Genomic DNA, 57,671 nt, shown 5'->3' on the forward strand with positions numbered 1-57,671 from the left:
CTCTATAGTCAGGAATACGCTGGCCTGCTAGCTCGGCTACCGAATCAATGTTAAGTGGTAGATGATGAATTGGGGAGCTGTCCCCATCTTGCGCAATATCAGCAATGCCATCCTTACCAAAGGACGCCGTAATATCAATTCTACCGTTGCTGTCGGCGTCAGCATTAATAGCTAATATATTGCCACTTTCGACCAAGTCACTAATCGCGTCATTATCTGAATCGAGATCGAGGTAATCTTTAATACCATCACCATCCGTATCGGCGGATGGTGAATTGGCGGTTGCCGTACTGGTATCATCAGTCTCTAAACTTTGCACAAAGCCATTGAGGCCATAGGCTGTTATATTGTCAATGCCGCCAGCTTCAGCAATGCTGATAACACCGTCGGCATTGCGATCTAAGCTTGTCGTCATTAAATCGACATTTTCAATAGCGTCAGGAATACCATCGTTATCGCTATCTAAATCGAAAGCATCAAGTAGACCATCGCCGTCACTATCGGCGCAGATATAAAAGTTAAACCGACCAGAATTTGTACTGCTTGCATTATCAATCAAATTAATATGAGAAATTTTGACCTGAGGTATGACCGTTGAGGCCTTAACCCTAAACTCAGCAAAAGGCGCAGATCCACCCGAACCTGCATTTTGGTTACCTACAATACGTAAAGTAGCTCCATTCGCCTCAATGGTGGCATTATTGGATGACTCTATAATCCAATAAAAATCACTGGACGCGCCCAAAGCCTCAAAAATAAATTCATCACTTTGGTTAATATTGGATTGCCCCATAAGAGTTGAGGCTTCAAAAACAGGTTGCTGTGCCACCAAGAACTCAACAAGTACTTCTTGGCCGTCATTAAGGTCGTATCCCGCCTCATCAGCAAAGCGTAGCAGGTTATCTTGGTTTTTTAGGGTCAGATCAGCAGCACCTCCTAGTGCTACAGGAGCATGGATTGTTACAACAGTACTAAGGGCATCGCCATTCATATTGTGCGTAAACGTGCCCGGCATATCGCCAACTCTTAGCGCTTGGCCGCCAGTAATCGATGTGGTGTCAATATTTGACACTTGGCACTCTACGCTATCGGGGATCCCATCATTATCATTATCAAGGTCGTCTCGGTTAGTAACTCCGTCGTTGTCAGAGTCAATAGCCTCCCTAAAGTCGACTTCATTCGTTGCCGTATTAGCGAGGTTATGAGTATCTACTGCGCCACTATCGAATTGATCATTCACATCAAAGCCATCATCAACCGCGCTACCTTCAAAACCATCATCTAGACCATCGCCGTCAGTATCTATATACATCAAACTACCTGCCCCAGCCTCATAAGCGTCTGCAATCCCATCATTATCACTGTCAGAGTCAAGGTAATCAGGCAATGTTTGCGAGCCGTCACCATCCATATCGCTCATATCGGTGTCGATAGGGACCAAACCCGTCGCACCATAAGCGAAAGGGATACCGTTGCTATTTACATCAGCACTGGTCATTAATGTGTTGTTGCTCGGCGGTATATAACTGCTACTGACTTGAGCTTCTACATTATCGGGGATACCATCATTATCGGAGTCTATATCGCGGCTATTAACCAAGCCGTCTCCGTCAGAGTCAATACTATGACAAGGTGTTACGTTAAACCGAAAATTATCTAGCGTCACAAAGCCATTCGCAGAAATATCTTCTGCTGCATAGAGGTATAAGCGCACGCGATAAGTTACACCAGGAGATAAGGCTAAGCCTACACCAGTGAAATTATCAAATTCATTAAAGCCCGTATCATAGGGATTAGTATTGGTAAACGTTGAGCCATCGACTGTGCGTGTTGTGACTTTATCTGAGGTTAAAATGACAGAGGAGTTAAAGTTATCCGCCGATATTTCTATCTGGTAAGTAAAATCAGCGTAAATAGGGCGTGCTGAATCATCTGAGATATTCTCACCTCTACCTCGGTAAGTACCGTTAATATAGGTAATCACATCTTGCAATAAACTAAAGCGCGGTGAGCTTACCGTATCGGTACTGGTGGTAAAGCCAAACTCAATATAATCGCCCGCTGCTTTTGCAGAGTCAGCATCCCCCTCGGTTGCACCCGAGACAAATATATAGCCGTGCCCACCCACAAAATTGGATGAAGCAACAGATTCATCAACCAGCCCCGGCCCAAAGAGTAGAGAAGGCGCATTGGGTAAATACCCATCAGTATTCACTGCGTGAGGCTGATAGCGATCAGTCTTTAACAGCCCAGTATTGCCATTAATGCTACTTCCATTGCTAGCATCAATAAGATTGGGATCCCAGCCAATATTATGCATCACTGAAGAGGCATCAAAGACACAGGTACTCTCGACAGTATCTAAGATTCCGTCATTATCGTCATCGTAATCAATCGCATCGATGATACCGTCGTTATCGCTATCGCGCGCATCGCCATAAGCCAGAGTTGAGTCATCACTATCGGCAATGCCGTCACGATCAGTATCGGTCGAATCGAGTACAATACCTGTTCTAGAATCGACTAAGGTAGCATTATTGTTATCGTTAGCTGCACCATCACTTTGAGCCGTTTGATAATCAAGGGGGCCCCCTGCAAGAGTATCGGTCGGTGTGAGTGTTATACCTGTATCAATCAAACCGTTATTATCAAGGTCAATACCGTCAGCCAAGCCATTACCATCAATATCGCTACTCGAGCCGCTTTCAATAACATCATTAATACCGTCATTATCAGAATCTAAATCGCGGTAATCCAATATGACTGCACGACTATCTTCATTTGCATTATCACTGTTAAGTGGTCTCAGTACCCCTCCACCGTCAGCACCGCCCTGAACACTATCCGCAATACCGTCTAAACCAACAGCTTCTGTATGATCAATTTGCGCATCATTATTTGTATCTACTGCCATGGCTAGCGCACTGCCACTTTCGATGAGATCAGGGATACCATCACTATCTGCGTCAAGATCTAAATAATCAGGTAAGCCATCAGCATCCGTATTAGCCGGAGCATTAAGCGCTGTTGCCGCTGTGGTATCATCGGATTCGAGTTGTTGTACAAAACCATTATTACCATAAGCGGTTAGGTTATCTGTACCGCCAGCCTCGGTAATATCAATAACGCCATTGAGGTCCGCATCAAGCGAGGCGGTTCCGGCTGTGGTATTTTCGAGCGTATCAGGGATACCGTCATTATCAGAATCCAGATCAAAGCGGTCGATAACACCATCGCCATCGGTATCGCCATTATTTAAAGCATTAGTATCTTCGTCGACATCGGTAATACCGTCATTATCATCGTCTAGGTCAATCGCATCTCTAATGCCATCGCGATCATTATCAGGAATATCACCAAAGGTTGTTGTGGTGTCTTCTATATCGGGAATGCCATCGCCATCGGTATCCGTGAGTGTATTTAATACTCCTGTTGCGGCATCAACTTTAATGGTGGTATTGTCATTAGTCGCCCCATCACTTTGTGGCGTTTGATAATCCAGTGCACCACCTGCGGTGCTATCAGTGGGATTGATCACAGCGCCTGCGTCGGCAAGGCCATTATCATCGGCATCAGCCTCGTCAGCTAAACCATCAGCATTAGTATCAGTAACACCCGCTTCTATGGTGTCGTTCAATCCGTCATTATCGCTATCTAAGTCGCGAAAATCAGCCAGAACACTAGCAGAGTCTTCAAAGGCTGCATCACTGTTAATGGGCAATGCCAGTGGATCACCATCGCTACCACCTTGGGCATCGTTAGCAATACCGTCAGCACCAATGTTTTTATCAGGCTGTATTTGGCCATCGCCATCGGTATCTAAGGCAATAGCGGCAAGGTTAGCGCTTTCGATCAAGTCCGGAATACCATCATTATCAGTATCTAAATCACGATAATCTGGAATCGGAAGCCCTCCAGTCTCAGTATCCCCATCGGTATTAAGAGGTAGCTGACTCACTGGTGTGCGGTGACTATTATTCTGTGCAATATCAGCAATACCATCATCACCTACTTCAATAGAGGGTAAACCGTTGGTAGGAGCGGTAATATCTATTTGTCCGTTATTATCGGTATCGCCACTAATTGCCAATACATTACCCGCTTCGATTAAGTCACTAATCGCGTCATTATCAGAATCTAAATCACGAAAGTCCGGCAATGTATCGCCATCATAATCCACAACAGCCACATTGGCAGAAGCACTCAAGGTATCGTCAGATTCAAGGCTCTGTGTAAAACCATTATTGCCATAAGCAGATGCGTTATCGGTACCGCCCGCTTCAAAAACGTCAATAAAACCATCCCCGTTGCTATCTAAGCTGGCTGTATTGAGTGCCACAGCCTCCCAGCTGTCAGGGATACTATCGTTGTCGCTGTCACCATCTCGGTGATCAGCAAGACCATCCGCATCTGTGTCTACTTCACACTGAACCTCACCTTTAAAGTTAATCGATGCGTAAGGCCCAATACCAATACCGATGGATTCAAAATGCAGCGCTTTGACTCCTTTAAGGGCGACATTCGGATGGGTAAACTCGATGCGTGCGGCACCTTGCGTCCAAACAGAAGATGAGGATGTCGGATTGGGATCCATTAAATAATCGCCGATAGAGTCTCCATTCACATCTGGACCACCTCTTATGAGACTTTCTACGTCATTGCCGACCGTTGGGAAACCTGCGATTGTACTATTGGGTGTGATAACATCGGGGAATATAGAGAAATCAGCGGTGTGAATCATTTCCCCGTCGCTTAAAATAAGGACAAAGCTACCCACCCCTACCAGCGAGTTCATATCACGTGCACCGATACTGGATATGAATGCCTGAAAGTTGTAGACAGGTTTTTCAAAGACATACTGGTAATAGCCAGCCCCATCAGTCTCATTAAAACCAAATCGATGATTGGGGGTAGATGTTAAAATACCGCCATTAGTCGCTGTAGCCTTTACATTAATGCTGCATGCCGTTGTCACTAGAGTGCTACTGGCTGATGTCGTAGAGTTAAAGGTATTTGTCCTTAAAGGACCTGTGACTAACTGAACCTGCCCTTCATCCACGTCAGTGATACCGTCATTATCATCATCAAGATCAAGTCTATCGGTGATACTGTCGCCATCAGTATCGAATAACTCTCTAAAATCAACTTCCGCAGTTATCCTGTTATCGATATGACGGGTATCTACAGCACCAGAATCGAGCTCATCATTTATATCCGAATCGTTAACACTTGCCCCTTCGAATCCATCATCTAGGCCATCGCCATCTGTATCAATATATAAAAGAGCACCACTACCAGCCTCAAAGGCATCACCGATACCATCGCCATCGCTGTCGCTATCTAAGTAGTCGGGCAGCGTCTGTGTGCCATTACCATCAGTGGTTGCACGGTCGGTATCTATTGGCGATAAACCCGCTGGACTATAAGCGGTAGGAACACCGTTGCTATCAACATCAGCGGGCGTGACAACGCCTGTATTCGTCGGTGTGATGTAAGCGCTAGTCAGCTGTGCCTCTACGTTATCGGGAACGCTATCGTTATCGCTGTCTATATCCAAACAATCAGCAATGCCATCGTTATCAGAATCAGGCTTGATCGGTAGCTGCACAGGATTTGTGAAGGTGTAGGCATAGCCGCCTTGGCCGCCCAAATTAACGAAAATGACCTCCATTTCATCACCGGCATTAACCGCAATACTGACAGGTACAGAAGGACCTGGGCGAGGGTCACTACTACCAGGAAAGTGATTAAAAACCGTTACACCATTGATAATAATACGAATGGCATCATCCACTTGCCGATCATTGACATCACCACCAAATGCAATGTTACCTGCTTGCGACGCTGTACGCCGGTGAACAACTTGATAATAAGTCTGTGTGCCATTAGTTGGTGTCGTCGACGGAACAAAGTCCACCAACCCTACCGTGTAATCTTCGCCTGACAAAACAACATTATCGGCGCCGCCAATATTAATAAAGGTGCTTGTTTGGCCAAAGCCTAAATAAGCTTCTCCGGTAAAGGTAGGCGCAGTGGTACTGTTATAACTGGATCCAGGAATACTATCCCATCCGTCAAAGTAAGTGACTGACCAATAGTCTTCGGGGAAGCCTGTATCCTCAACGCCGTCGGCTGTGGGGCCTACACCGGTATAGTCTTGGCATCCCTCAATAAGGTCCAAAATCCCGTCGTTATCATCATCCCAATCGCATAAATCAAAGATATTATCGCCATCTGTATCTGTATTACCGCACTGTGATAAGGCTTGCTGAGGAAGTACGAAAAGTAATGAAAGAGCTATACCCCCTATCCAATGAATTGAATATTTGCCAAAGGGGATAAATGCTTGCGCCTTAAAAGAAAACAGCATAAGTCAGACCTACATTAATGCAAAAACATAATGCTAAGCCTAGCTAAGATTGAAAAATTTCGCACACTTTTACCAATGCAGAAATAGCCAACCATGCAAAGATAGAGGCTCGCAATCTGATCAATTAAACGTATAAACTATTATTTTTTATAACATAATTGATGCAAGCATAAGAAAAATGTCTAACTAGTTTTAAAAAGCTTAATGCTCGCTCTAAAAAAATACCTAAAGTCATATAAAAAATAACAATAACACTTAAAACAATAAAGACCTTTCATTAAAAAATAAGCGTTATATTCAAATAATATAACGCTTATTTTTTAATATTTCCGGAGTATACAGGCTACAATCAACCCTATTAACAAGACTTTAGAAATGCTACAGCCAATCGACTCTAGGTCGCAAGACGAGGCTGTATATTAGAGCATTCATCAATACTCAACGTGCTTCATTCATGACGTGTTACGCTTTAAGCATTACTGTCTTTTTTCAGGGTATGAATCAAATCACGTAAGTTGGCGGCTTTTTCAAATTCTAAATTCTTCGCGGCATCAAACATGTTTTTTTCTAGCTCGCTCACTTGCTGCCATACATCCTTACCCATCAACTCCTCTGGAATAGCATTAACTTTTACAGCATTGCCTTTTTTACGGCCCACTTTAGCGCCGGGTATTCGAGCACCTTCTAAAATATCGGAAACTTTCTTTTTAATCCCTTTAGGAGTAATGCCGTGCTTTTTATTATGCTCAATTTGTTTGTGGCGACGGCGATCAGTTTCATCGATAGCCCGTTGCATAGAGCCTGTTACCTTGTCGGCATATAAGATACAGTGGCCATTAATGTTCCGTGCCGCACGACCAATTGTTTGTATTAAGGCGGTTTCTGAACGTAAAAAACCTTCTTTATCTGCATCAAGAATTGCCACTAACGCGACTTCCGGCATGTCTAGCCCCTCGCGCAACAAGTTAATACCAACTAAAACATCAAACACGCCTGCCCGTAAATCTCGAATAATTTCGACACGCTCAACCGTTTCAATATCAGAGTGTATGTAACGTACTCGCACACCCTGCTCTTGTAAAAAATCGGTTAAGTCCTCAGCCATACGCTTAGTGAGTACCGTGATTAATACACGATCGTCTTTCGCAATCGTTTTATGAATTTCACTTAAGCAATCATCAACTTGCGTGGTTGCCGGGCGTATTTCTAACTGAGGGTCTATTAAACCTGTAGGGCGAACAACTTGCTCGACAATATTACTGGCATGCTCTTTTTCGTATTTGCTAGGTGTCGCCGACACAAAGATCATTTGCGGAGCAGCATTTTCCCACTCATCAAAACGCATTGGCCTATTATCCAATGCAGAGGGTAATCTAAAACCATATTCCACTAGTGTTTCTTTACGTGAGCGATCGCCTTTATACATCGCGCCAATTTGCGGCACGGTAACATGAGATTCATCAATAACAAGCAAGGCGTTATCAGGCAGGTAATCATAGAGTGTTGGTGGCGCTAAGCCTGGGTCACGACCCGATAAATAGCGCGAGTAATTTTCAATGCCGTTGCAGTAGCCTAGCTCCTGCATCATTTCTACATCGTATTTTACCCGTTGCTCTAAGCGTTGAGCTTCTATGAGTTTATCGTTGGCACGCAAATATTCTAACCTTGGGCCAAGCTCTGCCTTGATGTTATCAACGGCTTCTAAAATACGCTCACGAGGTGTTACATAATGGCTTTTAGGATACAGTGTGTAACGCTGTACTTTTTGAATAACTTGACCTGTTAAAGGATCGAATAACGCAATATTCTCAATTTCGTCATCAAATAATTCGATGCGCAACGCCAAGTCTTCGCTATCGGCGGGAAAGACATCAATAATGTCACCGCGAACACGGTAAGTAGCACGATGAAATTCAATATCATTGCGTGTGTATTGTAACTCGGCCAAGCGCTGTAATAATGTACGTTGATTCATTTGATCGCCCAAGACTAAATGAATCACCATTTTTAAGTACGCTTCGGGATCGCCTAGGCCGTAAATAGCCGACACTGTCGCCACTACAATTGCATCTTCACGCTCCATTAATGCTTTAGTGGCACTGAGGCGCATTTGCTCGATGTGCTCGTTGACTGAGGCATCTTTCTCAATAAACGTATCAGAGCTAGGCACGTAAGCTTCGGGCTGATAATAATCATAATAAGAGACGAAATATTCCACCGCATTATTAGGGAAGAACTCTTTTAATTCACTGTAAAGCTGGGCGGCTAATGTTTTGTTATGAGCCATCACCATCGTGGGTCGCTGAACCTGCTCAATAACATTGGCAATAGTAAATGTTTTACCTGAACCTGTTACACCTAATAGTGTTTGGTGTGCAAGACCGTCTTCTATTCCCTCGACTAAGGCTTGAATGGCTGCAGGCTGATCACCTGCAGGCTTAAACGCACCTTTTACTTCAAAACGTTTCATTACATAACCTTTCATTGCACTTTTGACAGTGTTTATTCTTCTAGCGTATTCATTACGCCTACACTGAGTTGGATATTATTTTTGTCTAATTTCAAAACATTGATGTATTTTACTATTACGCGCAAAGTCTTTATCGATCGTTTCGCGAGTAATATCTTTTATCGTAAAATCACTCAATTCATCTATGGCTAACTTAAACGAGCGTAAATTGTTAGAAAAATATAAAACACCACCGGGTAGTAACACCTCCATGCAGCGCTTGATTAAAGCCACATGATCTCTCTGAATGTCTAATACGTCTTCCATACGCTTTGAGTTTGAAAAACTCGGTGGGTCAAGCATAATGACATCAAAACCTTCGCGGCAATTTGCCAGGTACTGACTGCAATCGCTTTGAACAAATTCATTAGTGGCAGTACTAATATGATTAAGGGCAAAGTTGCGCTCAGCCCAAGCTAAATACGTTTTGCTCATGTCGACACTAACTGTTTTTTTAGCCCCCCCCAATGCCGCATGTACAGTCGCTGATGCGGTATAACAAAACAAATTTAAAAATCGCTTACCGTAAACTTCATTAGCCATTTTTAACCGTAGCGGTCGATGATCTAAAAACAAGCCGGTATCCAAATACTTGTGTAAATTGACCCATAATCTGGCATTGCCTTCTTGCACCTGTATATCTTGAGCGTCAGCGTCTTCAAATTTTTGATATTGCTTATCACCTTTATTACGTTCACGAGTTTTTATCGCGATATCATCAGGTGTTATCTCAAAGACCGCGCACACAGCAGACACAATTTCATTAAATCGGACGCGTGCCGCTTGAGGGTTCACTGTTTTTGGCGCGGCATATTCTTGCAAATGAATATGGCCTGCATACCAATCAATAGCCGCTGCATATTCAGGCATATCGGCATCATAAATGCGGTAGCAGTCAGTAGGGGTATTTTTAAGCCATGGCTTTAACGCTTTCATATTTTTGCGCAATCGATTGGCAATCATTGTGGCGCCGTCACTCAATTTAACAATAATAGGACGCTCATTGGTTGCTTCTCCTTTGCGCAGGGTGGCTTCGCTGGCATCTAATATTTTGAATTGTTGCAATTCACAAGCAATGGCACCGTTAAAGAGTTTATTCTTTTTACTTGCCCGCATACGCATGTTTTGCGCAAGCTCGGGGTTACCGGTAAAAACCCCAATTGTCCAACCAGCAAAGTATTCTTTAGCCACTTGCGCCATTTGCAAGTAAGTCCCCTTAAGGGCTTCGATTTCTCCCAAACGCTCGCCATAGGGTGGGTTGGTTAATATTAAGCCCTTGGGCCACTCTGGGTCGCAACGCAGCTGACTCAACGCGTTATGCCCCACGCTAACGCAGTTTTGCAGACCTGCGCGTTCAATATTGTGGTTGGCCGAGCGCAGTACTGGTGGATGCATATCAAAGCCTATGATAGGCGGTAAAGGCTGAGTAATCGCTTGTTGCTGGTGCGCTTTCGCTTCTTTTAGCAAGGTCTCCCATTCGTAAACATTATGCACTTTGAAGTGCTCAAATGACCAATGTCCACGGAACATGCCAGGGGCTATTTTTAATGCCATTAAAGCCGCTTCGGTTAAAAAAGTACCTGAACCACACATCGGGTCTATCAAGCTGCCCCCTGCTGCAGCCACGTCAGGCCAGCCCATCCGCAATAAAATTGCCGCCGCTAAGTTTTCTTTGAGCGGTGCAATACCTTGCTCTTGCCTGTAACCACGCTGATGCAAACTTCCGCCCACAAAATCGAGTGCAATGGTCACAACCCCTTTGCTTAAGCGGGCATTGATACGAATATCTGGGTCTTGCTTGCTAACATTTGGACGTTCAAAACCTTCGTCACGCCAATAATCAACAATGGCATCTTTGATGCGTAATGCACCGTATTGCGTGTTGTTAATCGCACGATTAGAGCCTGTAAAATCAACAGCAAAACTGCTGCTTTCACGAGTTAGACTACGCCAAGGAATATCTTTTACCACGTCGTACAGGTCATCGCCTGTCTCAATGGCTTCTTTGCTTAGGCACCATAATAAGCGGTTAGCCAAACGCGAATTGAGCGCAATTTTATAACCCAGCTCTAAAGGCCCATCACAAGAAACGCCTGCAACAGTTGACTTACAATCTTGGCCTCCCAAGGCCATGATCTCTGTCAGTAATAAATCTTCGAAGCCCTTTGGGCAAGTGACAAAAAACTGCATATCGCTCTCTTTAATTAAAGTTCAACCTGTTTTTATAACAAGAAAGGCTTAAAACCCCCATTATTAGAAACAAATAGTCGTTCACTGTTATAAGAAAATTTGTTTTACTGAACATCCGCTTAAGCAGCGGCGCGTTTGTCACCTTAATGTAACCTTAGTGTATTAGGACACATAAGCTAACGTAGGCGTGCAAACGATTCTCTAACCTTTGATGTGAAACTAGTCTTCCATTACTAGATTAACTGAACTAGTACGTAAACAAACTAGTCCCTGAATTCAGGTTACAAACATGGCGCAGGTCAGCACACTTGAGCAGGCTCAATAAAACCTATAGCTAGCAACACAAACAGCAGCTAACATTTTGGGCGACATTGTAACGGCAACTGAGTAAGGGTTATAGCAAAAACACTTGAGAGGTATCTCTGATTTATGAAAACACAAAAACGTAGTCACACAAATCGCGCTTTTACCAAAGGCTACCAAGCCGGTGTTGCTGGAAAATCATGGGGTAATTGCCCATTTGAGTCCGGTGAACCACGCGCTAATTGGATGGCCGGCTGGCGAGATGGCCGAGAAGACAACTGGAATGGCTTTGGCCCCGCAGCGCAAGCTCAGCGCTTAAGTAATATGTGACTGACGCCCAGTGGGTAAAATCTCTTACTGTATCGTTTATGTAAATCACTGATTCGACGCAACTTACAGAGCACAATTTACAAGCCCTGATCAAGCAATGACAGTCAGCATCTCAATATAGAGTGATTGTAAGGGCACTGTAAAAAGCGTATACAATGAGCCTGAAATTTGCTCATTTAACCTATAAAAGGGCGATTGCCCTTTACGGTGGCCTGCCAGAGCCAAAATCTGGCACAATGCGACAAATCAAATAAAGAAGTAAATAAACATTGATAATATGAGGAGGCGAGTAACGTTTACCTATCGGCGCCGCAATACTCCGTGGTAAGCCAAGGCGTAAAAATCTACAAACCCATAATACGCCACAAGCAATGCATTATTTATGGTAACCATAAGCACATCACGTGCGGAGTTAAGCTGCGTTAAAACAAACTGAGAGAGGATATTGCATTATTTCGGGATACATCCGCAAAGTACTGGACTTACAGTACTGAGCTTACGTTAGTGTTTCTTGCTGCGTAAGATTAACACTTTAGCCATTCAATGCGAGGGTAGCTTATAAACAATTTACTGATACCCACATATTTACGCATACTCATTGTGCGTTGACCACTCAGGCTTCGGCCATTCCAGTCGCTACAAAGAGCGGCAGCCCCTAAGGTTTATATGGCCTAGGGGCTTTTTATTGCGCATACATATTAGAGATCATTATTGTATAGCGCGCATCGGTATTAACGAGATTTTTTGGCCATTAAGGCCTCGATAGCTTCGATTGTTTTTGGTACTGCATCGGTCATCACTTGATTGCCTGTTGCGGTGATAAGAATATCATCTTCTATTCGAACACCAATACCTCGCCACTTAGCATCAACGCTTTCGTCGTCGGGTTGCACATAAATGCCTGGTTCAATCGTCATTGTCATACCCTCTTCTAAGGTACGCCACTGACCATCAACCTTATAAGCGCCCACATCATGCACGTCTATACCCAAAAAGTGCCCAGCTCTGTGCATATAGAAGCGCTTATAAGCACCCGTATTTATCAGCTCTTGCACATCACCGTGTAATAAACCTAAGTCGACCAAACCTTGGGTAATCACTTGCACGGTGGCTTCGTGAGGCTCATTCCAACGATGGCCGGGCTTCATAACATCGAGCGCTGCCAGTTGTGCATCCAACGTTAATTGATAGAGTGCCTTTTGTGGCTCACTGAATGTCCCATTCACTGGAAATGTACGGGTAATATCTGACGCGTAAAAATCAAGCTCACAGCCTGCATCAATTAATACTAAGTCGCCCTCTTTTAATACCTGATTATTTTCAGTGTAATGTAGGATACAGGCATTATGGCCACCACCAACAATGGTGTTATAAGCCGCTGAGCGAGCACCATTCATGGCAAAGTTGTGTAAAATTTCAGCCTCTAGTTGATACTCAAAAACACCCGCCTTACAGTATTCCATGGCCCGAATATGAGACTGCGCAGCCAATAAAGAAGATGCCTTCATTAACGCGATTTCTTCTTCGCCCTTAATAAGACGCAAGCTGTGAATCAAAGCATCAATACTCGCAAACTCTGCTGGCGGTTGCGCACCAGCACGCACTTTAGCACGTACTTGGTTCAGCCAACCTGTCATTTGCTCGTCAAAATTGGCATCCTCGCCAATCGGGAAATACATTTTATCGCGGCCATCAATCAGCTTAGGCAGTTCAACATCGACTTCGCCAATGGTAAAGCTTTGGTCGGCACCAAAATGTGTCTTTGCGCCTTCTGGGCCGGCCATTATGCCTTCCCAAATTTCCATATTTTTATTGCGCTCGCGACAAAAAATAATGAATTCACCTTCTGGGCGGCCTGGCACCAACACCAAAAGCGCCTCCGGCTCTTCAAAGCCCGATAAATAATAAAAATCACTACTTTGACGAAAGATATAATCAGTATCTCGACTGCGAACCTTAGCGCTGGCAGCAGGTATCACAGCAATACTGTTGGGCGCCATCAGTGCCATTAGCTGGCTACGGTGTTGCGCTAATGCATGGGTCGAAAGAGTCATAAATTCTCCAAAACAAAAGGGGTTTAATCGTAATTAGGGTTATTGAGACGACTTAGTGAATATCACTGCTTTGATCTGCAGAGTCACGTGATGAGTTATGCTGAAACAAATATAAGGCGGCAATACGAACAAATTCACACAGCTCGGTATAGAGTGTTTCGTTTTCTTCAGTGTCTTCTAAGTCGGCATCTATTTGTGCGACTTCGGCGAGGCTCGTCAACATATCGGTACCATCTTCATCTAACTGTTGTGCATCGCAACCTGAGATCCCAAAGCCCATTAAAAAGCTTTGGCACCAAGCGCCTAAGGCTTCAGTTCTTTGCCCCATCGATACGGCATCATCAGGGAGTAGAAGTTTGTACCCGTAATTGCTGTCTTTTAGCGCCTGCTTGGCAATAATGGCATACGCACCTATCGCCTCTTTGTCTTCTAAGGTGCTTAAAGGCTCAGGAAGATCCATAAATTCCGTCGCGCAAGCAAGCCATTTATTGGTATCTAAAGGGTCTCCTCCAGCTAATAAACCGGTGACAAAACCTTGTAAATCGGCGGGAGTGTTAATCGCCCCTAGACGATATAAAAAGTCACTCCAGTGCTCCCAAGAATAAATAGCAGTAATATCGGTCATTTTTTGCTCCACTTTTGGCCCAATCGGCGTGCTGTACTGGGCGATAATTGCTCATTTTAAAAAAGTGTGCATGCTAACACGGGTATGCGATGCGATGCGCTAGCAATATGACAGTCAATCAACGACAATGTCTTTGGTCATTACATAGGCTCGACGAGTGTAGCTATGTAAGGCATAACGACACGGAGGCTTTACCTGTGCAACCATCTCCTAAGCAAGCATTAAGCGAACACGATGATATTATGCGCTCACTCGAAGCAAAGCTTGATGCTCTGATCGCCTACACACATACATTGGAGCGTCGCAATACATTACTGGAGCAGCAGCTTGAGCAATCACAAAAACGCATTCATGTTATTGAATCACAAAGAGCAAAGCTAAGTGAGCAATTGATGATGCTAGCAATTTCGCTAGAAAGCTAAAGCATCTCAAAGCATCAACACTACCGAATAAATGGCTGATTAGATGACACTAGACCCTATGCGCGCCCAAAAAGTACCCGTCAGTATACTGGGGCGCGAATTTGCTGTGGCTTGTACACCCAATGAGAAAGCCGCATTACAGCATGCGGCCAAAACTTTAGACGAGCGCCTAAAAACACTACGCAGCCAAGGTAGTGGAGCTGCGTGCAATTTTGATCAATTATTGGTCGTGGTTGCATTAAATTTATGCAACGAGCTCAACGTCAGTAATGCCCGCAGTGGCGAAACAACTCAACCACTACCAGGGCATAAACTTCAAGCACTTATGGATAAAATTGATAGCGCCCTTAACCCATAACCCACATCCGATAACTTATCCCTGATAACTTATCCCATAAGATCTGGCTGGATATTGCGTGATAAACACAAGTGCTTACAGCGCAATATTTAAACGCTGATACCCTCCATTCCAATAACACAGAGGTAAGGTACTTTGTGCATTGAAATGCACAGCAATGATTTCGCCGACTACAATATTATGCGTCCCTTGAGGCACGCTATTGACGACCCTACACTCAAAACTCACTGATGCTGACGTTAAGCGCGGGGTTCCCTGTATATCCCATGAGGCATCATCAAAGCGCTTATCTTGCTCAGCGGGATTGGCGCAGGCATTAGATAGGCTTTGTTGTTGCTCGGTCAGTAAATTGGCGCAAAACAGAGTCTCGGTGGTGAGCATACCGGCCATTCGCGCACTTTTATTCACGCACACCAGTAATGAAGGCGGGTTGTCAGTCACCGAGGTGAGTGATGATGCCGTCATCGCATGGGGTAAACCGCTAGTATCCTTGGTACTAATAACAGCCACACCACTGGCCCATTGGCGCATCCCCTTTTTCATCGCGTCCGCTAAATCCATTGGCACGGGTACAACATCTGACATAACTCAACCTTAAATAGACAAAACATTCATTATACACATCACACCTAAAAGACAATGCTAATAAACAAGCCTAGCGCTTTCTAACCTATTCGTCCGCAATAAAGGTGACTATTTTTCTATTTGATTAAGATCAAAGCCCCTCAGTATGGGCGCTCTATAATCTTCGGCCCCATGTACTGCTATACCCAAAACCACACACGGCTATGTCTATGTGCTAATCATATGCATACAGTTACCGTGTTTTGCAGTCACTACCTTTACTGACAGGGCTAACCATGACGCGCACTATTGATACCGCAAAACTCAAAGAATTAGACGGTAGCGTCTTTCAATACAACCGCTCAAACCACCCTGCACCGCTTTGGGATGATAGCTTAATTCGTCGACATGATTTAACCGGGCCACGCTACACCTCGTACCCTACAGCGCCACAATTTAGCGACGACTTCACTGAACAAAACTGGCAAAGCGCAATGATGCGAAGCAACGCAAAGGGCAACCCATTAAGTCTTTATGTTCACATTCCTTTTTGCGACACTGTTTGCTACTACTGCGGTTGCAATAAAATCATCACCGCCGACAAGAAGCGTGCCGAGCCTTATTTAAACGCGCTGCAGACCGAAATCGATATGCAAGCGGCTTGGGTCGATACACGCCGCCCCTTACTACAATTGCATTTAGGTGGTGGGACCCCAACATATATTAGTGACGACCAGCTCAAAGCATTAATCCGTAAAATACAGCAGCATTTTCATTGGCAAAGTGATGACTCAGGTGAATACTCCATAGAAATTCACCCACAAACCGTAACACCCGAGCGTTTAGGCTTTTTGCGAGAGCTGGGCTTTAACCGATTAAGCCTAGGCGTCCAAGACTTTAACCCACGCGTGCAAAGGGCGGTTAATCGATTTAACAGTGAGCAAGAAGTTAAAGACTTAATCATTGCCGCACGCCACTATCAGTATAAAGCCATTAGCTTAGATTTGATTTACGGCTTACCCCATCAAACGTGCGATAGCTTTGCCACCACCTTAGATCAAGTGATAGCACTACGCCCTGATCGCTTATCATTGTTTAATTATGCGCACATGCCTGAGCTCTTTAAAGTGCAGAAACAAATCGATGCTCAAACACTTCCTGAGCCCCAAGATAAACTGACAATGCTTCATGACTCGATCATACAATTAACACGTGCCGGTTATATCTATATTGGCATGGATCATTTTGCACTACCCGATGACGAACTTGCCATTTTGCAAAAGCAAGGCGCATTACATCGCAATTTTCAGGGTTATGCCACGCATGGAAACTGCGATTTAATGGCCTTTGGTGTATCGGCAATTAATGCGCTGGACAATACCTTTGCTCAAAATCATAAAGCGATAGCACCTTATATTGCAGCCATTAACTCCCAGCAATTACCGATTCACCGAGGCTTAACACTCAGTGATGACGACCTGCTCCGAAAAGCTGTCATCAATCAACTGATTTGCCATTTCACCCTCGATTACGCAACTATTGAAAAGAAATTCTCTATCCACTTTGCGAGCTATTTTGCGCCTGAGTTGGAGACCCTTAAGCATCTGGCTGACGATCACTTACTGGACATGCAAGCCTATGGATTTACCGTAAAAGCCACTGGACGGTTACTTATTCGACGTATTTGTATGGTATTTGACCGCTATCTTCAAGCCAATATTAACGGATCAAGGTATTCACGCATTATTTAATATCACTACGAGCAGGTTTCGTCGCTGGTGGCGCATTCATTTGGCGTTAATTTATAAACGCTTAGACTCAACGCTTACCAGTTAAAAGAAAAGAGTCTGCCATGAATATTATCAAAGTCACTGCATTGTGTTTAAGCGCTGCCGTATTGAGCGCTTGCGACGACCACTATCATGAAGAGCTAGAAGCGCCATACATTCATTACTGGGAAGTCGTCGATAGTTATGGCCATAGCAACCTTCGCTTTAACACCTTTCAAGAAAGCCATGGCGTTTTTTCGCAAAACTTATTCATAGACCCTTTACTTGATAACGGGTATTTTGAATTATGGTGGGATGTGAGTAGCTATGATGATTATTCGGCAGGTATTTATATCAATGACCGGCCAAGCCTCATTGGGGCTTATGAGCTCGACACGGCTTACTGCGGTTATGACCGCAGCTGTGATCACTCCGGTTTTGCTTACTGTCACTTTAATAGCCATACAGCCAACCCTTACCTCAATGGCTCAGATACTCTCTCTTGCTCTACACGAAGAGCAGATAATACACATTTTGATATCACGCCATTATTTACCGGCCATCCGAGTAATCTTTACATGATTCTTGAGGTGTGTGATAACGACTCGGGTCTATGTGACAGCCAAGCTCAAAAAGTTACCTTTGAGTAAATCACGCCATGCTCGTCATATGGGTCACTTTAACACTGCCTGTAATTGCGTAAAATCAATATCGTTACGACTGACCTTAACGCTTGGCATACCCACGCACCTTGCAGCATCAATATCACTTGAACTATCACCAATTAACAGGCATTCACTAGCCTCTAAATCATAATCGCGTAATGCTTGCTTAAGCATCCCTGGCTGGGGTTTACGACATTCACAAGCTTGCAAATATTGCCCCTGCCCTTCGCTTGGGTGGTGAGGGCAAAAAAAGACTGCTTCAATATGCACTCCGTGATCAACAAAACGCTGCTTCATCCATGTAGTTAACATTAAGAACGTATGCTCGGTATAAAAACCTCGTGCAATACCCGACTGGTTAGTCACTACAAAAATTTTATACCCCAACACACTAGCGCGACGACAAAAAGCAAAGATACCGGGTAAGAACTCAAAGTCTTCGATACGGTGGACGTAGCCTTTATCGACATTAATGACCCCATCACGATCTAAAAAAAGGCCTTTAGTCATGCGTGTTTTCCAGCGCTCGAGCCGCCTTATCAAATTGCTGCAACACGCTTTCAACGGTAATTTGCGCCATGAGATTATTCCCCTTTAATCGCCGACCCCATTTTAGCGTCATGGCATTGCGCCCCGTTTGCGCCAGCAGTACAGCATGGTAGACCTCTGCAACCAACCCTTGTGAGGCAAAAGGCCCTGTACGTGCAGGGTTGCTATGCGCATATAAGCCAATCACTGGGGTGCCTTGTGTGGTTGCCATATGGACAGGACCTGAGTCGGGACTTAAGACAATGTCAGCTCTTTTTAACAACGCCAGTAGTTGCTTGAGATGGGTTTTACCCACAATATCAATTGGCGAGCATTCACAGTTACGTTGTATGGCATGCGATAATTCGCGCTCTTGAGGTGTTGGCCCACCACACAAAATAATGCGAAAGCCTTGTTTCGCCGCATAGTCGATCACTTGCGCGTAGCGCTCAGGCAGCCAATTGCGCTCTGGATTACTGGCCCCCGGAGAAACGATAAATACCTTATCTTGGGCATCGATTTTATGACTATGACATAATGCCATGAGCCATTGCTTCTGTGCGCTAGCTATTGGGATATCCCACGTAGGAGTAAAGCGCGGTACGCCAATAGTATGAGCAAACGCCGCAAAGCCCTCTAATACATGCGGTCTATCTGGCGCTGGGGCACGCTCATTAACCACTAATCCATGTAGTTCTTTAGATAAATGGCGCGCAAAACCAATTTTACGCTTAGCACGAATACAAGCTGCGGCAAAGTTGGCACGTAAAGCCACTTGCATATGCAATAAGATATCAAAGGTTTCTGGCAAATCCATACGTAATTTATGGTAAGCGCGAAGGCCTTCACCCTTATCAAAGATAACGAACTTTACACCGGGTAAGCCTTGTAAAAGAGCGGCTTCTGTCTTACCAATCACCCAAGTGATATGCGCCTCAGGGTAAAAAGCCTGGATGGCCTGAACAACAGCCACTACATGACAAACATCACCAATAGCCGAAAGCCGGATAATACAAATTGAGTTAATGGGAGTCACATAGCGCCCTTGCAATATCAAAAGGCGTCAGTTTAACGAATCAACACCTAAAAGCCCAATCTAACGACTTCCAAGGCAAATCGATGCCTTAAATATCAACAGTCACCACACAAAATACTCAAAATAGCCTAAAAACGCACAGAGCTATCAGTACGTCCAGCAAGCTGCCGATCAACGTGTATTTTACACTTAGTTTACAGCACAATACCCACAGAGCGTATAGAATGGTTATTATCATATGACTAACTAAGAGCACACTCTTTATGAACACACAAAAACTCAGCCTCAGTGCAATTGCCATACTCGGCATAGCCTTAGCGGGTTGTGAAACAACAGGGGCTGTTGTCGGCGCTTCACAAAAAGGACTGGGTGCTTTGAGCTGCCCTGAAATCTATAACACTTTTAAAGCCTACGACAAGGATAAGCAGTCTGTCGATGCCGCTAAACAGCTATCTGCCGCGATTGGTATCCCTTATACCGGTAACGGCACTGGGTTCCACGATAAAGCCAAAACCGCAGCTAATCTTGCTCTAATGGCCCAAGGTTGTAACGCACTTTAGTCGGTTAAAAACCAAAAAAAGCCCACTATAAGTGAGCTTTTTTGGTTTTTTCGTCACTTTAGTTTTTCGTGACTGCTCATCAGTGCACTTATCTAGAGGTGCTCTGAGAGTTGTTCATACTCTTTCTCGCCTTTAAGCTTCGTCAGGCACCGCTGCGTCTATCGCGGTTTTTAGCTCACCCTTTTCGTGCATTTCAGTAATAATATCGCAGCCGCCAATAAGCTCACCGCCCACCCACAACTGTGGAAAGGTTGGCCAGTTAGCGTATTTAGGTAAGTTCGCACGAATATCGGGATTGGTCAATACATCAACAAATGCAAAACGCTGACCGCAAGCCATGACTGCCTGTGACGCTTTCATTGAAAAACCACACTGTGGAGCGTCAGGTGAGCCTTTCATATACAAAATCACATTGTTGTCAGCAATCTGATTTTTAATTGTTTCCATAATGTCCATCAATAACCTCACTAAATCTTAGTCAATAATTCAAGTATTAGCAGGCATTCTAGGCGATAGCATCAGAGGGCACAAGCGGCGTGGTACTATCGCCTTTTAAGAAAACGACTTTACATCTCTAAACCAGATAAAAGCCTGTTGTTCTATTCAGCTTCTGATCAGGTTAAGCCTCTGTATCAATATGACCTAGAGTTCGACGCTCTATCCCTTTGCGCATCTCATAGCGACCTCTATGCCTAAAGGGCTGCTTGCGGCGGTCATTATAGCCACGCCGCTCAGCAAAATAGTCGCCTTGACGATGATCCAACCTTTGCGCTACATGCGTAACAGGGATCACTTTGATCAGTCTTCGAATAGGCGTATGGGGGTGCGTTGGGTCAAAAGGAATCATATCTGCCCTCAGTATGTCATTTACTCACTGTATTAACGGCTTCTCCCCTAATAACTTTAAGCCCCCCATACCTCATGCTCGCCTTGCTATGTTACATTGTTATCTCGCAGCTCTCTGCGCAAAATCTTACCCACATTACTTTTCGGTAATTCCTTCCTAAACTCTACAAGCTTAGGTGCCTTATAAGCGGTTAGGTTTTCGCGGCAATAGCTAATCACATCTTCTTCGCTTAACCCTGGGTTTTCGGCAACCACAAATATTTTAACAATTTCACCACCTGAAGCTTGCGGCACACCAATCACCGCGGCCTCCATAATCTCGGGGTGAGTCATTGCAACATCTTCCACTTCATTAGGATAAACGTTAAAACCAGAGACAATAATCATATCTTTTTTACGATCGACGATTTTAATATAGCCATCAGGTTGGATAACCGCGATATCGCCCGTCCTAAACCAGCCTTCATCGTCTAATACTTCAGCGGTTGCTTCTGGTTTGCCCCAATAGCCTTTCATGACTTGTGGGCCCTTTACGCACAACTCGCCGGCTTCACCCTCAGGAAGTACGACGCCCTCTTCATTAATTACCCTCACTTGAGTATTGGGTAAAGGCGTGCCAATAGTCCCCATCTGAATAGCATCTATCTTATTACTACTCACAATTGGCGAAGTCTCAGTTAGGCCATACCCTTCTGAAATATTGCAATGTGTGCGCTCTTGCCACAGTCTGGCTGTTTCACTTGTCAATGCCATACCGCCGGCAGAAGTCACTTTTAGCGATGAGCTATCAAAAGAGTCAAATAAAGGGTGGTGCATCATGGCATTAAATAACGTGTTAAGGCCGACAAAAACAGTGATTTTAAAAGGCTCAAAGGCTTTGAATAATGCCGGTAAGTCTCTAGGGTTAGGAATAAGAATACTGTGTGCGCCGTTTGAAAAACCTGCCAATACATGTAAATTTAACGCATAAATATGGTACAGGGGTAAAGGCGCTGCAAAGGTTTCTACATCTGCCGAAAAAAACTCAGGCATATGTTCTTTCATTTGTACAACATTACTGTAGAGGTTGTGCTGCGTTAACATAGCTCCTTTTGCTAAACCAGTGGTACCGCCGGTATATTGTAATACCATCAGATCATCTGGTGAAGTCTCTGTCACAGTAGCGCCATGCTGGCTTAATAACTGCCCGCCTTGCTTCAAAGCGTCTAAAAAAGAAATGCTTTTGTGAAAGCTAAACGCAGGAACCATTTTTTTAACGTGTTTAATCACAAAGTTCACTAAACTACGCTTAGGCCAAGGCATAGAGTCCGCAATTTCCGTGACGATAACGTGCTCAATGGGAGTCTGGTCGATAATAGTCGATACTTCATGGGCGACATTGGCCAGCACAATTAAGGCTTTGGCACCGCTATCTTTTAACTGGTGGCATAACTCTCGCGATGAGTACAGAGGATTGACATTGACAACCACTAAGCCTGCACGCATTGCAGCGTAAATAGCGATAGGATATTGACAAATGTTAGGTAGCTGTAAAGCGATACGATCACCGGCCTGCAGTTTGAGCCCGTGAATAAAAAAAGCCGCTAAAGCAGCACTGCGATCGTCCACGTCCTTAAATGTTAATGTTGATCCTAAGCAGGTAAATGCGGCCCTTGTTGGATAGGCTTTAAAAGCATGCTCAAATAATGCTGAAGCTGTTTCTGAGTGTACGCTCACGGTATTCCTCTTATTATATTTTAAAGCGGTGACCTACCTTCAGTCACTAAGCTTATTATTTCAAACAAAACAAGTAACATTGTGCAACTGTCCATTGTATATAACTGTCCAGCTAAGCTGACAAATCTCACTTGTAATAGTGCTGGTTGTGTATTTTAGACGCCTAAACAAAGCGTTTATATTACACCTAGTACCGTAGTACACGAGTCATTTAACAGGCCCCGTTAATAAGCATTAACGCGCTCAACGGGGTGCCCTATAAACAGTGGCTGTTATATAACCCTCAAGATTACATTAAAACACATGACTATGCTGAACAAGATGCTTAAAAAGCGTTATATGACAGACAAAACAAGACGTATGAAAAGCATAAAGAAGCACTAATAGCTTAATTTGTATGGTTTTATCAGGCTTGCTATAATAATTCGCGCAGTAGTTGTTCGCACCAAGCATCAATGCGAGTATCGCTTTGCTCGCTTTGCTGGTCTTCATCAATTGCCAACCCTACAAAGTGTAACCCGTCAGGTGCTAACGCTTTAGACGCATCAAACTCATAACCGGTAATGGGCCAGTGCCCTACAATATGGGCGCCGCGCTCTTTCACTATGTCGTGAAGCATGCCCATAGCATCAACAAAAAAGTCACCATAACCAAATTGATCACCTAGCCCAAAAAGTGCTACTTTTTTGCCATCGTACCTCATGGCCTGCGCATCGGGCCAGAATTCCTCCCAATCAGATTGTATTTGACCAAAGTCCCATGTCGATATACCCAACACAATAAAGTCATACGCATCAAAATCGAGCTGGGTAACATCCGCAATATCATGTATCACAGCATCGTGCGCCACAAAGCGCCCAGCAATCCTCTCAGCAATCGCCTGGGTATTACCCTCGTCACTCCCAAAAAAAATACCCACTTTAGCCACAAAATTTACCTCTCATTTTTTAGCGCAGCTATTTTGGCAACTATTGCCGCCTAAAACAACCACTACTCCCCCAAACACATGTCACGTAATCAATAGTTTGTTTCATTTAGTCACAAATGACGCATAGAGCTGCCATTTAATTGACGTAAAACAACGTTCAAATCGTAAATAAAGCGCTAAAGATGGCATAGATATTGATAGGAGCAGGTGAAGTTCAAAAAACAGTCATCTTGATCGTAGAAGAATTGGAGTGAACCATGGTTTCGCTAACGCAACCACAGCACAAAAAATCACACGAAGATCAAACCCCTAGCTCCGAGCAGGCAGCGATTAAAATATCAAGCTCTTCGGCAACACTCAAAAACGCACTCGATCGTTGGCAAATACAATTAAATGCCTCTTTAGAATTGCGTGATGTGCTCAACTGTTTTTTTAATGGCGTTAATAAAATTGTACGCTGCGCAGGCCTCACCTACAGCCATAGAGCAAAGGGTATCGCACTAGAATTAGGTGGAAAGAAAATCCATTGTGCACAATATGCATTAAAGGCACGAGGGTATTCATTAGGCGATATTGTCTTTACACGAGCTAGACCTTTCAGCGATGAGCAGCTGCAGCAACTGGAAGAATCCCTGGCCCTTTTGTTTTATCCGCTGCGCAACGCTCTACTCTATAAAGAAGCACTTGATAACTCATTAAGAGATGCCCTAACAGGGCTGGCCAATCGCGCTGCTTTTGAGCTTTCCATTAAGCGTGAACTGGGTATGGCTAAGCGTCATAACTTACCGCTAAGCATGATTATTATCGACATTGATCATTTTAAGGGCGTCAACGATACCTACGGGCATCACGCGGGAGACTGCTTGCTCACGCATGTCGGTAAGGTACTCAAAAACATATTGCGCGAAACAGATCAGGTTTTTCGCTTTGGTGGCGAAGAATTTGTTATTTTACTCGCCAACGCTAACCTTGCTGCGGGCAATAAAGTGGCACAAAGAGCCAGAAAAGCCATTGCTAAAAGTCATATTCACGTGGGGAAGCACTTAATTGGGGTGACAGTGAGCATGGGTGTGAGTACATTCTGCGCAGAAGATGATCGAAACACTCTGTTTAAACGCGCCGATGAAGCACTCTATTGCGCTAAAAACACAGGGCGAAACAGAGTGAATACCGAATGGGACTTACACCACAATCCTGATAGTGCTCGATAGTCTTAGCGCTACATGATGTAGCGCATCAGATAAGATCTAAAAGAATGCCGAAAGTTGGATTGATGCAGGCTAAAGCTAGCGACCATAACGCGGGTTTTTGTTTGACTTTCGCCCGCCGCCTTTCAATTTACGTACGTTACGCTCTTTCGCTTGTGCTGTTTTAGGAACGAACCGTCGTTTTTCGGGGACCTCTAAGCCTGCTGTTTTATGCAACTCAGCAATCTCTTTATCATTTAGCTCAATCCACTGCCCATTGCGAACATAAGAAGGGATAAAGATATTGCCATAACGTACACGCTTTAAACGGCTGACCTTTAAGTCTTGTGACTCCCACAGGCGTCGCACCTCTCGGTTTCGCCCTTCCATCACGGTACAGTAAAACCAGCGATTTGTCCCTTGTGCATGCTCGTTGTTTTTGCTTTCTTGAACATCAGTAAACTTCGCAACGCCGTCCTCAAGTAGAACGCCATCAGTCAGAATTTTACGTATGCCTTCTGTCACCGTGCCATGTACACGCACCAAGTATTCACGATCAATATTTGATGAGGGGTGCATCAGTTTATTTGCTAGTTCGCCGTTATTGGTAAACAACAACAGGCCACTGGTGTTAATATCTAACCGCCCAACTGAAATCCAGCGACCACTGGGTAATACGGGTAAGCGCTCATAAACTGTACTACGGCCGTCGGGATCTTGTTTACTGCATATCTCACCTTCCGGCTTGTTATAAAGTAAAACACGCGTTTCTTCGCGTTGAGTTTCAGGCACTTTAAAAGAACGCCCAAGGTAGACGATACGATCGCCAGGCGCTACACGCACGCCGAGTGTAGCCAGTTCGCCATTGAGCATAACTTGACCGGCGACAATAGCTCGCTCAATGGCGCGGCGAGAATCAAAACCTGCTGTTGCAAGTACTTTTTGGAGTTTTTCGTTAACACTCATAAGGTGTGAGTTAAACCTCTGTTTTCTTTAGGGGCTCGGTGCTATCAGCAGCACTGAGAGTTGTTGCATCGCTTGGATATTATGCAATGTCTGGGTCTAAATGTTGTTCTTGCTGCTGTTGATCATCTGGCTCTTCTTGGGCGGGCTCTTCTTGTTCAATCTTAGCCCTATTCTTAGACCCGTTCAGGCCCAATATTTCACTACTGGGTTTATCAGCCACATCCAGCTTGGCACTAATAGTGTCAATATCTTGCAATTCAGCTAAGCTTGGCAACTGCTCTAAGCTCTTTAAGCCAAAATAATCTAAAAATTGGCGTGTTGTCGCATATAGTGCTGGCCGGCCAGGCACATCGCGATGCCCAACCACTTTGATCCACTCACGCTCACTTAATGTTTTAATGATATTACTGCTGACAGCCACTCCGCGGACATCTTCTATATCACCGCGAGTTAAAGGTTGACGGTAGGCAATCAGCGACAAAGTTTCGAGCAATGCTCTTGAATATTTTTGCGGTCTCTCATCCCATAACCTATTAACCCAGGGGGCCAAATCATCACAGACCTCAAAGCGCCAACCACTGGCCACCTCTTTTAATACAAAGCCTCGGTCATGCTGACCGTCACGAATACCCATCAATGTATCCATGATTTGCTTGCGTGTGGGTCGTTTATCTTCATCAAACAAAGCAAAAAGCCTATCAATAGATAGAGCTTCAGAGTGTGCCAATATAGCGCCTTCGATAACACGGTTTAAAAAACGCTGATCATGCGGATAGCTGCCCTCCTTTGCAACGGGAGGGGTTTGCATAGTAGGATCTTCAACGATTTCTGTAGGAGTCTCTGACATAATATCTTTTGCTTGGGTAAAGCGCACTTATTCTGCGCGGGCTTTAACATGAATAGGGCCAAAAGCTTCGGTTTGCACCAATTCAACTAAGGTTTCTTTAATAAGCTCTAAAACAGCTAAAAAAGTCACAACCACACCCAAGCGCCCCTCCTCTACGGTAAATAGCTGAATAAAAGGCACAAACTGCTGCCCCTTTAATGTTTCAAGCACTTGTGTCATTCGCTCACGCGTTGAGAGCTTTTCTCGGCCGACTTGATGGCTCTCGAACATATCCGCTCTACGCAGTACTTCACCAAGGGCAAATAGGAGCTCTTTCATATCAACATCAGGCTCGGGCTTGGTGAGATTGCGATCTGGCGCGCTGGCCTTCGCTATATGAATATCACGATTGAGCCTTGGCAGATCGTCAATATCTTCTGCGGCTTTTTTGAAGCGCTCATACTCCTGCAGACGTCTAATCAGTGTGGCTCTAGGGTCTTCTTCCTCTTCACCGTCTTCAGTGGGTGCTCTGGGCAACAGCATTCGCGACTTAATTTCAGCGAGCATCGCAGCCATTACCAAGTACTCAGCAGCCAATTCAAATTGAATGGACTCCATCATATCAACATAAGCGACATATTGTTTGGTAATCGTCGATACGTCAATATCTAAGATATCGAGATTTTGACGACGAATCAAATAGAGCAATAGATCGAGCGGGCCCTCAAAAGACTCAAGAAACACCTCGAGTGCTTGCGGTGGTATATACAAGTCTTTAGGTAGCTCGGTCATCGCCAAGCCATTGACCAACGCAAACGGCATTTCAGCTTGTGCTGGCACATCGCTTTTGGCAGTTGGTTGTTCGGCAGTATCGGTCAAAAAATGACTCCAGTGGATAAAACAGGCAAGTATAAACCCGAGCCCTGAAACTAACTACACAAAACTCACGGTATTTACAGGTTACCCTGTAACCAACACGCCCGATAAGTAGAAATACACAACAGCACTATACGGGAGGCTTTTCCGACGACTCAAAAAACTGAATAATGACATCCAAATGCCGATCGAAGTATTCAAAGCTATGATTGCCGCCAACTTCAACCCGCATTTTACAGCGCATATAGCGCGCCTGTGCATCCCGATAATCTAATGTTTCATCGCCTGTTTGTAGTAAAACATAATAATTTTGTGCACGTTTTATGGTTGGGCAATCATGATCTTGCAGGCACTGTAAATCTTTAGCCTCAAGAATATAGGTTTGCGTAGAGTAATAACTTTTGAGTGTTTGCCCTAAAAAATGCTGAAAACGCATGTGTGGTGCTACTGCTGGATTAACTAAAACAGATCGCACATTGTAGTATTCTGTCAGCCACGTGGCCCAATAACCGCCTAAAGAGCTCCCGATGCAATAGAGTGTTTCATTTGTGTGAACGAACTCTTGCATGATCTGCTGAAGCGTAGCTTTGGCTTCGCTTGGGTAAGCCGAAAGTTCGGGGCAAATATATTGCCACTGCGGCCTATGCTGTGTTAGCCAGCGCTTGACTTGTAATGCTTTAGTCGATTGGGGTGAGCTTAAAAAACCATGACAATATAAAACCGCTGGCATATCACGAAATAACCTACAGAGACTGCATGAAAAAGGGCCGTAAGATCTACACCCTCAAGTGAAGACTAATAGCCCGAAGAGCTAAGATCGACATTATATGAAAAGCCTTCTACACGATTCACATAAGTCCCAATACGACCATCGTCATGAAGCTCAAACACCCGATAGCCAGGCATTTTTTGATCTACTGTAAAATCATCATTGCGCGGCTTAAACTGTACGCAAGTGGAGGGGGTGGCAAATAATTCCACGGTGCCTCGGCGCATATAAAAATCTTGATGAACATGCCCCCATACCACACCCTTCACATTAGGATGGCGATCAATAATATCAAAAAACGCTTCAGAGTTAGCCACTTTATATTGATCTAGCCACGCGCAGCCCACGGGAACCGGTTGATGATGCATCATAACGAGTGTGGGTGACTCGGGTCGTATAGCCAGTAATTTTTCTAGGCGAATTAATTCAGACTCTGGTAGCTCACCGCGCTCTTCAAAAGGCACTCGCGAGCTTAATAAAATCATGCGCCAATCACCAACCCCCACAATATGGCTCAAAGGTTGTGGTAAATTTTTAACGCGCATACCGGCTGGATCATCGTGATTACCCTCTAACCATGCCAATGGCATGCCTGGAAGATACTCGCGTACAATCTGCACAAAGCGCTGATAGCTGGGGCGCTTACCGTCATTGGAAATGTCGCCGGTTGCTACAATTAAGTCAAAAGGCGCAGCACCTGGGTGTTTTTCATTAATAGCCGTCAGTACATCGCGTAAGCTTTGCTCGGTATTAATGCCGAGTAAAGACTCATCGCCGTCACTGCCTAAATGGCTATCGGTTATTTGTAGCACACGTAGAGCGCGCTCAGGAAGTTGGGTCACGTTGGCACCTAAGTCCATGACTGTTCACCTAATATTATTTTCATTACTATGTTATGAATTTTGCCCGAGCGCTACGGCTAAATCGATGCCCACAATAATGTTATGGGAGAGGATTCACAAAACCTGCTGGGGAAAGACCAAGTTTGCGACAATGTACCAACCACTCGCCTAAAAAGCGATTGAGCGCGAGCTTTTCGTCTCGATGATACATTTGCCTGTTGGGGTAACTATACACAGGATACCAGTATCGGTGGTTGTTCCAAGCGACAACTTCTGCCATTTTGGCGTCATGATATAACCTAACTGTCAGCTTTGGCGCGCATATATAGCTTTTTGTTTTTTCTGACTGTGAAATTTGCAGGGTGGTTGTGTAAGGTGCGAGCTCTATACGTGTCACATGGATGTGCATACGCGAATAAGGCGGTGCAACCGCGGCAATCTCAAAATGCCACTGAGTTTGCGCTTGTCGACAATAAGGAAACAAAGCCATACACAGATAAAAATTGAGCTCGCACTGCGTGTGGTGACCTTTTAGGCTTACCACATAATCATCGGCTAGCTTATTTAGCGATCGATTAAAGACAACCAAGCGTCAATCTCTGCATAATGGCTTTCTCTTGGGTTTATATTGTGTGTAATGCGCGAGCTTTTAGTGCTTCGCGATTCAGCGCTAACCACTGCAGGCCAATCAGTGTAGCAGCGTTATTCATTCGACTATCGAGCATAGCATCCAGTACTGGCTGAGCCTCAAATACACTGAGTAATATGTCTTCGTTTTCACTGTCTAGGCCATGAATGCCTCCCGCAAGACTCAAATCACACTCGGCACAATACAAATGAATTTTCTCATTGCAAGCGCCAGGCGTCGAGTAGTATGCCGTGATTTTATGTAGCGCTGTGGGTGTTAATCCCGCCTCTTCTCTAATTTCCCGACGAATGAGTGAATCTGGAGATTCATCAGGCTCAAGCATGCCGGCAACTACCTCCAAACACCAAGGTCCATACTCTGAGTCTAAGGCCCCTGCTCTAAACTGCTCAATTAAGCCGATCAAGTCATTTTTAGGGTCGAATAAAACCGCTGCTGCCGCTTCGGTTTTGGTAAACACCTCTCGCTCTATATTACGACTCCAACCACCACCAAACAAGCGGTGACGAAGAGTATGTACAGTCAATTCAAAAAAACCGCTAAAGGCGGTTTTTTTGCTGACAGTCTTTACATCGGCGCGTGTAAAACGCGCCGATGTAAAAGAGGCTGATTGCTCCTTGTTGTGACCCATCACACACTTATACCTTGTTGTAAATTTCACTACCGCCTTCGCGGAACTCTTGCGCCTTCGCTTGCATCTCCGCTTCAACGTCAATCATTTTAACCACCTGCTCCTCACCAATAGCACTGATGTCACTACCGTGCTCAGCGGCATAGTCTCTCACTTCTTGTGAAATTTTCATCGAGCAAAATTTAGGACCACACATCGAACAAAAATGCGCCACTTTTGCCGATTCTTTAGGTAGCGTCTCATCGTGATACTCACGCGCAGTATCAGGGTCTAACCCTAGGTTAAATTGATCTTCCCAGCGAAACTCAAAGCGCGCCTTAGACAAAGCATCGTCACGTAATTGCGCACCAGGATGCCCTTTTGCTAAATCAGCGGCATGCGCTGCTAATTTGTAGGTGATGATGCCAACTTTCACGTCATCTTTATTAGGAAGGCCTAAATGCTCTTTGGGTGTAACATAACACAGCATGGCACAACCGTACCAAGCAATCATGGCAGCTCCAATACCCGAGGTAATATGGTCATAGCCTGGGGCAATATCAGTGGTTAATGGGCCTAACGTATAAAAAGGCGCCTCGTGGCAAACTTCAATTTGCTTATCCATGTTTTCTTTAATCATATGCATAGGCACATGACCTGGACCTTCGATAAAGCACTGCACATCGTGCTTCCACGCTAACTTTGTTAAAGCGCCAAGCGTTTCTAGCTCGCCAAACTGTGCCTCATCGTTGGCATCAGCCACTGAACCCGGGCGCAAGCCATCGCCTAATGAAAAGGTGACATCATACTGCTTCATGATTTCGCAAATATCTTCAAAATGCGTAAATAAGAAGTTCTCTTTGTGATGCGCTAAACACCACTTAGCCATGATAGAGCCACCACGAGAAACAATCCCTGTAACACGCTTAGCAGTTAAAGGCACAAAGCGTAATAGCACGCCGGCATGGATGGTAAAGTAATCAACACCCTGCTCACATTGCTCGATCAATGTATCGCGGAAGATTTCCCAAGTTAAGTCTTCGGCTACACCATTGACTTTTTCGAGTGCTTGGTAGATAGGGACTGTGCCGATGGGCACATGCGAATTACGTACAATCCACTCACGGGTTTCGTGAATATTTTTGCCTGTTGAGAGGTCCATAATGGTATCAGCGCCCCAACGGGTACCCCATGTGAGCTTCTCGACTTCTTCTTCGATCGACGATCCTAGCGCTGAGTTGCCAATATTGCCGTTAATTTTCACTAAAAAATTACGACCAATAATCATGGGCTCAACTTCGGGGTGGTTAATGTTTAAAGGGATTACGGCACGGCCGCGCGCGACTTCGCTACGCACAAATTCAGCCGTGATTTCATCGGGAATACTGGCACCATAACTTTCACCTTTATGCTGCGATTCTAGCAGACCTTGCTCGGCCGCTTGTACACGCGCCATATTTTCACGAATCGCAATGTATTCCATCTCAGGGGTAATAATGCCTTGGCGAGCATAGTGTAGCTGCGTGACGTTTTGGCCAGCTTTAGCGCGACGCGGGCGATGCTGCAAATCGAAGCGTAACTTAGCGAGCTCTGGGTCGTTGAGTCGCTCATTGGTGAATTCAGACGAGTATTTTTCCAGTACTTCGGTATTCGCACGTGCTTCAATCCAAGGGGTGCAAATTTCTGGCACACCTTTACGCACATCGACGGTGACACTGGGATCGGTATAAGGGCCCGAGGTGTCATAAACCCGTACGGCAGGGTTGATTTCTCGCCCTTTGTCTGTGACCGTATCCGATAAGCTGATTTCACGCATGGGAACGCGAATGCTAGGCGATGATCCTTCTATGTGAATTTTTTTTGAATTGGGAAAGGGCTGAACCGAGGCTTCATCAACCTTGGCCGTTTCACTTAAAAATTCCACTACGTTGTCACTCATAATTCACCTATGTTGAGGTCAGTTTTCACTAAAGTCAGTGTTATTCAAATATTTTCTGGGTTGTAAAACCCTGCACAATGAAGAGTCTCACCAATAATGTGCAAAGTGATGTAAAGGGCCGTGTTCGGAGACTACGTTTAAACGCCCAGCCGCAGCTAATGCGCCTTGCAAATGGTTTTTGGCAGCACTAACCGCTTGCAGCAATGTTAAGCCTTGCAGAAGCCCTGCCGCAATGCCGCTGGCTAAAGTACAACCTGTACCATGCCCGTGAGGCGTCTTTAGTCGGGCTGCGGTGAATGCTTGTACGTTGATTTGACCTTCTGGGCCATCGGGAAAAGCCAAATAATCACTACATAAGCGGTTATCTAAGCTGTGGCCGCCTTTTAATAAAGCCGCCGAAGCCCCTAAATCTAAGAGTGTGCGAGCTTGTAGGTCATAGGTTTCGTGAGTATCCGCCGGTGGTACACCCAGCAACTGCGCAGCCTCTTGAATATTAGGGGTTATAACTGAAGCGATAGGTGTAAAAACCTCACGGTAAAAAGCAATAACCTCATTAAGGCCTTGGCCATCAGTACATAAATCGGCACCGGCACTGGCTTTAAAAACAGGGTCAATAACCACAGGTAAACCGCTGTCGTGCAAAAAATCGGCGACAATCTGTGCGATAGCTAAATTGCCCATCATGCCAAGCTTGACCACCCCTACAGTGTAGGTTTGTGTGACGGCGCGTATTTGATCGCGCACCAAACTCGCTGGCATCGCAAAAACACCGTCAACGCGGCCAGCGCCTTGTGCCGTAACGGCCGTCACGACCGAGCAGGCATAAGCGCCCATCGCGGCACAGGTTTTAATATCAGCCTGAATACCTGCGCCTGCGCAAGAGTCGCTCCCTGCGATACTTAGTACGACAGGGCTTTTTTTAATATCATGTAAAGTGGGGGTGCAAGGCTTTACCACAAATGCTCCAACGTCTGTAAGCCAGATTAGGTAGCATAGGACGGTAGGCACAAATAAAGCACATAAGCATATGCAGAAGAAGTGATCTCGTTCCCTACGCCGGCACTAACCGGATCAGGTCGACGGGTTTACTCTCAGCACACATAGTGCACCCCGACAAGACAATGGCTGTTACTTTACTGAGTTAGTTGATGAAGGTAAAGGCCAAATCATTATCCAGCGAATAAGGCGCCCCAAAAAGCACACTAAAGACTGATTTTTAAGACTGACCTTGCGACTTTATGGCCGGGAATAAGTTGTTAACAATAACAAAAATAACGCCAAAGACTTCTAATATTGTACTGGTGGTGTAAAAGCGTAAGGTTAATTCATCAAAGCTCAACCAGCCTAAACCATGGCCAGCAAAGACAATATTCATGACAACCAGTTGCCCAATTAAAATACCGATAAACCAGTAAGCATAGGTTTTTTTTAGCTTGCGATCAGATTCTTGATCGAGCTCATCCTGCGAGAGCTTAGGACTATCGATTAGCTTTGCTGCGTTTTGACGCTTAAACAGCGCGTCAGCGGTGGGTCTTTCCACTAGACCTTGATGGGTATTCATTTTATTTTGATCGATAAGTCATCTAAACGGTAACGCATAGCCGATAGTGATACACCGAAGTACTCAGCTAAGCCATACAAATTTGCCGTCTTTTTAGCTGCCATGTCACGCACTTTAGCCATCGGCATAAGCAAAGCGGCGGCAAAGCGATTGGCGCTAATTTCTTCAGGGTCTGTGCCTTGACTCGACATATCATTGCGATAATCCACATAGTCAATCACTTGATCTTCGAAATGGCCGCGCTCAAGGCGATACACATAATGCCCCAACTCGTGACTACAGGTAAAGCGCTTACGACTTGGTGAATCATCGCCGTGGAGCATAATGACGGGGTCTTGCCCCGCTTTTTTGAGTAACGCTCCAGCGATATCATCAGGCAATTCAGCATCAATAATACGAATTCCCATAGCGCGACCTACGGTAATCGGGTCAACCGGAAATCCTCTGCCGTGCCAATAGGTATCACGTACTTGGGTGGCTAAGCTTTCAGCGCCTTCAGTGGTAAGCTTTACATGGCTCATTGTGTTTATATTGCCTGTATTCATAGTGTCTATGACCTCCAAAGTTAAACCTTTAGGCTTAAATGCTTCATGACTCAGTTCTTAAGAACAACCTCTAGCTCACATCACGGTTAATATTGCTAGTGTAGAGGCATGAAGCCGGCGCCCTATATACTGAATAACGCCGGTTTGCGATATCACACAGCTCTTTATTGCGAAGGTGTCTCGAGTAATGTACGGTATTCTTTATCGAAGCGCTTGGCAACTTTTTTGCCGACACCGCCGAGTGTATCAATAGCGTGGCGTAAACGGGCGCGCGTCATATCTGAGCCCAATAAGGCCATGGCATCAGTGACCGAAATAGACGATGTGGTACCACTAACAGCCACAAATATAGGTGCTATAAAGTCTTTCATTTTAAGCTCCATAGCATCTGCAATAACCTTTAACGCAGGAAATATGGCGTCTTTATCCCACTCAGTTAAAGCTTCTAGCTGCCACAAACTAAATTGTAATACTTTAAGGCGCGCTTGCTCATCAATTTTTAAGCCATCAAAGCTCGCTGGTGTTAAGGGCAGATTACCCGCCAGCATAAAGCCAACTAATGGCATAAAATCACTTAGCGTATTCATGCGCTTTTGCACATGGGGTAAGACGGCTAGCATATTTTCGCGATTTAACGCCCACTGGGTTAAGCGATCTGCCAAAGCCTCTTCATTTAAGTCTTCTCTGATCCACAAGCCATTTAACCAATTGAGCTTTTCTAAATCAAATATGGGACCACCTAAAGAAACGCGCTGAATATCAAAGTTTTCTTGCATTGTTTGCAGGCTAAACTTTTCACTTTCATCGGGCATTGACCAGCCCATACGACCCAGATAGTTTAATAATGCTTCGGGCAAATAGCCCATGCGCTTGTAATATAAAATACTGGTGGGATTTTTACGTTTGCTGAGTTTTGATTTATCGGGGTTACGCAGTAGGGGTAAATGGCAAAAAACGGGAGTATCCCATCCTAAGTATTGATAAAGCAGCATATGCTTAGGAGCTGAATTAATCCACTCTTCACCACGAATGACGTGCGTAATGCCCATTAAATGATCATCGACCACGTTGGCCAAATGATAGGTTGGCATACCATCTGATTTCAATAGAATTTGGGCATCCACTTGCGACCAATCTAATGTAATTTCGCCGCGTAGCATATCGCTAACAGGGCAAGGACCTGCCTCTTCCGGGACAACCATGCGCACTACAAACGAAGAGCCTTGGGCTTCACGTTTAGCGACTTCATCGGCAGGTAGCTGCAAGTCACTCGGCTTTATGGCCGTATGAATACCCGCCTCTTGACGCGAGAGCCGCAAGGCATCTAGCTCTTCACTGGTGCGGTAGCATTTAAACGCTTTACCTTGTGCTAATAATTGATCAACGTATTGTCCATAAATATCTGCGCGCTCGCTTTGACGGTATGGCCCTGCATTACCGCCATTATCGGGGCCTTCGTCCCAATCGAGCCCCAACCAACGCAATGAATCTAAAATAGCTTGTTCAGAGGCGGGGGTTGAGCGCGCTTGGTCTGTGTCTTCTATGCGCAAGATAAACTCGCCGCCGTGTTGGCGTGCAAAACAATAATTAAAAAGCGCAATATAAGCGGTACCTACATGGGGGTCGCCGGTGGGGGATGGAGCAATACGTGTACGTACGGTCATAAAATATCCAATATTGGATGCTACGCTAAGCGCTGTAAGCATCTTTAATGTGAGCGTCATTTTGACGGCGATTATAGCCGATATCTCAATAAAATCAGCTGTAGGTCAATCGCTTAAGCCATAAAAACGTAAAAAACTGACTTTTAGAATGCTGAATACACAGCGCGCTCAGAGCTGGTAATTGCCGCTTGTAGCATTGCGCATTACACTGCACCTTCTATTTTCAATTTAACGCATAAATTATGACAACACTCGAACTATTACACAGCCGCCGCTCGGTTAAAGCGGCCGACATGGTAGCCCCTGGGCCCAATGCACAAGACCTCCAAGATATTTTACAAGCCGCTCATAGAGTGCCTGATCACGGTAAAATTGGGCCGTGGCGGTTTATTGTATTTAATGAGGGCGCACGCCAGCTATTTGGTCAAACACTGAAAGATATTTATGCGGCACAAAACCCTGAGGCTAGTGCGAAGTTATTAGAGCATCAACAAAATTTATTCTTGCGCGCGCCAGTGGTTATTGCCGTTATCGCCAGCCCCGATCGAGCGCATAAAGTGCCCGAATGGGAGCAACACTTAGCTGTCGGCGCAGCCTGCCAAAATTTGCTAATAGCAACCCATGCACTGGGCTATGTGGGTCAATGGTTAACGCAGTGGTACAGCTACAACGACGAGGTCAATCAGGCGCTTAAGCTAGCCTCGCATGAGCGTATTGCCGGCTTTATGTATTTAGGCAGTGCAACGCAAGCGCCAACCGAGCGCGAGCGCCCAGATCTGAGTGAACGTATAACCCACTTCCCCACAAGCTAAAAGTCAGATAATCACCCTCACATAAGAGGCCTCTTATGAGTGCTAACATCGAATTTCATTCTTTAAATATTTGCGTTTTAACCATCTCTGATACACGTACTTTTGATAACGACACTTCGGGCAACACGCTACAAACACTTTTGGAGGAAGCCGGCCATACGGTATATGATCGAAAATTGGTCAAGGATGATATATACCAAATGCGCGCTACCGTAAGCCATTGGATTGCCGATGCGCAAGCGCAAGTTGTCTTAATGACCGGCGGCACAGGGTTTGCCGGTCGCGACAGCACGCCAGAGGCTATTCAGCCACTGCTGGATAAAACCATCGACGGCTACGGTGAGCTATTTAGGCAGCTCTCTTATGATGATATTGGTACGTCAACTATTCAGTCGCGAGCTTTTGCCGGCTTAGCCAATCGAACACTTATTTTTGCACTACCTGGATCAACGGGTGCTTGTACACTAGGTTTTAGCCACATTATTCAACCGCAAATTGATAGCCGCACACGGCCATGTAATTTTTATGGTCAAATAAAATTTATACCTGAATCCATGCCGTAGCTCATTTTTCATTGATGGTTAAAACCGCACCTTATCAAAAACAATATTCCCCAACATTCTACGTAAACCTTAAAACACATTCTATTGACTCTAGCCATTAAGGAGCCGCTTTGCTTAGCATTCAACAGGTGCAAACACTATTAGCCCAGACCCCTAGCCTCAAGGTATCATCCATTGCGATTAACCTCGATGATGCACTGAATTACCGCATTGCAGAACCTCTTGTGGCACAACACAATGTACCGCCAGCGGCTAATAGCGCCATGGACGGTTATGCGTTGAATCTTGAAGATTTAAAGCGCAATCATTTTCAGCTGCCGATCAGCCAGCGTATTACCGCCGGTTGTGCACCGTTGCCATTACAAAAAAACACCTGTGCACGCATTTTTACAGGCGCGATGATTCCTGAAGGTGCAGATACCGTCATTATGCAAGAAAACACCACAATGACCGATAATGGCATCTTATTCGACCCCAATAAAGCCTATATTGCCGCCGATAATATTCGTCCTAAAGGTCAAGATATAACACTTGGCAGCTCACTCGCGACGACTGGCACCAAAATCACACCCGCGCTGTTAGGTTTGCTGGCTTCACAGGGATTCGCGACTATCAACGTGCAAGCTCCGTTAAAAATCGCATTACTAAGCACTGGAAACGAAATTGTTGCACCGGGTACACCTTTAAAGACAGGTCAAATTTATAACTCTAATCGCTACAGTGTGGGTAGCTTATTAAAGCAGTGGGGCCAAGTTGAGCTGAGCTATCTTGATGTTGCTGACACCTTTGAAGATACCTGCCAGGCGTTAAAGAGTGCCGCTCAAACACATGATCTCGTGATAAGTTTTGGGGGGGTGTCGGTCGGCGAAGAAGATCATGTTAAAGACGCCGTCGCCGCGTTAGGTCACGTTGAACACTGGAAGGTCAAGCTTAAGCCAGGTAAACCCCTGATGATAGGCAGGCTGAATATCACACCTTCTGTTGAGCCTAATAACATGTCGAGTCAGGTAGCTTGCAGTACCTCAAAAAGCGTTCCTATTCTTGGGTTACCCGGCAACCCGGTATCCGCTTTCGTGACATTTTTATTATTTGCTAAGCCCCTACTCACAGCCTTAACTGGCGGCACGTTTACCCCAGCAAGCCCCATACAAGCGCCTATTCACTTTGCTGTATCACGCCCTAAAAAACGGCCTGAATATTTGCGCGTCACCACCACCGACGGACAGCTAACGCCTTGCAACAATCAAAGCAGCGGGGTTTTAAGTTCATTATATGCGTGTGATGGCTTAGCTTTTATTCCGGAAGAAACACTTTTACACCACGGCGATAGCGTGGATTACTATCCGCTTGAAGTGTTAATGTCTCGCGCCTAGCCGCGAGACCAGTTAAGTGCCCAATTTCGGCACCTCTGAATAGTTACCATTTATTTAGCATATCATTCAACCCATAGGGAACGCCCATGACTTTGTCAGCTTCAACCGCTCATATAACAACGACCATCGAGAGCCTTTGGATATATCCCGTAAAGTCGCTGGCCGGTATTGCTCTAACGCAATGCGAGATAACCCCGCATGGCTTAAAAGGCGACAGGCAGTGGATGATTGTTGATGATCAAGGACTTTTTGTTAGCCAGCGCAAGTTACCGGTAATGGGCTTAATCAAGACCCATCTCGAACCCGATAACACATTAACATTATCGATTGACGAAGAAATAAGTGCGACAAAACCTGCACAGACGGCAACGGTCAAACGCTCAATCTCCCTTCACCCCGATGAATGCCAAACGCCTTGTCGCACTTGGGTTTGGCAAGATGAATGTCCTGCTCGTGAAGCGCCGACCACTGTTAATGCTTGGCTAAATCATCAGCTTCAATATAAAAAGCCTGTGCGCTTGGTGTACTTTGATAAAACAGGCAGTAGACCGCAAGATACCGCCCGTTTTGGCGACAATACCCCTTTTTTTGCCGATGCAGCGCCGCTACTTTTATGCAATAGTACAAGCTTACAAGCTTTAAACCGTGCTTTACAGCCTGGCAATACGAATGATCACAATGGTGATGATGACCTTACAATGGAGCGATTTAGACCCAATATTGTGATCGCGACTCAAACCGCCTTTGATGAACATGACTATACCCGCGGCAGTATTGAGCTGGAGCATCACGCACAGGCACAAGCTCCTATAACAGATACAACGATTGACCTTCAGCTGATTGACCACTGCCAGCGCTGCTCGATGATTACACTGAATCCTCGAACGGCTAAAAGCCAAAAGGCTGTGGCTTTATTTGACGCCTTAAGTCGCTTAAACCCTATGCCAAACAACCCTAAAGCCCCTGCTTTTGGAGTAAATTGTACAATCGATATGACAAACCACTCAACGCCGCCAACACTCAAACAAGGCGCGGCTTTTATGCTATCACGCTAAAATACAGCGCTTAAAAACCACGGCTCACGCCGAGCCCTAACGGTCCGTTTTTTAAGCCTTCGATGCTAGCTGGCTTAGGTTTCACATCCACTCAATGCATCACTATTTAGCAGTACCCGCATTAATTAGCCGCGTATGCAACACTATTTACGAGTGCGATCGAAGCGTTAACTTCATTTAACCCATAGACGACTATTCATCCATAGACGACTATAGATCGATATTGGTTTTATTCATTCAGATAGCCCCAATAGTCGGTGTGCTGTTCAAGAGTTGCTAAGACTCAGCTACACGCTAAAATAGCGCCTTAACCGGATAAGCGACCCGCAAAAACATTAAAAAGAGATCGAGCCATGCTTGCTGATATTGCTAAACAAATTGCTCAAGATGTATCTGGCGCTGTAGAGCGCGCAAAAGCGGATGCCCCCATCAATAGCACACAATTTCAAACATTACTCCAAAGCGCACTGCGTAAATGCAATGTTGTCACACGTGAAGAGTTTGATGCACAAAGCGCCGTACTCATGCGCACCCGCGAAAAACTCGAAGCTCTCGAAAAACAAGTAGCTGCACTAGAAGACGCCATTCATCAACAGGCGACATCTAATGATTAAAATAGCCACCAAGGAGCCTAAAGTAAAAGGTGATAGCTGGCCACTTTATCAGCGGTTATTTACTTACACCAAGCCCTATCGTCATTTTATGTTGCTGTGCTTAATCGGCTTTATAATTATGGCTTCCATGGAGGTCGTCATGGCCAAAATGATGGAGTATTTTGTTGATGGCCTAACCACCCGTGATAAACAATTGATTGTTTTTATTCCTGTTGCCGTGGTTGTCGCTAGAATTATCCATGGTGTAGGCACCTTTTGCGGTAACTATTTTATTAGCCGTGTGGGTTTAGGCGTAGTGAATGATATGCGTAAGGCACTTTTTGCTCACCTGGTGGCGCTACCTTGTAGTTTTTATGATGCACGCAATAGTGGTGAATTGGTTTCTTTAGTAATTTACAATATCGCCCAAGTGACAGGCTCTGTCACGCAAGCGGTCAAGATTGTTTTGCGTGATGGCTTTACTGTCATTGGGCTACTGGCTTACATGTTTTATTTAGAGTGGAAGTTAACCCTCGTATTTTTAATTATGGCACCCATGCTAGCGGGCTTAGTCAGCATCGCGAGCCGGTACTTTAGGCGTGTGAGCCGGAGCATGCAGGTTACCATGGGCGATATCAGCCATGTCACTAACGAAGCGTTACAAGGCTACAAGTTGGTAAAAAGTTATAATGGGCAGCGCTATGAATGCGAGCGCTTCAACAAAGCCAGTAACGAAAATACACGTTTAAGCACAAAATATGAGCGCGTTTCGGCACTGCAAGGCCCTATTTACCATACCGTTATTGCTATCAATTTAGCCCTCATACTTTTTTTAATTCTATTATTTTGGCAAGACTCTCCAGGCGCTGCGCTTTCTTATATTACCGCTGCTGCCATGATCGCCAAACCCATCCGTCAGTTAAGCTCAGTCAATGAAGTTATTCAAAAAGGCTTAGCTGCGAGTGAGAGTATTTTTACTGTACTCGATATGGAAAAAGAGCAATCTACCAGCTCCGAGCAAAAGACTCTAGATGTCTCACAGGGTCAAATAGACTTTCACCAAGTCAGCTTTAGCTACGGCGAAAAAAGAGCGCTCAACAACTTTACACTTAGTATTCAGCCAGGCCAAACGGTGGCGCTAGTCGGCCAGTCTGGTAGCGGTAAGAGTACACTTATTAGTTTATTACTTCGTTTTTATGAGCCACAATCAGGTCACATTACGATTGACGGGCAACCGATTAATGCTGTCACACTACAAAGCCTGCGCGCCCAAGTGGCGTTTGTGAATCAACAAACGACGTTATTTAACGACACTATCACCGCCAATGTGGTGTATGGCAGCGCAGCAGAGATAGACGCCAAATCGCTCCATCACGCAGCCGATAACGCTAATGCCATAGATTTTATTGAAGCGCAAGAATTAAAGTTTGATACTTTGATTGGTGAAGCTGGCGATCGATTATCGGGCGGCCAACGCCAACGCTTGGCCATTGCGCGGGCGCTATACAAAGATGCACCCATTCTGGTTTTAGATGAAGCAACATCGGCCCTTGATAATGAGTCAGAGCAACTGATTCAAGAAGCTTTAGAAACACTGCAGCAAGGGCGGACCACTATCGTGGTAGCTCATAGGCTCTCGACCATCGAAAAAGCCGATGTGATTGTTGCTATGCAAGATGGCAACATCGTTGAAACCGGCAGCCATCAAAGTCTGCTAGCACAACAGGGATACTACGCGTCACTGCATGCTAAACAATTCGAGGGCTAATTACTTCAGCATACTCATTGATATGGACTTTATGGTGTAAGGGTGTCGAGTTTGAATGTCAAACGCCACTTGAGCATCATAGGTTTATCTCTACTACACAACCTCATGATCAGTCAGCGCGCATATCACCAATACGGTTAATAAAGTCGCTGATTTTAGTCTGGCTACCATCGGTGCTATTGGGGTTACGCATCTCGCTGAGGCGATCAGCTAATTGGCCAACAATGGCTAGGTCTTGGTGCATTTGCTCGGCGAGTTGATTCGCCTTGTCCAACTCAATCATAAAATGACCCAGATCAACTAAAGGCTGATTAGCCGAAGGCTGTTTTGCAGCTTGACTGGGGTTATCGTAGGCGCTTTGCACCTGCGTGTTACTCGTTTGCGTCAGTTTTAATGAGAAGTCTTTGATTTCACCGGTATCAAAGCCCATATTCATGGCTTGATCAAAGGCTTGCTCTAGGTTGCCACCAAAGAAGCTCTCGGCCACGTTATTCACCTGACCGAGCAAATCATTTATCGCGTTGAGTTCATCCTCATCAAGCTCACCGTTTACGCTAAAAGCAAACGTATTTTGTTCGGCATAACTCACCTGAGAACCGCCCTCGCCTTGCTTAAACTCCCCCGCCTTTAATGCACTGGCTAAAATGTCAATTTTATCGCCATCGGCTGTTGTTAATGAAAAGGCAAAAGTGTTTTCTTGTGCCGCAAAACCACTGAAGCCCGCTAAGTTTTGCGCACCAAACACTGGGGCTGCAGGTGGTGTGGGCTCAGGCCTTGACTGAATAGTTTGCACAGATTGCTGCTCTACAAGCTCCGCTTGTGCTTCTTTTATTGCGGTACTGTCTAAACCGAGCTCATCGGCCTTGTCGGCTAAACCCGCTAGCACCTGCTCTTTCGTTTGCAGAATATCGCTACGAATCTCTCCAGTAAACTCGCTCATCGCTGACAACTGTTCAAAAGCCTCATCAAAGCCTTGTAAAAACCCCTCTAAACCTGACTCTAAACGCGATTGCAGCTCTTCTGGACTTGAGCCATCGGCAACATCACGGCCTAATTGCCCTTCTATCGCCGATAAAATAGTGCTAGCAAAGGCATTGTTTTGCCCGTTTGATGAGGTTGCTTTGGCTGTTTGTGTCGCCGCTGATGCCTCAGCAGCACCTAGAGCCGGCGCTTCAGATGACGAGGCACGCATGGAGGCTTGGCTCAGTGTAACATTGACACTAGAAGAGAGCTGAGCGCTGGGCTTAGCTTGTTGCCCGCCCTCGACAGGTGCTTTTGCTTGGCTTGGCAGCGGCTGAATACCTTGACTAGATTGCTGAAACGCCAACTGAGAATAGTGTGTCGTAATATTCATAAAACCCCTTACCCAAGTCGTGGAATCTTTTTGTCTGATTATTCGCCTGAGTGCTTGTTGTTGTGCAAATGTAAGCCGAGCTGAAGGCCACGCCGAGAGTAACCTCGTGTAACCTCAACGCTAGCGCAAACACATTGAAAGCAAAAAACGCTAATGCAAAGGTTTTCGGCGACTTAAACAAAAAGTTTAAGAGGGTTTTGGTCTTAGCGGCGTATTTTTAGTTTCGATACCCACTATACAGCTGTAAAAATGGGTCTTTCCTTAGCCCTTTCATCATTTAATTTAGTAAAAACCATGCCAGAAACGCCACTGTTCCGATGACAATGGCCGCACCGACCAGTAGCTTAATGCCATCACCTTGACTATCTTGACTGGCTTGTCGGATAGGCTTTGCTGCTACTGTTGCTTTTGGTCTAGCTGGCGGCGCTTTACGAACGGGAGCGGTAGTTGCTCGACGTTGAATGTGTTCGGGGGTCACCGCTTGTCTTATTTGCGTATCATCTAAGGCTGAACGCAATGTAGTCACCTCTTCTTTTTGCGAGGCTCCCTCTACACGAAACTTTAATGTATCAAAACCAATTTCATCGCCGTATTTCAATGTTACATATTCAATGCGTGCACCATTGACAAAGGTACCGTTCGATGAATTTAAGTCTTCAACGGTTAAAATCTCCCCAATAACGGTGAATTTGGCGTGCTTTCTGGAGAGGTGCGTCGCTGGAATACAAATATCACACTCTTTAGAGCGCCCCAATAACATTGAGCCGGCCAGTGCTATATTTTCACTTTTAGCCAACGTTGTATTGAGTGGTCGCAATTGCCATAAAATATCATCCGAGGCTGTACTCTCGGCTGTGCGCATCTGCGTTGCCTCGGTACTTGTCAGCATTGCCTTTTTAGCCGACTCCTGCTTGGGGTCAACAACCTGAATAAAGACTGTACCTATCGTTATCTTGTCTCCGGGCTGCAACGCTATTTCTTTGGTGACAGGAATATTATTAACACTCAGTATGCCATTTGTTGCCGTTTTAATCAGAGAAATAACGTCGCCTTCAACAGAAATCTCTGCGTGTAAAGGTTCAATATTGCGTTGAGTCAATACGCAATCACAGTCATGATGACTACCAAAAGTATACTTCGGTGCTACCAACCACATAGGGGGCTTAGTATTACCGGTAAAGCGCAGCTGAAGCATAAAATCATGTTCCTGGGGCAAGTGGGCTTTTTTCATATTAAGGCGCACTTTATAGCAAACACCTTTAATTACCACCAGCCGCATCACATTCTTGTATTTAAGAACTGACAGATGGGTATATTTGGTTTAGTCTCGTTCCTAACTACAACGAATATAGCGTCGCCTGAAGACCCATGCCTTTACCTTACTTTAGTGCTCAAACCAATGTTGGCCTTGTCCGCCGCAATAATGAAGACTCTATTTTAGAGAATCCTTCCTTAAAGCTGTGGGCGGTTGCTGATGGTATGGGGGGGCATGCTTCGGGTGAAATTGCTAGCGCTATTGCTAACAGCACCATTGAGCAAGCGGTCAGCGATGGCGCGAGTTTGCCAGATGCTGTGCAACAGGCCCACAAAGCGGTGCTCAATGAAGCTAGTGCGCGCCCGCAATATCGAGGCATGGGTTCGACGATTGTAGCTGTGCACTCTTCAGGGCATCAATATCAGGTTGCTTGGGTGGGTGATAGCCGTGCTTACCTATGGGGTCAATCAAACTTAGGACGCCACCTGGAGCAACTCAGTACCGACCACTCTTATGTTCAAATGCTCTATCAGTCGGGGGCGATTACAGCAAAGGAAATGGCCACTCACCCTGAACGCAATGTTATTACACAATGTCTGGGCTCTTTAGAGCTCAGCGCCTTGAAGGTGGATAGTGTCGATAGAGAGTGGAACAAAGGCGACTGGCTGATTTTATGCAGTGACGGCCTAACCGATGGTGTGAGTGATCAAGAAATATGCAATATCCTGAGTGCTCACGATCATATTCCTAGCGCAGTCGATGCACTGATGGCCGCGGCCTTAACTGCCGGTGGTCGAGATAATATATCGGTGCTCATTGTCAGTCGTCCACCGACGGGCTTTAGTCGTATACTCCGTGCACTAGGCGTTTAATACGCCAGCGGCACTCCCGTTGTGCTCTCTTTTTAGATTTCACCATTACCTGTTTTTATCAACCTTTCGCCTCCTGCTCCGCACAGCATGTTATCGCGTGCAATAATATTGTGCACATACAAATATTTAATTGTAAATCAAGACTCTAATTTGCTCTCTTTTAATACAAACATCCCCTGATAAATGCACTATTTTTGGGAATAAAGCGTGATTGAGTAACGATATTGTTTTTTTACAGTGATTGGCATACCCCATGCTTAGGACTTAGCGCTCAATGTTTAATAACCGCTAGCTATTACAGTCACTCACTCAAAACAGGTCGTTTATGAGCTCCTCAAAACTTAATATCATCGATTTTAGTCAGTCTAATATTCGCCTCTTACATTTAACATGGTTTGCGTTTTTTTTGTCATTTGTCGTGTGGTTTAGCCATGCGCCATTAAAACCACTTATTATGGAAGCATTTGACTTAACTGGCGGGCAATGGAAAGCCTTGTTAATTCTTAATGTTGCACTCACAATCCCAGCACGCATCATTGTAGGTATTCTTGTTGATAAATTTGGTCCGCGTATTGTCTATAGCCTTCTCCTTTTTTTATCCGGTCTCTTATGCTTAGGTTTTGCATCAGCGCAAACGTATGAGCAGCTCGCACTTACTCGTTTTTTATTAGGTTTTGTCGGCGCAGGTTTTGTTATTGGCATTCGTTTAGTGGGTGAATGGTTTCCTGCTCGTCAAGTGGGGCTTGCCGAAGGCATTTATGGCGGCTGGGGTAACTTTGGCTCAGCTGCGGCAGCTTTTACTCTACCGAGTATTGCCTTAGTTGTTTATGGTGGTGAAAATGGCTGGCGTTATGCTATTGCTAGTACCGGTGTGGTGGCTATGATTTATGCTTTTTTCTTTTATTGGCGCGCACGTAATACCCCTAAAGGCTCGACGTATTTTAAGCCTAAAAAATCAGGCGGCTTAGAGGTGAGTAACCGCCGAGACTTTTTCTTTTATCTGGCAATGAACCTCCCTATGTACCTTATACTCGGTGTCTTAGCTTGGAAGCTATCGCCAACGGGAGTCGGGTTACTATCAGCAACTACCACCAATATTTTGTATGCACTGTTAGTCGCCCTGTGTGCTTTCCAGTTTTCACAAATTTATAAAGTCAATAAAGAGATGCTTGCATCAGGTGGTGTTGAAGCGCATAACCGATATAAATTTAAGCAAGTGGCCATTTTAGATTGGGCTTACTTTGTGACATTTGGCTCTGAGCTTGCGGTGGTGTCTATGCTGCCCGCATTTTTTATGGAAACATTCGAGGGGGTTTCTATTTCAACTGCTGCGGCCTTAGGTGCCGCTTTTGCGTTTATGAATTTAATCGCGCGCCCTGGCGGCGGCTACTTAAGCGATAAGTTCGGTCGCCGTAAGTCAATGAGTTTTTTTATCATAGGTTTAAGTATTGGCTACTTTGTATTATCGCAGGTCAACGGTGATTGGCCTATTGTATTTGCTGTGTTGGCGGTCATGTGTTGCTCTTTTTTTGTGCAAGCTGGCGAAGGCGCTGTGTTTGCTATTGTTCCTCTTGTTAAGCGTCGCATGACGGGTCAAATTGCAGGCATGGCAGGTGCTTTTGGTAATGTGGGTGCGGTTACCTTTTTAACAGCGTACAGTTTTGTTGATGCTTCTACCTTTTTTATGATTATCGGTGCTAGTGCTTTAGTGGTATTTGGCATTGTGCAATTTTTAGAAGAGCCTGAAGGCCACATGGCTGAGGTTCATGCTGATGGTACGGTTGAGCGCATTCAACTCACCTAGTGTATTATTAGGTGCGCTCTGGTCAACAGGTTGAAGCTACGGTTTGTTTTACGAGTAACCTCCGATGAGACTTGCCCACGCTGTTACCGTAATTATTAGCAATAAAAAGGAGTCTAATCTCCTTTTTATTGCACCGGCTATTCGCACCCACATAACACCACCTCAACTAAATCGTGCATTGATTAACCCAAAGATAATTATCATTTTTGAACTAAGATATTCGGGGATGGTATAAAACAGCTATTGAAAATGGTCTATATTGACCTTCGGCATGATATATGCGCTTTAATTCGCGGTAATAAGGCGCAATGGCGACGTGTTTCGCTTAGAAATATCGATTACAGTCTGGAAATAATTCAAAAAAAAGCCCGCACAGCTTGTGTGCGGGCTTTTTGCGGCTCTGGTAATTTGAGCTCTGGTTATTTGAATGATGCCAGCAAGTCTTTTGCGCCCCAATGCGGGAAGTGCTTGCGCACAAGCGCGTTAAGCTCTATTTCAAAGGCGCTATAATCAGTGGTGGCCTTATTGTCAGTCTCTTTAAGGGTATGCGTTACCATCCCGGCGCCTACGGTGACATTAGTAAGTTTATCAATAATAATAAAGCCGCCAGTTGAGCGGTTATTGACATAAGGGTCGACCACAACCGCTTGCTCAAGCTGTACATCGACCAAGCCAATATCATTTAGTGCTAGGCTGTCCACTTGACTGTGCGCTTGAGTATTCACATCAATACGATGATTTACCCGACTAACCATGCCATTAGTGACTTTACCGGCAAACTTAAACTGGTATTCACGGCCTGCGGTCAGTGATTTTTCGGCCATCCACACGATATGCGCTTCAAGATTGTTGGCTACCGCAACATCGTCATCGGCTTTTACAATCATATCGCCGCGGCTGATGTCGATTTCATCATTCAGTGTTAGCGTTACCGCCTGCCCTACAAAAGCGCGGTCAAGGTCACCATCATGCGTCACAATCCGCGCCACCGTACTGGTTTTACCCGATGGCAGTGCTTTGATTTTATCGCCCGGCTTCACCTCGCCCGAGGCAATCGTGCCACAAAACCCCCGAAAGTTTAAATTGGGGCGATTCACGTACTGTACGGGGTAGCGAAAATCCTGCAGGTTTTTATCGCCAGCAATTTGCACTGACTCTAATATTTCCATTAAAGTTTCGCCTTTGTACCAATCGCTGCGCTCGCTACGATTGACTACGTTGTCACCATCTAATGCTGACATCGGTACAAAAAAGTACTCGTCAATGTTTAAATTTTTGGCAAACTCGTTGTAGTCCGCTTTGATTTTTTCGAACGCGGCTTCGTCAAAATCGAGCAAGTCCATTTTGTTCACCGCAACAACAACATGCTTAATGCCCAATAAAGAGGCAATATACGAGTGGCGACGTGTTTGCGTCACCACGCCATAGCGCGCATCAATTAAGATAATCGCCATATCGCACGTCGAGGCGCCGGTTGCCATGTTGCGCGTATACTGTTCATGGCCTGGGGTATCGGCAATAATAAATTTACGCTTAGCTGTTGAAAAGTAGCGATAAGAGACATCAATGGTAATGCCCTGCTCGCGCTCGGCTTGTAAGCCATCAACAAGCAACGCCAAATCGATTTTTGCGCCATTGGTGCCGTATTTGACCGAATCAGACTTAATTGCATCTAATTGATCTTCATAAATCATTTTTGTATCGTGCAGCAAGCGACCGATTAAAGTCGATTTGCCATCATCAACCGAGCCGCAGGTTAAAAAGCGCAATAGTTCTTTGCGCTCGTGCTGGGCGAGGTATTCGTTAATATCTGTAGAAATTAAATCGGACTGGTGACTCATAATTGCCTCTCGCTCAACCTTAGAAGTAGCCTTCTTGTTTTTTCTTTTCCATAGACCCTGAACTATCGCTATCGATAACACGGCCTTGGCGCTCTGAGGTTGTGGCTAACAACATTTCTTGAATAATCTCGGGTAGCGTGGTCGCTTCAGACTCCACCGCACCGGTTAATGGGTAGCAGCCTAAGGTTCGAAAACGCACCATTTTTTCTTCGACTTTGTCTTCAGGGCCAATGGGCATACGGTCATCATCCACCATAATCATCACGCCGTCTTTTTCAACTACAGGGCGTTTAGCGGCAAAATACAACGGTACCAAAGGAATACTTTCGAGATAAATGTACTGCCAAATGTCGAGTTCCGTCCAGTTAGATAACGGAAAGACTCGAATACTTTCACCGGCATCAACTTTACTGTTGTAAACGTTCCACAGCTCTGGGCGTTGGTTTTTAGGGTCCCAGCGGTGGTTTTTATCGCGGAACGAATACACACGTTCTTTGGCGCGCGATTTTTCTTCGTCGCGACGGGCGCCACCAAAAGCCGCATCAAACTTGTGTTTATTTAGCGCTTGCTTTAGGGCTTGGGTTTTCATGATATCGGTATGCTTGGCACTCCCGTGGGTAAATGGGCCAACGCCCATATCAACACCCTCTTGGTTGGTGTGCACCAAAATATCAAGGTCTAAGTCCTTGGCCATTTTTTCGCGGAATGTAATCATTTCCTTAAATTTCCACGTGGTATCAACATGCATTAAAGGAAACGGTAGTTTGCCAGGCGCAAAGGCTTTGAGCGCTAGATGCAACATAACTGCAGAGTCTTTACCAATAGAGTAAAGCATGACGGGATTATCGAACTCAGCGGCCACTTCACGAATAATGTGAATACTTTCGGCCTCGAGCTGCTTAAGATGCGTTAGCTTGTAGTCGCTAAGGCCGCTTTCTGGTTGACTAGATTCAGGCATTTTTGAGAACTCTTAAAAACAAAATAAGTGTCGTAACCCGTGCTAAGCGACGGCTTTTACGGATTGAATAACGAAATAGAACGCAGTATATCGCTAGCTGCGCTATTAATTAACTAATAAAAAGCGCTAAGGTTATAACTCATTATTACTAAAAGCAGCCTTAGCTTTAAGGTTAGCCTTGCGCTCATCCAATAAGTGCGTAAATTGATCGCGTGCCACTTTGGCGCGGCTAAATATTTCAGTCAGGCCTTCGCTATCGCCGTGCTCAATAGTACTGCGCAGCTGTGCTAAGTTGCCCGAAAACAAATCAATAGCCTCAAGTACGGCTTTTTTATTGGCCAGCATAATGTCGCGCCACATCACGACATCACTAGAGGCTATGCGGGTAAAGTCTCTAAAGCCGCCTGCGGCATACCGAAAAATATCTTCGTTGTGGCTGTCATGTGCGAGTGTATCAACTAATGAAAACGCAATAACGTGCGGCAAATGGCTTGTGGCGCCTAAAATAGCATCGTGATTTTCAATATCTAGCTCAAGTACTTCGGCATTGACTACCTGCCACATCGCCCTCACCAACGCCAAATGCCCGCTGCCGGTGTGCTCTGTGGGTGTCAGTATAATACGGTGATACGCATAAAGATCGGCTTTTGCTGCCTCTACGCCACTTTGCTCAGACCCTGCAATAGGATGCCCAAGTACCACTTGTGGCGGTACTTGACCATAAACCGCTTTGACATCACTTAACACACTGCCTTTAACACTGGCGCCATCGGTAATGGTTACTGCGGGGCTGACGCAGCTTTTGATATCCCCAAGTACCTGCCGTATGGCTAAGGTCGGTACCGCAATAAAAATCACATCGCCAGCACCCAACTTGGCCGCCACCTCGGTGATAGAGGCAAAAACCTCATCGGCAATACCGCGCTCTAATGCTCGCTGAGCAACCTCAGCGTTACGCGCAATACCCACGACCTTACGGCAAGCCTTAGCCTTTTGTAAGGCCAAGGCCAAACTACCTCCAATCAAGCCCAATCCAATAACCACTAACGTATTCACAACTGGCGTGCTTGCTATCGATTGAGTGACAGTCGGCTTGGTTTGTGATGCCTGTGAGTTAGGATCATTCACCCCCATAAAGCCCGACATGATTACAAAACACCTCGCGGGTATGACCCTAGCACTTTGATATCGGCGGCTTTTTTGGCCACATCATCCAGCGCCGCTTGTACTTTCGGTGACTCAATATGACCCTCAAAGTCAATAAAAAAGACATAGTTCCACGTCCCCGAGCGCGCCGGCCGGCTCTCAACACGCGTTAAATCAACACCATGGCGATGAAAAGGCTCAAGCATATCGTGGAGTGCGCCAGGTTCATTGCGTACAGCCACAATTGCCGAGGTTTTATCTTCGCCGCTAGCACTGGTTTTTTGCCCGCCCACAATCAAAAAGCGCGTGGCGTTATCGGGTAAATCTTCGATTTTATCGGCAATAATGGTTAAGTCATAAAGCTCAGCCGCGGTTTCGCCCGCAATAGCCGCGGCATTCCACTCGCTTTGCATGCGCTTTGCCGCTTCTGCATTCGACGAAACCGCTACACGCTCGGCATTTGGGTAATGCACATCGAGCCATTTGCGGCATTGCGCTAACGATTGCGCGTGCGAGTAAATGCGGCTGATACTGTCGACTTTTGTTTTATCGCTGACCATCAAATTATGATGAATACGCAATACCACTTCACCACAAATATTCAGATTAGAGCTTAAAAATGAATCGAGGGTATGCGTAACCACCCCTTCTGTGGAGTTTTCGACAGGGACTACACCAAACTGGCAAGCACCGGCTTCGACTTCACGAAACACCTCATCGATTGCCGTATGCGACACAACCTCGGTGCTATGACCAAAATGTTTAAACGCCGCTTGATGCGTAAATGTCCCTGCTGGCCCCAAAAACGCGACTTTAAGCGGCGTCTCTAAAGCCAGGCACGCCGACATAATCTCGCGAAATAAACGCGCATACTCTTCATTAGACAAAGGACCTTTATTGCGCGCCATGGCTTTGCGTAATACCTGTGCTTCGCGCTCGGGGCGGTAAAACACCGGTGCAGCACCCTCACTAAAGCGGTGTTTTACCTCGGCTACACGTTGAGCACACTCGGCGCGGGCACTAATGAGTGCACCAATTTCCTCATCAATGCTGTCAATTTTGTCACGTAATTTAGCCAATTCGGCGGCTTCTTGCGGGTTAGATTGAGACTTTAAAGAGTTAGTCACTATTCGCTCTCTCCGGTGGTATTTTGATCAGTGTTTGAGTTGATACTCGGATCAATATTGAGCGTATCGGTTGTCGCCTCCGTCACCGCATCAGCCTCTGGTGTCGACAGTCTTTGTTCGTCATTTTCTTCAATGCGCCCCAGGCTCACAATACGCTCGGACTCTTTCGTTTTGATCAGGCGAACGCCTTGCGTATTTCGGCTCAATACCGACACTTCATCAACGCGCGTACGCACTAAGGTGCCTTGGTCAGAGATAATCATAATCTCATCGCCATCAAAGACTTGTACCGCACCACATAACAAACCGTTACGCTCAGAGGTGGCCATCGCAATAACACCTTGCCCGCCTCGCCCTTTGGTTGGGAAGTCTGCTTGGTCGGTACGCTTGCCATAGCCGTTTTCACTAATGGTCAGTACCTTGCCGCCTTCTTGTGGAATAATCATTGAAATAATACGCTGGTCATCGGCAAAACGCATACCGCGTACACCTTGCGAAGTACGGCCCATTGGGCGTACGACTTCTTCTTTAAAGCGTGTAGCCTTACCATTAGAGGCCATCAAAAGCACATCGCATTCGCCATCGGTAATAGCGGTACCCACTAGACTATCGCCTTCAACCAAGTTAAGCGCAATTAAGCCGCTAGAACGTGGTTTAGCAAATTGATTAAGCGCCGTCTTTTTAACTGTACCTTTAGCCGTTGCCATAAAGATGTAATGATTTTCATCAAACTCTTTCACCGGTAATATAGAGGTAATACGCTCGTCTTTTTCGAGGGGCAATAAGTTAACCACAGGACGACCGCGGCTGGTACGCCCAGCAATAGGAATTTGAAACGTTTTCAACCAATACACTTTACCGCGGTTGGTAAAACACAAGATGTAATCATGGGTATTGGCAATCAGTAAATGTTCAACAAAGTCTTCGTCTTTGACGGCGGTTGCGCTCTTACCCATACCACCACGACGCTGAGCCTGATACGCATCGAGTGGTTGGCTCTTGGCGTAGCCACCGTGGGATATCGTCACAACACGGTCTTCTTCACTAATCAGGTCTTCGACACTCAAGTCGGCACGTGAAGCGGTAATTTCGGTACGACGCCCATCTCCATAGCTTTGCTCGATTACTTCAAGCTCTTCACGAATCACTTCCATCAAACGCACTGGGTTACCTAAGATCTCTAAGTATTCGGCAATCAGCTTGAGTTTTTCTTCGTATTCACCTAGAAGCTTGTCGTGCTCCATACCGGTTAAGCGATGTAAGCGTAAGTCGAGAATCGCTTGAACTTGCTCTGGCGACAAGTGATACAAGCTGCCGTGCAAACCAAAATTAACAGCCAAACCATCGGGGCGACAAGCATTTGCGCCTGCACGCTCTAAAAACTGACTCACCGAACCCACCGGCCAACCTTTAGACAGCAACGCATCTTTTGCCTCTTGCGGAGTCGCAGAGTTTTTAATGGTGGTAATCACTTCGTCAATATTGGCAATAGCAACCGCTAGGCCCTCTAATACATGACCACGTTCACGCGCTTTACGCAATAAGTAAATAGTTCGGCGTGTCACTACCTCACGGCGATGCTTGATAAAGTACTGCAATAGCTCAAGCAAGTTTAAAATACGAGGTTGCCCATCCACCAAGGCAACGGTATTAATACCAAATACCGTTTGCATTTGGGTTTGGGCATATAGGTTATTAAGCACAACATCGCCCATTTCACCGCGCTTAATCTCGATAACAATACGCAATCCATCTTTATCAGACTCATCGCGTATCTCAGAAATACCCTCAATTTTCTTGTCTTTGACTAACTCGGCAATTTTTTCAATCAGGCGTGCTTTGTTCACCTGATAAGGCACTTCGTGAACCACAATAGTTTCGCGCTGAGTTTTTTCGTTCACGATGACTTCGGCTTTGGCGCGCACGTAAATGCGGCCACGGCCCGTACGGTAAGCCAGCAATATACCCGCGCGACCATTAATAATACCGCCCGTAGGGAAATCAGGCCCGGGAATGTATTCCATTAAGTCATCAATGCTTAACTCGGGGTTATCAATTAACGCTAAGCACCCCTTAACGACTTCGCTGATATTATGTGGGGGGATGTTAGTCGCCATGCCAACAGCAATACCGCTAGAGCCATTGACCAGCAAATTAGGTACGCGTGTTGGCAGTACCTCAGGTATCATCTCTTGCCCATCATAGTTGGGCACAAAGTTAACCGTTTCTTTATCAAGATCCGCAAGTAAGTCGTGGGCTATTTTGCGCATACGGATTTCGGTATAACGCATGGCTGCGGCACTATCGCCATCAATCGAACCAAAGTTACCTTGTCCATCAACCAGCATATAACGCAATGAAAAAGGCTGAGCCATACGTACGATGGTATCGTAAACGGCTGAGTCACCGTGCGGATGGTATTTACCAATCACATCACCGACAACACGCGCCGACTTTTTGTACGGTTTATTAAAATCGAGGTTTAGCTCGTTCATGGCAAAAAGTACGCGCCGATGAACAGGCTTTAAGCCATCGCGGACATCGGGTAATGCGCGGCCCACGATGACGCTCATTGCGTAATCAAGGTAAGATTGCTTTAACTCAGATTCGATATTGACGGGTAAGACTTCTTTCGCGTTATCAGCCATAAGGTGGCGTAATCCTTATTGTTAGTATGATGAATAGAGAGGAATAAGGTACAGTCTCTGTGCGGCTTGACTTGGTGTTTTGAGGGCTGCTTTTGAGTAGCAGCCCTTTATATGCACGAGGTTTTGTCTTTTTATTTAAGGTAGAAAAGACAAAAACCAGCTAAAACGCGCTACAACGGCGCCAGAGGCTGTTTTGGTGAGTCATAGTAGCACAACCCCTAGGGTTAAAATAGCAAAACACCCCCTACAAGGCTCTCAAATCGTTTTTGAGCAGTTTTTGAAATGGTAATAAAAAATACAATAAGTCAAGGCCAATAACCGATTATTATCCGCCCAATAAAATCGCGTATTAAAAGAGATGGCCAAGCTGTTATAATTACGTTTTTTTTGCTTATAGTTTTTTACTTATAGCTTTATTTGGCTTGCACCTGCGAAAGTCGTCACCATTTATAAGTCATGCTGATTATTAACCGTGAAAGGCATCGCCTCAATTAGCAATTAAGGTGCTGATGAGACTTTACCGATTCGCCACGTCGCCGAGCACAAAGCCGAATGTTGTTTAAGTAACCCAAGCCAATCATTTATTAGCGCCCCATATCGGCACCTAACCCCATGTCGGCACTCAACCTGTTGGCATTTAAATAGCTACCAGACATAATCACTCAAAGAGCCAACGTATCACTCCCATGACACAAGATTGCACCAAAGGCTGGCTACCAGAAGCCCCGATCTTATTCTACTCTTCACTCGCGATCGAATACGGTGTAGAAGAAGCCTTAATGGTCAGTTTACTGCAACAATTACTACCGTTTTTGCCAGGCCAAAGCCAAGCACCACAAGGCCTGGAGCAGCAAGGTCTTACTTGGTATACCTTGAGCGAAGCTCAAATGCTCACCTTGGCGCCCTTTTGGCGCGCACATGATGTACAGCGCTTATGTACCAACCTTCGAGAGGCGGGGGTTATCTTCATTGCCTCGGCCCCTTACACGCAAAGTCATCAATTAAAATTTGCCTTCAAAAGCCCGCGTCTAACACAAACCATCACAACGGGTGAACCGCCTACTCAGCGAGCACAGCAATATGGCCAACCACAGCGTCACCCCTGCCCCCAGAACACTCAAAATAGCTCGCCTTATGATGGCCTTGCCGTGCACAACAACACCTTAGCGCCACACCCTACAAGCCCTAATATTATTGCGCCGCACTGGCAGCCCGCTCGCGACACATTGACGCAATTAGCACAGCACAATATCCCCGATACCTTTACGCTAAATCAAGTGGGCGAATTTATTACCTACTGGCGAGACCGCAAAGAGCCAGCGCGGTCGTGGGAAGCTAAGTTTTTTAATCACGTTATTCATAAGTGGCGCGACCACCAAAGTCAAAAAAATGCTCGTCCACAAAGCACCTTGATTACCAAAGAGTGGCGCCCCAGCGAAGACGCTATAGATGTACTGAGCCGACACGCCTCGATACCACGCGCTTTTATTGAGGACGCCATCCCTGAGTTTGTACTTTATTGGCGCGAACAAAATAGCAGCTGCGACAATTGGAATCGCCGCTTTCGCGATCATGTTAATCGCCAGTGGGCTCGTTTTAGCTCGACCATGCAACACGATACAACCCCAAAGCGCATCGCCGATGGCTGGCAACCCTCACGCGATGTATACGATGTATTGCGCCTCGCGAATATTGATTTACAATTTGCACAAAACATCGTGCCCGAATTTGTGATTTACTGGCGCGATAGCAACCAGACGCATACCTCGTGGAACACACGATTTTTACAGTATGTTAAGCGCTGCTGGGCTCAACGATCAGCCAACCCGCAGGTCGCCAACTCATCATCCACCAGAGATTTATCGCTTGAAGCACTCGTTACCGACAGAAGCTGGGCAAACTAACCCACACACCGAGCAGCAAAGCGCCGCTCACCGCGAACAACGCATTGATGCGATCAACCAAGTCTTTGCGTTATTTCGATTAAACTACCATGCACAATTTTTTAAGGCCTACACCACCGAAGGCGAGCTTGTACAGGTAAAAAAACTGTGGATGAGCGAGCTCGAACGCTTTACACCTAATACACTATTACTCGCCGCTAAGGCCATTTTAGAAACCAGCGACTTTTTGCCAACGCTCCACACTATGATTCGTCAATGTGAAGCCAAAAGTGAACAGGCACACCTACCCGATGTGCATACCGCCTACCTCGAGGCCTGCCGCGCGCCATCACCTAAAATTAACTATGCTTGGAGCCACCCAGCGATTTACCACGCCGGTAAAGCCTGCGACTGG

The 57,671-nt window shown here is 45.5% G+C and carries 48 protein-coding genes and 1 riboswitch (1 of these 49 running past the window's edge); of the genes, 17 read left to right on the forward strand and 31 right to left on the reverse strand.

Going from position 1 to position 57,671, the window contains the following annotated elements:
* From AC438_RS10215 to rlmKL, 3 genes are all read right to left on the reverse strand, one after another.
* The coding region (locus AC438_RS10215) for a beta strand repeat-containing protein (RefSeq protein WP_053981164.1) at window positions 1-6,370 on the reverse strand (6,370 nt) is incomplete at its 3' end.
* A 469-nt stretch (window positions 6,371-6,839) separates the two neighbouring features.
* Complete coding sequence (gene uvrB, locus AC438_RS10220; protein WP_082354093.1) at window positions 6,840-8,840, reverse strand: excinuclease ABC subunit UvrB; 2,001 nt, start codon at window positions 8,838-8,840, stop codon at window positions 6,840-6,842.
* Window positions 8,841-8,915: 75 nt separating this feature from the next.
* Window positions 8,916-11,069: a bifunctional 23S rRNA (guanine(2069)-N(7))-methyltransferase RlmK/23S rRNA (guanine(2445)-N(2))-methyltransferase RlmL gene (gene rlmKL / locus AC438_RS10225; protein ID WP_053981166.1), complete on the reverse strand. Its 2,154-nt coding sequence runs from the start codon at window positions 11,067-11,069 to the stop codon at window positions 8,916-8,918.
* A gap of 429 nt (window positions 11,070-11,498) precedes the next feature.
* On the opposite strand from rlmKL, the gene rmf reads away from it, so the two are divergent.
* Window positions 11,499-11,702, forward strand: coding sequence for a ribosome modulation factor (rmf, locus tag AC438_RS10230; RefSeq protein ID WP_053981167.1), 204 nt, complete (start codon window positions 11,499-11,501; stop codon window positions 11,700-11,702).
* A 731-nt stretch (window positions 11,703-12,433) separates the two neighbouring features.
* Here rmf and pepP read toward each other — a convergent pair.
* Both pepP and AC438_RS10240 read right to left on the reverse strand, forming a co-directional pair.
* Window positions 12,434-13,756, reverse strand: a complete 1,323-nt coding sequence (gene pepP, locus AC438_RS10235) for a Xaa-Pro aminopeptidase (protein ID WP_053981168.1) — start codon at window positions 13,754-13,756, stop codon at window positions 12,434-12,436.
* A gap of 52 nt (window positions 13,757-13,808) precedes the next feature.
* Window positions 13,809-14,381, reverse strand: coding sequence for a UPF0149 family protein (locus AC438_RS10240; protein ID WP_156317059.1), 573 nt, complete (start codon window positions 14,379-14,381; stop codon window positions 13,809-13,811).
* Window positions 14,382-14,578: 197 nt separating this feature from the next.
* Between AC438_RS10240 and AC438_RS10245 the strand changes: the two genes are divergently transcribed.
* Together AC438_RS10245 and AC438_RS10250 are read left to right on the forward strand one after the other, a co-directional pair.
* Window positions 14,579-14,803, forward strand: coding sequence for a hypothetical protein (locus tag AC438_RS10245; protein WP_053981170.1), 225 nt, complete (start codon window positions 14,579-14,581; stop codon window positions 14,801-14,803).
* Window positions 14,804-14,846: 43 nt separating this feature from the next.
* Complete coding sequence (locus AC438_RS10250; RefSeq protein ID WP_053981171.1) at window positions 14,847-15,161, forward strand: cell division protein ZapA; 315 nt, start codon at window positions 14,847-14,849, stop codon at window positions 15,159-15,161.
* Window positions 15,162-15,236: 75 nt separating this feature from the next.
* Here the strand turns inward: AC438_RS10250 and AC438_RS10255 are convergent, their stop codons facing one another.
* Complete coding sequence (locus AC438_RS10255) at window positions 15,237-15,746, reverse strand: flavin reductase family protein (protein ID WP_053981172.1); 510 nt, start codon at window positions 15,744-15,746, stop codon at window positions 15,237-15,239.
* A gap of 275 nt (window positions 15,747-16,021) precedes the next feature.
* On the opposite strand from AC438_RS10255, the gene hemN reads away from it, so the two are divergent.
* A complete protein-coding gene (gene hemN / locus AC438_RS10260) occupies window positions 16,022-17,476 on the forward strand; it encodes an oxygen-independent coproporphyrinogen III oxidase (protein ID WP_082354094.1) in 1,455 nt (484 codons plus the stop codon).
* A 101-nt stretch (window positions 17,477-17,577) separates the two neighbouring features.
* Window positions 17,578-18,144 (forward strand): hypothetical protein, encoded by a 567-nt coding sequence (locus AC438_RS10265; RefSeq protein WP_053981173.1) that lies wholly within the window; start codon window positions 17,578-17,580, stop codon window positions 18,142-18,144.
* 24 nt (window positions 18,145-18,168) lie between these two features.
* Here AC438_RS10265 and gmhB read toward each other — a convergent pair whose 3' ends face one another.
* Both gmhB and AC438_RS10275 read right to left on the reverse strand, forming a co-directional pair.
* Window positions 18,169-18,669, reverse strand: coding sequence for a D-glycero-beta-D-manno-heptose 1,7-bisphosphate 7-phosphatase (gene gmhB / locus AC438_RS10270; RefSeq protein WP_053981174.1), 501 nt, complete (start codon window positions 18,667-18,669; stop codon window positions 18,169-18,171).
* On the reverse strand, window positions 18,662-19,723 hold the full coding sequence (locus AC438_RS10275) for a glycosyltransferase family 9 protein (RefSeq protein WP_202904745.1): 1,062 nt from the start codon (window positions 19,721-19,723) through the stop codon (window positions 18,662-18,664). The genes gmhB and AC438_RS10275 overlap by 8 nt, the downstream gene beginning before the upstream one ends.
* A 263-nt stretch (window positions 19,724-19,986) precedes the next feature.
* On the opposite strand from AC438_RS10275, the gene AC438_RS10280 reads away from it, so the two are divergent.
* Window positions 19,987-20,283 carry a hypothetical protein gene (locus AC438_RS10280; protein WP_053981175.1) on the forward strand — a complete coding sequence of 99 codons (297 nt, stop codon included), beginning with the start codon at window positions 19,987-19,989 and terminating at the stop codon, window positions 20,281-20,283.
* Window positions 20,284-20,415: 132 nt separating this feature from the next.
* Here the strand turns inward: AC438_RS10280 and grxD are convergent, their stop codons facing one another.
* The 4 genes from grxD to AC438_RS10300 form a co-directional block, all read right to left on the reverse strand.
* A complete protein-coding gene (gene grxD / locus AC438_RS10285; protein ID WP_053981176.1) occupies window positions 20,416-20,739 on the reverse strand; it encodes a Grx4 family monothiol glutaredoxin in 324 nt (107 codons plus the stop codon).
* 163 nt (window positions 20,740-20,902) lie between these two features.
* Entirely contained in the window at window positions 20,903-21,130 is a 228-nt protein-coding gene (locus tag AC438_RS10290; RefSeq protein ID WP_053981177.1) for a hypothetical protein, read from the reverse strand.
* A gap of 86 nt (window positions 21,131-21,216) precedes the next feature.
* A complete protein-coding gene (locus AC438_RS10295; RefSeq protein ID WP_053981178.1) occupies window positions 21,217-22,845 on the reverse strand; it encodes an AMP-binding protein in 1,629 nt (542 codons plus the stop codon).
* Between the two features lie 415 nt (window positions 22,846-23,260).
* Entirely contained in the window at window positions 23,261-23,773 is a 513-nt protein-coding gene (locus AC438_RS10300; protein WP_053981179.1) for a flavodoxin, read from the reverse strand.
* Between the two features lie 257 nt (window positions 23,774-24,030).
* Here AC438_RS10300 and AC438_RS10305 point away from each other — a divergent pair, with 257 nt between their 5' ends.
* The gene (locus tag AC438_RS10305) at window positions 24,031-24,984 is read left to right on the forward strand and encodes a GGDEF domain-containing protein (RefSeq protein WP_053981180.1); all 954 of its coding nucleotides are present in this window, start codon (window positions 24,031-24,033) and stop codon (window positions 24,982-24,984) included.
* 75 nt (window positions 24,985-25,059) lie between these two features.
* Here the strand turns inward: AC438_RS10305 and AC438_RS10310 are convergent, their stop codons facing one another.
* The 12 genes from AC438_RS10310 to gltX form a co-directional block, all read right to left on the reverse strand.
* Window positions 25,060-25,926 carry a pseudouridine synthase gene (locus AC438_RS10310; RefSeq protein ID WP_053981181.1) on the reverse strand — a complete coding sequence of 289 codons (867 nt, stop codon included), beginning with the start codon at window positions 25,924-25,926 and terminating at the stop codon, window positions 25,060-25,062.
* A gap of 79 nt (window positions 25,927-26,005) precedes the next feature.
* Window positions 26,006-26,773: an SMC-Scp complex subunit ScpB gene (gene scpB / locus AC438_RS10315; protein ID WP_238376366.1), complete on the reverse strand. Its 768-nt coding sequence runs from the start codon at window positions 26,771-26,773 to the stop codon at window positions 26,006-26,008.
* A 27-nt stretch (window positions 26,774-26,800) separates the two neighbouring features.
* Complete coding sequence (locus tag AC438_RS10320) at window positions 26,801-27,574, reverse strand: segregation and condensation protein A (protein ID WP_082354096.1); 774 nt, start codon at window positions 27,572-27,574, stop codon at window positions 26,801-26,803.
* A gap of 184 nt (window positions 27,575-27,758) precedes the next feature.
* Entirely contained in the window at window positions 27,759-28,358 is a 600-nt protein-coding gene (locus AC438_RS10325) for a YqiA/YcfP family alpha/beta fold hydrolase (RefSeq protein ID WP_053981183.1), read from the reverse strand.
* Between the two features lie 65 nt (window positions 28,359-28,423).
* Window positions 28,424-29,239: a 3',5'-cyclic-AMP phosphodiesterase gene (cpdA, locus tag AC438_RS10330; RefSeq protein ID WP_238376367.1), complete on the reverse strand. Its 816-nt coding sequence runs from the start codon at window positions 29,237-29,239 to the stop codon at window positions 28,424-28,426.
* Between the two features lie 100 nt (window positions 29,240-29,339).
* Entirely contained in the window at window positions 29,340-29,828 is a 489-nt protein-coding gene (locus AC438_RS10335) for a DUF1249 domain-containing protein (protein WP_053981185.1), read from the reverse strand.
* A 34-nt stretch (window positions 29,829-29,862) separates the two neighbouring features.
* Window positions 29,863-30,516: an NUDIX domain-containing protein gene (locus AC438_RS10340; RefSeq protein WP_053981186.1), complete on the reverse strand. Its 654-nt coding sequence runs from the start codon at window positions 30,514-30,516 to the stop codon at window positions 29,863-29,865.
* Window positions 30,517-30,523: 7 nt separating this feature from the next.
* Window positions 30,524-32,434: a phosphomethylpyrimidine synthase ThiC gene (gene thiC / locus AC438_RS10345; RefSeq protein WP_053981187.1), complete on the reverse strand. Its 1,911-nt coding sequence runs from the start codon at window positions 32,432-32,434 to the stop codon at window positions 30,524-30,526.
* A gap of 87 nt (window positions 32,435-32,521) precedes the next feature.
* The gene (thiD, locus tag AC438_RS10350) at window positions 32,522-33,391 is read right to left on the reverse strand and encodes a bifunctional hydroxymethylpyrimidine kinase/phosphomethylpyrimidine kinase (RefSeq protein WP_053981188.1); all 870 of its coding nucleotides are present in this window, start codon (window positions 33,389-33,391) and stop codon (window positions 32,522-32,524) included.
* 74 nt (window positions 33,392-33,465) lie between these two features.
* Window positions 33,466-33,557, reverse strand: a riboswitch (TPP riboswitch).
* 93 nt (window positions 33,558-33,650) lie between these two features.
* A complete protein-coding gene (locus AC438_RS10355; protein ID WP_053981189.1) occupies window positions 33,651-33,995 on the reverse strand; it encodes a hypothetical protein in 345 nt (114 codons plus the stop codon).
* Window positions 33,992-34,540, reverse strand: a complete 549-nt coding sequence (locus AC438_RS10360; RefSeq protein ID WP_202904746.1) for an ImmA/IrrE family metallo-endopeptidase — start codon at window positions 34,538-34,540, stop codon at window positions 33,992-33,994. Before AC438_RS10360 ends, AC438_RS10355 begins: the two co-directional genes overlap by 4 nt.
* A 164-nt stretch (window positions 34,541-34,704) precedes the next feature.
* Window positions 34,705-36,204, reverse strand: coding sequence for a glutamate--tRNA ligase (gene gltX / locus AC438_RS10365; RefSeq protein ID WP_053981190.1), 1,500 nt, complete (start codon window positions 36,202-36,204; stop codon window positions 34,705-34,707).
* Window positions 36,205-36,446: 242 nt separating this feature from the next.
* On the opposite strand from gltX, the gene AC438_RS10370 reads away from it, so the two are divergent.
* The 6 genes from AC438_RS10370 to msbA all read left to right on the forward strand — a co-directional run bounded on the left by AC438_RS10370 (window position 36,447) and on the right by msbA (window position 42,368).
* Entirely contained in the window at window positions 36,447-37,016 is a 570-nt protein-coding gene (locus AC438_RS10370; RefSeq protein ID WP_053981191.1) for a nitroreductase family protein, read from the forward strand.
* A gap of 35 nt (window positions 37,017-37,051) precedes the next feature.
* Window positions 37,052-37,579 carry a molybdenum cofactor biosynthesis protein B gene (gene moaB / locus AC438_RS10375; protein ID WP_053981192.1) on the forward strand — a complete coding sequence of 176 codons (528 nt, stop codon included), beginning with the start codon at window positions 37,052-37,054 and terminating at the stop codon, window positions 37,577-37,579.
* A gap of 110 nt (window positions 37,580-37,689) precedes the next feature.
* Window positions 37,690-38,952, forward strand: a complete 1,263-nt coding sequence (locus AC438_RS10380) for a molybdopterin molybdotransferase MoeA (RefSeq protein ID WP_053981193.1) — start codon at window positions 37,690-37,692, stop codon at window positions 38,950-38,952.
* An 86-nt stretch (window positions 38,953-39,038) separates the two neighbouring features.
* The gene (locus tag AC438_RS10385; RefSeq protein WP_053981194.1) at window positions 39,039-40,007 is read left to right on the forward strand and encodes an MOSC domain-containing protein; all 969 of its coding nucleotides are present in this window, start codon (window positions 39,039-39,041) and stop codon (window positions 40,005-40,007) included.
* Between the two features lie 353 nt (window positions 40,008-40,360).
* Window positions 40,361-40,621, forward strand: coding sequence for an accessory factor UbiK family protein (locus AC438_RS10390; RefSeq protein ID WP_053981195.1), 261 nt, complete (start codon window positions 40,361-40,363; stop codon window positions 40,619-40,621).
* On the forward strand, window positions 40,614-42,368 hold the full coding sequence (msbA, locus tag AC438_RS10395) for a lipid A export permease/ATP-binding protein MsbA (protein ID WP_053981196.1): 1,755 nt from the start codon (window positions 40,614-40,616) through the stop codon (window positions 42,366-42,368). Before AC438_RS10390 ends, msbA begins: the two co-directional genes overlap by 8 nt.
* Window positions 42,369-42,477: 109 nt before the next feature.
* Here the strand turns inward: msbA and AC438_RS10400 are convergent, their stop codons facing one another.
* Together AC438_RS10400 and AC438_RS10405 are read right to left on the reverse strand one after the other, a co-directional pair.
* Window positions 42,478-43,722: a DUF5610 domain-containing protein gene (locus AC438_RS10400; protein ID WP_053981197.1), complete on the reverse strand. Its 1,245-nt coding sequence runs from the start codon at window positions 43,720-43,722 to the stop codon at window positions 42,478-42,480.
* Window positions 43,723-43,999: 277 nt separating this feature from the next.
* Window positions 44,000-44,917 carry an FHA domain-containing protein gene (locus AC438_RS10405; RefSeq protein ID WP_054112719.1) on the reverse strand — a complete coding sequence of 306 codons (918 nt, stop codon included), beginning with the start codon at window positions 44,915-44,917 and terminating at the stop codon, window positions 44,000-44,002.
* Between the two features lie 173 nt (window positions 44,918-45,090).
* On the opposite strand from AC438_RS10405, the gene AC438_RS10410 reads away from it, so the two are divergent.
* Both AC438_RS10410 and AC438_RS10415 read left to right on the forward strand, forming a co-directional pair.
* Window positions 45,091-45,849, forward strand: coding sequence for a PP2C family protein-serine/threonine phosphatase (locus tag AC438_RS10410; protein ID WP_053981199.1), 759 nt, complete (start codon window positions 45,091-45,093; stop codon window positions 45,847-45,849).
* Window positions 45,850-46,174: 325 nt separating this feature from the next.
* Window positions 46,175-47,653 (forward strand): NarK family nitrate/nitrite MFS transporter, encoded by a 1,479-nt coding sequence (locus tag AC438_RS10415; RefSeq protein WP_053981200.1) that lies wholly within the window; start codon window positions 46,175-46,177, stop codon window positions 47,651-47,653.
* A 419-nt stretch (window positions 47,654-48,072) separates the two neighbouring features.
* Here the strand turns inward: AC438_RS10415 and cysN are convergent, their stop codons facing one another.
* The 5 genes from cysN to gyrA form a co-directional block, all read right to left on the reverse strand.
* Window positions 48,073-49,494: a sulfate adenylyltransferase subunit CysN gene (cysN, locus tag AC438_RS10420; RefSeq protein WP_053981201.1), complete on the reverse strand. Its 1,422-nt coding sequence runs from the start codon at window positions 49,492-49,494 to the stop codon at window positions 48,073-48,075.
* A 19-nt stretch (window positions 49,495-49,513) separates the two neighbouring features.
* The gene (gene cysD, locus AC438_RS10425; protein ID WP_053981202.1) at window positions 49,514-50,452 is read right to left on the reverse strand and encodes a sulfate adenylyltransferase subunit CysD; all 939 of its coding nucleotides are present in this window, start codon (window positions 50,450-50,452) and stop codon (window positions 49,514-49,516) included.
* Window positions 50,453-50,584: 132 nt separating this feature from the next.
* The gene (locus AC438_RS10430) at window positions 50,585-51,598 is read right to left on the reverse strand and encodes a prephenate dehydrogenase/arogenate dehydrogenase family protein (RefSeq protein WP_238376368.1); all 1,014 of its coding nucleotides are present in this window, start codon (window positions 51,596-51,598) and stop codon (window positions 50,585-50,587) included.
* A gap of 2 nt (window positions 51,599-51,600) precedes the next feature.
* Window positions 51,601-52,725 carry a prephenate dehydratase gene (pheA, locus tag AC438_RS10435; RefSeq protein ID WP_202904747.1) on the reverse strand — a complete coding sequence of 375 codons (1,125 nt, stop codon included), beginning with the start codon at window positions 52,723-52,725 and terminating at the stop codon, window positions 51,601-51,603.
* Complete coding sequence (gene gyrA / locus AC438_RS10440) at window positions 52,725-55,373, reverse strand: DNA gyrase subunit A (RefSeq protein ID WP_053981204.1); 2,649 nt, start codon at window positions 55,371-55,373, stop codon at window positions 52,725-52,727. Before gyrA ends, pheA begins: the two co-directional genes overlap by 1 nt.
* A 686-nt stretch (window positions 55,374-56,059) precedes the next feature.
* On the opposite strand from gyrA, the gene AC438_RS10445 reads away from it, so the two are divergent.
* Together AC438_RS10445 and AC438_RS10450 are read left to right on the forward strand one after the other, a co-directional pair.
* Window positions 56,060-57,277, forward strand: coding sequence for a DnaT-like ssDNA-binding domain-containing protein (locus tag AC438_RS10445; protein ID WP_053981205.1), 1,218 nt, complete (start codon window positions 56,060-56,062; stop codon window positions 57,275-57,277).
* Window positions 57,240-57,671 carry the 5' portion of a replication protein P gene (locus AC438_RS10450; protein WP_156312416.1) on the forward strand. It continues 201 nt past the right edge of the window, so the window shows 432 of its 633 coding nt (coding positions 1-432); the start codon lies at window positions 57,240-57,242; its stop codon lies off the right edge, out of view. The genes AC438_RS10445 and AC438_RS10450 overlap by 38 nt, the downstream gene beginning before the upstream one ends.

The sequence above is a fragment of the Marinagarivorans algicola genome, from assembly GCF_001292705.1.
GTDB lineage: Bacteria > Pseudomonadota > Gammaproteobacteria > Pseudomonadales > Cellvibrionaceae > Marinagarivorans > Marinagarivorans algicola.

Excerpts from the sequence above, each read along its gene's own strand:
- uvrB (WP_082354093.1), bottom strand. The coding sequence starts at position 8,840 with ATGAAACGTTTTGAAGTAAAAGGTGCGTTTAAGCCTGCAGGTGATCAG.
- rlmKL (WP_053981166.1), bottom strand. The coding sequence starts at position 11,069 with ATGCAGTTTTTTGTCACTTGCCCAAAGGGCTTCGAAGATTTATTACTG.
- rmf (WP_053981167.1), top strand. The coding sequence starts at position 11,499 with ATGAAAACACAAAAACGTAGTCACACAAATCGCGCTTTTACCAAAGGC.
- pepP (WP_053981168.1), bottom strand. The coding sequence starts at position 13,756 with ATGACTCTTTCGACCCATGCATTAGCGCAACACCGTAGCCAGCTAATG.
- AC438_RS10240 (WP_156317059.1), bottom strand. The coding sequence starts at position 14,381 with ATGACCGATATTACTGCTATTTATTCTTGGGAGCACTGGAGTGACTTT.
- AC438_RS10250 (WP_053981171.1), top strand. The coding sequence starts at position 14,847 with ATGACACTAGACCCTATGCGCGCCCAAAAAGTACCCGTCAGTATACTG.
- AC438_RS10255 (WP_053981172.1), bottom strand. The coding sequence starts at position 15,746 with ATGTCAGATGTTGTACCCGTGCCAATGGATTTAGCGGACGCGATGAAA.
- hemN (WP_082354094.1), top strand. The coding sequence starts at position 16,022 with ATGACGCGCACTATTGATACCGCAAAACTCAAAGAATTAGACGGTAGC.
- AC438_RS10265 (WP_053981173.1), top strand. The coding sequence starts at position 17,578 with ATGAATATTATCAAAGTCACTGCATTGTGTTTAAGCGCTGCCGTATTG.
- gmhB (WP_053981174.1), bottom strand. The coding sequence starts at position 18,669 with ATGACTAAAGGCCTTTTTTTAGATCGTGATGGGGTCATTAATGTCGAT.
- AC438_RS10280 (WP_053981175.1), top strand. The coding sequence starts at position 19,987 with ATGAACACACAAAAACTCAGCCTCAGTGCAATTGCCATACTCGGCATA.
- grxD (WP_053981176.1), bottom strand. The coding sequence starts at position 20,739 with ATGGACATTATGGAAACAATTAAAAATCAGATTGCTGACAACAATGTG.
- AC438_RS10290 (WP_053981177.1), bottom strand. The coding sequence starts at position 21,130 with ATGATTCCTTTTGACCCAACGCACCCCCATACGCCTATTCGAAGACTG.
- AC438_RS10305 (WP_053981180.1), top strand. The coding sequence starts at position 24,031 with ATGGTTTCGCTAACGCAACCACAGCACAAAAAATCACACGAAGATCAA.
- AC438_RS10310 (WP_053981181.1), bottom strand. The coding sequence starts at position 25,926 with ATGAGTGTTAACGAAAAACTCCAAAAAGTACTTGCAACAGCAGGTTTT.
- scpB (WP_238376366.1), bottom strand. The coding sequence starts at position 26,773 with ATGTCAGAGACTCCTACAGAAATCGTTGAAGATCCTACTATGCAAACC.
- AC438_RS10320 (WP_082354096.1), bottom strand. The coding sequence starts at position 27,574 with ATGCCGTTTGCGTTGGTCAATGGCTTGGCGATGACCGAGCTACCTAAA.
- AC438_RS10325 (WP_053981183.1), bottom strand. The coding sequence starts at position 28,358 with ATGCCAGCGGTTTTATATTGTCATGGTTTTTTAAGCTCACCCCAATCG.
- AC438_RS10340 (WP_053981186.1), bottom strand. The coding sequence starts at position 30,516 with ATGGGTCACAACAAGGAGCAATCAGCCTCTTTTACATCGGCGCGTTTT.
- thiC (WP_053981187.1), bottom strand. The coding sequence starts at position 32,434 with ATGAGTGACAACGTAGTGGAATTTTTAAGTGAAACGGCCAAGGTTGAT.
- AC438_RS10355 (WP_053981189.1), bottom strand. The coding sequence starts at position 33,995 with ATGAATACCCATCAAGGTCTAGTGGAAAGACCCACCGCTGACGCGCTG.
- AC438_RS10360 (WP_202904746.1), bottom strand. The coding sequence starts at position 34,540 with ATGAATACAGGCAATATAAACACAATGAGCCATGTAAAGCTTACCACT.
- gltX (WP_053981190.1), bottom strand. The coding sequence starts at position 36,204 with ATGACCGTACGTACACGTATTGCTCCATCCCCCACCGGCGACCCCCAT.
- AC438_RS10370 (WP_053981191.1), top strand. The coding sequence starts at position 36,447 with ATGACAACACTCGAACTATTACACAGCCGCCGCTCGGTTAAAGCGGCC.
- moaB (WP_053981192.1), top strand. The coding sequence starts at position 37,052 with ATGAGTGCTAACATCGAATTTCATTCTTTAAATATTTGCGTTTTAACC.
- AC438_RS10385 (WP_053981194.1), top strand. The coding sequence starts at position 39,039 with ATGACTTTGTCAGCTTCAACCGCTCATATAACAACGACCATCGAGAGC.
- AC438_RS10390 (WP_053981195.1), top strand. The coding sequence starts at position 40,361 with ATGCTTGCTGATATTGCTAAACAAATTGCTCAAGATGTATCTGGCGCT.
- msbA (WP_053981196.1), top strand. The coding sequence starts at position 40,614 with ATGATTAAAATAGCCACCAAGGAGCCTAAAGTAAAAGGTGATAGCTGG.
- AC438_RS10400 (WP_053981197.1), bottom strand. The coding sequence starts at position 43,722 with ATGAATATTACGACACACTATTCTCAGTTGGCGTTTCAGCAATCTAGT.
- AC438_RS10405 (WP_054112719.1), bottom strand. The coding sequence starts at position 44,917 with ATGCTTCAGCTGCGCTTTACCGGTAATACTAAGCCCCCTATGTGGTTG.
- AC438_RS10410 (WP_053981199.1), top strand. The coding sequence starts at position 45,091 with ATGCCTTTACCTTACTTTAGTGCTCAAACCAATGTTGGCCTTGTCCGC.
- AC438_RS10415 (WP_053981200.1), top strand. The coding sequence starts at position 46,175 with ATGAGCTCCTCAAAACTTAATATCATCGATTTTAGTCAGTCTAATATT.
- cysN (WP_053981201.1), bottom strand. The coding sequence starts at position 49,494 with ATGAGTCACCAGTCCGATTTAATTTCTACAGATATTAACGAATACCTC.
- cysD (WP_053981202.1), bottom strand. The coding sequence starts at position 50,452 with ATGCCTGAATCTAGTCAACCAGAAAGCGGCCTTAGCGACTACAAGCTA.
- AC438_RS10430 (WP_238376368.1), bottom strand. The coding sequence starts at position 51,598 with ATGTCGGGCTTTATGGGGGTGAATGATCCTAACTCACAGGCATCACAA.
- gyrA (WP_053981204.1), bottom strand. The coding sequence starts at position 55,373 with ATGGCTGATAACGCGAAAGAAGTCTTACCCGTCAATATCGAATCTGAG.
- AC438_RS10445 (WP_053981205.1), top strand. The coding sequence starts at position 56,060 with ATGACACAAGATTGCACCAAAGGCTGGCTACCAGAAGCCCCGATCTTA.